This is a genomic window from Aureimonas sp. N4 (assembly GCF_001463925.1).
In the GTDB taxonomy this organism is placed as follows: domain Bacteria; phylum Pseudomonadota; class Alphaproteobacteria; order Rhizobiales; family Rhizobiaceae; genus Aureimonas; species Aureimonas ureilytica_A.
In genome coordinates, this window is record NZ_BBWS01000059.1 from 1 (window position 1) to 55,279 (window position 55,279).

Sequence of the window (55,279 nt, forward strand, 5' to 3'; positions counted from 1 at the left end):
AGTCAGTCCGCTTCCGGATCAAAAGGACGCTGAAGCGGACATCATGGGACAACCGGCAGCCACACCCAGAGGGCGACGAGCGTCGCCAGCAGCACGGGCGGGGTGAGGACGAGGCCGACCCGCATGTACTGGCCCCAGGTGATCCGCTGTCCCTTGCCCGCAAGGACGTGCAGCCACAGGAGGGTCGCGAGCGAGCCGATCGGTGTGAACTTCGGTCCGAGGTCGTTCCCAACGACGTTGGCGTAGACCATGAGCTCGCGGGTCAGGGGCGCCACGTCCGCCCGGTCGATGGCGAGCGCCCCAACGAGGGTGGCGGGCATGTTGTTCATGACGGAAGCGAGCGCCGCCACGACGAAGCCCGTGCCGACGGTGGCAATGAGCGTGCCCTGCTCGCCGAGCCACCGCAGGACGCCCGCTGCGATGGCAATCAGGCCGGCGTTCCCGAGACCATAGACGACAAGGTACATGCCGATCGAGAACAGGACGATCTGCCACGGTGCCCCGCGCAGGACCCTGGCCAAGTCGACCACCGCACCGCGCCCACTGGTGAACCACCGTCCCGCGACCGCCATGAGGACGAGGGCGGCGGCGCCGGTGACAAACGCGATCGGCACGCCGAGCGGTCCCGTCACGAAGTAGGCGATGAGCAGGAGACCGAGGAGCGGGAACGCGGCGTGGAAGACGGCCGGGTCGCGGATCGCGCTGCGAGGAGCTTCGAGCCGGCCGACGTCATAGGTCGCCGGGATGTCCTTCCGGAAGAACGCCCACAGGACGAGGAGCGTCGCCGCCAGCGAGACGAGGCTCACCGGCACCATGACCGCCGCGTAGCGGCCGAAGGACACGTCGAAGAAGTTCGCGGTGACGATGTTCACAAGGTTCGACACCACGAGCGGCAAGCTGGTCGTGTCGGCGACGAACCCGCAGGCGACGACGAAGGCGAGCGCCGCGGCAGGCGGGAAGTCGAGGCGCAGGAGGATGGCGAGCACGATTGGGGTAAGGAGCAGCGCGGCCCCGTCGTTCGCGAAGACGGCGGCGATGGCCGCGCCGAGGACGACGACGAGCGGGAACAGCCGCCGCCCATTGCCTCCGCCCCAGCGGGCGACGTGGAGCGCAGCCCAGGCGAAAAACCCGGCCTCGTCGAGGACGAGCGAGATGACGATCAGCGCGACGAAGGTGAACGTCGCGTCCCAGACGATCTCCCAGACCGACCCGACAGCGCCCCAGCCTACGACACCGGTTGCCAGGGCGACCGCTGCGCCGGCGAGCCCCGACCAGCCGATGCCGAGGCGCCGGGGTTGCCAGATGACGAGAATGAGCGTGGCGACGAAGATCGCAAGGGCGAGCATGGACGGTCCGGGGGACGGAGGATCAGAGGGTGCGCTGGTTCACGCGTGTCGAGAGTTGCTCGGCGCTCTCGACGCGCTCGGAGTAGCGATTCGTCAGGTAGTCCGACCGTCCGCGCACGAGATGGGTGAACTTCACCAGTTCCTCGCAGACGTCGACGACGCGGCTGTAGAAAGCGGACGGCTTCATGCGTCCCGCCTCGTCGAACTCGAGGAACGCCTTCGGGACCGACGACTGGTTCGGGATCGTGACCATGCGCATCCAGCGGCCGAGGATGCGCATCTGGTTCACGGCGTTGAAGGACTGCGAGCCGCCCGACACCTCCATGACGGCGAGGGTCTTGCCCTGCGTCGGACGCTTGGCGCCGAGGGCCAGCGGTATCCAGTCGATCTGCGCCTTCATGATCCCGGTCATCGCGCCATGGCGCTCCGGACTGACCCAGACCATGCCCTCGCACCAGTCGGCCAGGTCGCGCAGCTCCTTGACCTTCGGGTGGTCGGGCTCCGCGCCGTCGGGGAGCGGCAGGCCGCGGGGGTCGAACGTGCGGACCTCGCAGCCGAACCAGCGCAGGAGGCGCGCGGCCTCCTCGGACAGGAGGCGGGAATAGGACCGCTCGCGGATCGAGCCGTAGAGGACGAGGATGCGCGGCGGGTGCGCTGGCGCGCCGGGGCCGGCGAGCGCGCTCCCATCGATCGGGCGAAGCTGGTCGAGGTCGACGGAGGGGAGGTCGTGGGCGATGGAGGCGTTCACGATACCGATCCGGACGCGCCCACGACTTCGCCGTCCTCCTTCGTGAAGGTGGCGACTGGGTTGGCGAGGAGCGGCAGCACCTTCTCGGACGGACGGCAGAGCGCGGCGCCCTTGTCCGTCACGACGATCGGACGGTTGATCAGGATCGGGTGCTCGATCATCGCGGCAAGAAGTTCCTCGTCCGTCAGCTTGGGGTCGGCGAGGCCGAGTTCGGCGTAGGGCGTGCCCTTCTCCCGCAGGATGTCCCGCGGCTTCAGGCCCATGATGTCGAGAAGTTCGGCGAGGACCTCCCGGCTCGGCGGGTCCTTCAGGTACTCGATCACCTGCGGCTCCTCGCCGGACTGGCGGATCATCTCCAGCGTGTTGCGGGACGTGCCGCAGGCGGGGTTGTGGTAGATCGTGACGGTCACGAGCATGTCTCCGACGGGCATGACGGGGCGAGGAGGTCGGCGCCGAGGTTCCCGCAGATTTCCGGGTTCCCCGAACAGCAGTCCTCCGTCAGGAAGGCGAGGAGCTGGCGCATGTCGTCGTAGCTCGCCGCGTAGAGGATGCGGCGCCCATCTCGCCACGAGCGCAGAAGCTTGGCGCGTTCCAGCGTCGCGAGGTGAAAGCTCATCCGCGTCGGCGGGATGGACAGCGCCTCGGCGATCTCCCCAGACGGCATGCCGTTCGGGCCGGCGCGGACCAGCATCCGGAAGGCCGAGAGACGGTCGGCGTGGGCAAGGGCGGACAGGGCGGCAACGGCTGAGTCGTCGTTCATTCCTGCGATATTGCAAACATATTTGCAATGTTCAAGTGCTTGTCATTGGGTTGCCTTGCCCAATCGGCCCCTGGGGCAAGGAGAGGCGCATCACCCTCGGTACGCGACCAGCATGGCCCCAGCCGCGATCAGCCCGACGCCCGACCAGTTTGGGACCGACAATCGTTCGCCGAGGAACAACGTGCCGAGAACCGCCACCAGAACGACGCTCAGCTTGTCGATCGGCGCCACGCGGGCCGCGTCGCCCAGCTTCAGCGCGCGGAAGTAGCAGAGCCAGGAGCCGCCCGTGGCCAACCCGGAAAGGACCAGGAACAGGTAGGTCCGTCCCGACACCGCACCCGGCCATTGCAGACGCCCGGTAACGGCCAGGATGCCGGCAAGAACGAACAGGATCACCACGGTGCGGATCAGCGTCGCGAAATCGGAATCGATGTTGGCGATGCCGACTTTGGCGAGAATCGCGGTCAGGGCGGCGAACCCCGCCGAACACAGTGCCCAGAACTGCCAGGAGGCAAGAGCGAGTTTCATGATGTGACTCCTCTTTTGAGACGGGGACTTCGTTGCGGAACACGCTATCCGACGCGGGCGACGGCCACGTCGTCGGTCTCGGGGGCCGGCGTCTTCTCCTCGAGCGCGCCGTCGCCCGCCCCGACCGTCCAGCGCTCGATATGCTTGAACACGATCACCTTGTCGCGCAGCAGCGCGCCGTGACGTCGGCAGAACGCCTCGAGGTCCGGCCGATGGCCGACCAGCTCGACGCACATCGTCAGCTCGGGGTTCGGCGTCTCGCTACCCTCGGGCTGCACGGGGCCGTGGTTGCTGAAGCCGTAGTGCGTGTGGTGGGCGACCGCGTTCACGATGCCCGCCTTCTTCGCCAGGAGCACGAGTTCACGATAGAGCGGCTTGGCGCCCCAGGAGGCGAAGCGCCCCGATCCCGGCGCCTTGTCGCGTGGCCTCAGGTAGATGCGCAGCATCCCGACGTCGCTCGGGATGAGGTAGTGGGTGTCGGTCATGGTGGTTCCTTCGGTGGCATAAGAGACGATCGGAACGACGACACCCGGACGGGCGCGTCGGCGGGGCAGCGACACGTTCGGGCGGGGACGCGGCAGGGCGCGCACCTCGCGCAGCGACACGTCGGGGGGCACGAAGCCGTGGTCGAGCTTCGGCACCCCGACGCGCTGGGACAGGTAGATGCCTGAATGGCCGCTGAAGACGTAGGCGAGGAAGCATCCGGTCGCGATGTAGACGGCGTTGTCGGCGCCGAAGAGTTCGATGCCCATGATGGTACAGGCGATCGGCGTGTTGGAGGCGCCTGCGAATACGGCGACAAAGCCGATCCCGGCGAAGAGGTCGACCGGCGCACCGATCGTGTGGCCGATCGATGCCCCGAGGCCGGCGCCGATGAAGAACAGGGGTGTGACCTCGCCGCCCTTGAACCCGCAGCCGAGCGTGACGACCGTGAACAGAAGCTTCCAGGCCCAGGCCCACGCATCGGAACGGGCGGGATCGAAGAAGCCGGAGATCGTCACGTCGGCCGGGTTCGGCGACCAGACCCCAAGGCCGAGATACTCGCGGGTGCCGAGCGCATGGACCAGCGCGATCAGGACAAGACCGCCGAGGACAGGGCGCAGCGGCGCGAACGGCACGACGCGCTTCACCAGCCCCTGCACGGCGTGAAGGCTTTCGGCGAAGAACTGGCTGACGAGCCCGAACGCGACGCCCGCGATCGCAACTTGGGCGAACAAGAGGATATCGAGCCGGAACCCTGGCCCGTCGGCACCGAACCCGATCAGGAAGTGGGTGTGCTCGATCCCCCATTGGAGGCAGACCCAATCTCCGACCACTGCCGCGACGAGACAGGGCACCAGCGCCTCGTACTGGATGCGACCGACGGTCAGCACCTCGAGCGCGAACACCGCCCCGGCGATGGGGGTGCCGAACACCGCACCGAAGCCCGCCGCGATGCCGGCCATGAGCAGGAGGCGAACCTCGCCCAACTCGAGGCGCAAAGCTTTGCCGAAGCCGGAGGCCAAGCTCCCGCCGAGCTGGACCGCCGTGCCCTCGCGTCCGGCAGAGCCGCCGAACAGGTGCGTGGCGACCGTCGAGACAAGGATCAGCGGCGCCATGCGCAAGGGCACGCCCGCGCCGGGCTCGTGGATCTGCTCGACGATCAGGTTGTTGCCGCCCTCGGCCGAGCGGCCGAACCAGTGGTAGACGAGGCCGACCGCAAGACCGCCGACGGGCAGCCAGTAGAGGAGCACCGGGTTGTCGAAGCGCGTGCGCGTCGCGACGTCGAGCGCCCACAGGAACAAGGCGCAGGCCGAACCGACGGCGGCCGCCATCGGCAGGACCAAGAGCACCCATCGGGCGAGAGCGAACGCCTGTAGGGTTCGGTTGGCGAGGGCGTTGGGCGGCATGGTCTGGCTCCGGATGAGGGCGGAGCGATCAGACGGAGTGTCGGGAAACACGGGCCGGACATGACTACTCGCCCGCGTGTGTTGCGGGTGGAGTAGGAGTCATCAGCCCATCGGGGAGCGGTTCGGCGCGAGGCCCGGCAGAATCCATTGCCGTTCATGACGTCTACGTGATCGCCGCGAGCATTGTCAACGCGGGCCTCGTGCGTCGCGAGATACGCCAACGGGGAACTGGTAGGCGAAGGGAATGTTGCTCTCTCCTGACGCAGTTTCCTGCGCCCTCGGAGATGTCACCATGCTCACAAGACGCGCCGTGCTCCAGGGGGCAAGTTCCATCGCAGTGGCTCTTACGACATGGCCCGCTTCCGCCGCTTCGGCGTCGGCGACCATGGCGGCACCCTCCGAGCCTTCCAGCGACTTGCTCGTCCACAGCAAGCTTCCGTTGAACGCCGAGACGCCGATCGCCAAGCTCCGGTCCGCCTTCGTCACGCCCCAGGCCGAGTTCTATATCCGCGACCACGGCACCGTGCCGAAGATCGAGGAAGCGGGCTACACGCTGGCGATCGGTGGCAAGGTGAAGACGCCCATCGATCTGTCGCTCTCGGACCTCAAGTCACGCTTCCCCGAGCGCAAGGTGATGGCCGTCATGCAGTGCGCCGGCAACCGCCGGGCAGACATGGTCGACGTTGGGTATGTCGAGGGTGATCTCTGGGGCCCCGGGGCGATCGGCAATGCGGAGTGGACAGGCGTTTCTCTCGCCGACGTCCTGAGCGCTGCCGGCGTCGAAGGCGGTAGCGGGTTGCACGTCGCCTTCGCCGCTCACGACGAGGTGGTCATGAAGGATGACCGCTTCGACTACGGCGTTTCGATCCCGCTCGAGAAGGCGATGACGCCTGACGTGCTCCTCGCATGGGCCATGAACGGCGAGCCGTTGATGGCCGAGCACGGCTTTCCCCTACGCGTCGTGGTACCCGGCTATGCGGGAACGCGCAGCCCCAAATGGTTGGCCTCCATCATCGTGCAGGACGAGGAGGCCGATACCCCGATCCAGCGCAAGGAGTATCGGCTCTTTCCACCGACGACGACGAAGGAGACGGCCGACAAGGATCCGAACGTCGTCATCAACGACATGCCGCTGAATTCCGCGATCTGCATGCCGGCGGCCGGGGCAACATTGAGGCCGGGAACGACGACGATCGAGGGTTACGCGATCGGGACACAGAATGGCGTCGCGAGGGTTGAGGTCTCCTACGACGGTGGCGAGAACTGGCACGAGGCCGCCATCGACAAGCGGGCCGATACTCAATGGGCGTGGGTCTTCTGGTCCGTTGTCCTCGACCTGCCGGCCGGTCAGCATCAGCTCGCCGTCCGTTCCTTCGACGAGGTCGGCGGTTCGCAACCCGAGGACATCGCGAAGATTTGGAACTGGAAGGGCTACCTCGCCAATTCATGGCATCGCGTCTCGGTCAGCGTCGGCTAAGCTCTCGGGCTCTGACAATTACAACTCAACGCATCCGGTTGGCTTGGGCAGAGAAAAGCGCCGACCGAGATGCGGTGGGTTGGAGACCTGCGGACCGTACAAGAGGGGAACTGTCATGAGCAAACCAGACGGCTGGGAAGATCCGGAGGGGCTCGAGATGAAGGAGCTAGCCCAAATTGAAGATCGGAAGGCCGCAGCCAGAGGCGCGTCCCAATCGACCGTAGGCTCGGGTCTGACATGGCTTCTCATCGCAGGTTCGTTGCTGGCGGTCTGCGTCGTCCTGTGGATGACGCTTCGCTAGCGATGCAATGCTGGTCCACCCTTCTAGCGGCTGCTGAGGACCGGGGCGGCGGTGGCTTTCAGACCCTCGACCACGACCAGCCGCGGCTCCTTTCCCGCCGTCGGCTCCCCCGGGACGGCAAGCGTGCGCACCGGGCCGATGCTGGAGGCCATGCCGGCTCCCTTGTCGTTGGTCTTCAGCACCACGACGGGCTCGTCCTGTCCTTCGAAGAAGACGCCGTACTCCGTCATCGGCTTCAGCTTGGCGACGCTGACATCGATCGCGTCGACGAGCCCGAGATTGCGCGACACGACCATCCCGGAGCCAGTGGCCCCCTCAGGCGCCTTCAGCGAAAGCGTTAGGTTCTCCGGACCCGCCTTCAGCGGCACAAGGTTCTCGGTGCCCGCACCATCCGGGACCGCGCCCGGCACGAAGACGAGCGCCTGCGGGGCCTGTCCGATCGGTATCTCGGCGACGACCTTCTGCTCGGCCGTGTCGATCACATCGACCCGATCGTCATTCTCGAGCCCGACGAAGATACGGCTGCCGTCGTCGGATCCCCAGATGCCGTGGGGCAGGGCGCCCACCGGAATGGTTGCGACGAGTTCTGTCTTCTCTCCGGGCTTATACACCTTCACGACGTTCTCGCCGCCGATCGTGACATAGACCAGCGTCTCCCCGTTTACCGTGCCGAAGCCGAGATGGTTGGAGATCGGCCCGCTGTCGATGACCTCCTTCACCTCGAGCGTCCTGGCATCGACGCGCGTGACCTTGCCGACGTCCTTGTGCGTCAGCCAGACGTCGCTGCCGTCGGGGCTGACCTGCACGAAGGGCACGAAGGGCGAGACGACAGGAATGCGCTTGACGAGCGCGTGGCTCGCGACGTCGAAGACCTCCAGCACCGGATTGAACGAGTTCGCGACGAAGGCGAACTTGCCGTCGCGGCAGAACTTCGTCATGCCCGGACCGCTCGTCGTCGGGATGCGACCTGTTTCCTTGAAGGTCGCGGCATCGATCACCGAGAGGTAGTCCTCCCCGCGCACCGTCGCCCAGACTTGCGCGCCGTCCGGCGTGAAGAAGGCCTCGTGCGGGTTGCGCCCGACATAGGTCGTGCCCTTCACGGCATTGGTCGCCGTGTCGATGAAGGTGACGGAGTTCGTCACCGTCGAGACGACGACGAGCGTCTTGTGGTCCGGCGAAAATCCTAGGCCGTGGACGTTGACCTCGCCCTTGTAGAGGGGGCTCAGAACGTCCGGCCGCGGATTGCCGAGCCGGATCTGGCCCAGCAGCTTGTTGGCGACGGGGTCGATGACCGAGACCGTGTTGGAGTTCTGGTCGGCGGTGTAGACGCGGTCTGAGGCGGCGGGCAGCGCGAAGGCCGACGTCGAGACGAGGAGCGCGGCGGCGAGAATGGCGGTGCGGGTCATGGGGTTGTCTCCGGAACGGGCTTTGGTTTGTCGGCAGATGCGGCGAGCATCGAGCGCATCAGCGTAATCTCGTAGGTCTGTTCGGTGATGATGGACTGCGCGAGGTTGCGGATCGCCGGGTCCTCGGTCGAGCCGAGGACGGCCTTGGCCATGTCGATCGCGCCCTGGTGATGCGGGATCATCTGGGACAGGAAGTCATGATCGGGGTCGCCGGTCACCGGCGCCGACATCATGCCTGCGTGCATCGTCTCCATCGCCGCCGCGGTCGCTTGCGCATAGGGCGAGCCGTCGGGCGAGGCTGGTGCCATCGTCGCATGCTGATGGGCACGCGCGTCCTGCGCTTCGGCCGAAGTCAATGACATCCCGGCGAAGGCGAGGGCGAAGAGGAGCGTCTTCAACATGGGGCTGGCGTTTCCTCCGAGCACGGGCTGGAAGGGAAGACGCTCGGCGAACGCTTTCATTCCCGACGTCGCGACTTTTTTCCGCGACGCGGAGCCGAGAGCGCGTCCGCCGCTGCCGGTCCGACGCTGGAAGCAACCGATCGATGCAACCGATCGGAAAGACCGGAACAACGCGTTGGATGAATCCGTCGCCGCCGCGCATGGTCTGAGCAGGAAAAGGACCTCCGCCCATGACCTTCGAACAAATGCGTGCCGTCTCGCTCGGCCTCCACCCGCTGTCGCGCCTCGACAGCCCCCGCGAGGTGGTGCGACAGTTCACCCCGAACTGGTTCGCCGCCACCATGGGGACGGGCATCCTGGCCATCGCGCTCGCGCAGTTCGGGACCGCGGTCCCGGTCCTCCATGCGATCGGGGAAGGGCTGTGGATGCTGAACATCGGGCTCTTCGCCCTGTTCACCGCGCTCTACGCCGCCCGCTGGATCTTCTTCTTCGACGGGGCCAAGCGCATCTTCGGCCATTCCGTCGTGTCGATGTTCTTCGGCTGCATTCCGATGGGGCTCGCCACCATCATCAACGGTTTCCTCGTCTTCGGACTACCGCGCTTCGGCTCCGCCGCGGTCGGGATCGCCGAGACGCTCTGGTGGATCGACGTCGCAATGGCGGCGGCCTGCGGGGTCGCCATCCCCTACATGATGTTCACCCGGCAGAGCCACTCGATCGACCAGATGACCGCGGTCTGGCTTCTGCCGATGGTGGCGGCCGAGGTCGCCGCGGTGTCGGGCGGGCTGCTTGCACCCCATCTCGCCGACCCGCAGAGCCAGCTCCTCGTCCTCACGCTGTCCTACGCGCTCTGGGCCCTGTCGGTACCGATCGCGATGAGCGTCCTCGTCGTGCTCGTTCTGCGGCTCGCCGTCCATAAGCTGCCGCACGCATCCATGGCCTCGTCGAGTTGGCTGGCGCTCGGCCCCATCGGCACCGGCGCGCTTGGCCTGATGACGCTGGGCGGAGCCGCCCCCGCGATCCTCGCCGCCAACGGGCTGGAGCGGTTCGGGGCGACGATGGAGGGCGTTGGCCTCGTCGGCGGCCTGCTTCTCTGGGGCTACGGCCTGTGGTGGCTCGCCATCGCGACGCTGGTCACGGTCCGCTACGTCAGGGAAGGCCTGCCGTTCAATCTCGGCTGGTGGGGCTATACGTTCCCGATCGGCGTCTACGCCGTGACGACGCTGAAACTCGGCACGATCCTGCCCATCCCCGCGATCCACGGCTTCGGCGTGGCACTGGTTGTTCTCCTCGCCGTGGTCTGGTCGATCGTGGCGGTGCGCACGGTCCGGGGCGCGTGGCGCGGCGACCTCTTCGTCGCTCCCTGCCTGAAGGCCAACTGAGACGCGGATGGCTGACGCGTTTGTGATGTGTGTCCAGACGGAGCCAGGGAAGAACAGGCGCCCCGTAGCGTCATGGGGAAGGGCCGAGCGAGTGCCGTGCCGCCCACGAACGACACCAACTGGAGACCTGCCCCTTGCCGTCACGTCCCATCGCCCCGTCGCTTGATCGCCGCCGCCTCCTCATCGGGGGCACCCTGGTCGGATTGGGAATGGCGTTGCCCGGTTCCGCCCTGGCCGAGGACGGCGGGCCGGTCGATCCGGAGGCGGTGCAGACCCCCGGCCCCTTGGCGGAACTCAGCTACGGCGACGCGGCTGCACCTGTCACGGTGGTCGAGTACACCTCGTTGACCTGCGGCTTCTGCGCCGAGTTCCACGTCGATGTCCTGCCGGAGTTCAGGCGAACGCATATCGACAACGGCCGGGCTCGGCTGGTGCTGCGCGAGTTTCCGCTCGACCCGCGTTCGCTCGCCGGGTTCATGCTGGCGCGATGCCTGAATGGCGAAGCGACGCTCGCGATGATCGACGTTCTGTTCCGCCAGCAGGCGGCATGGGCACGGGCGGAGAACGCCTCCGCGGCACTTCTCGGCATTGCCCAGCTTGCGGGGATGGATCGCGACGCCTTTACCACCTGCCTGTCGAATAAGGCGCTGCAAGCCGAGGTCGTCGCGGTCCAGGAGCGCGCGCGGACCGAGTTCGGGGTCAGCGGCACGCCGACCTTCTTCGTTGGGGGGCAACGTCAGGTCGGAATGATCGGAGCCGCCGATCTCGGCGCGCTCGTAGACGCGCAGACCTGAACGCCGACAGCCGTCACGACGTCGTCCGCTGGAATGCAAGCACCCCGGCACGGAATTGGGCCGCACCGCCTTGGGCGGGATGGCGGACATAGGTGACCGGCACGCCGAACCCTGCGCTCGCACCCTCCGCCACGCGCCCGATGGCGAGGATGCGACGGGGTCGGATGGCTTCGACGAGCAGCGCCAGCGTGTTGCGAGAGCGGGCGATCTCGGACCGGGACGGCGTTCGGTTGCGTAGCGGTGTTGCTGCCCGGTGCGGGTGATGCATGACCGCGTTCCAGAACAGGGGCAACCGTTCCGGCAGTGCACCCCAGATCTGGCGCGAGGTGCCGGACGGCGGGGCAGCGGGAGCATCGGCCGTCGTGGCGATCTCGAAGGGTGAGATGGCAAGGTGCGAGGAAAGTTCGACCAGTCGGCCTTCGCCAGTAAAGGGCACGCCCGTGCGCCGGGCTCCGAACCTCGACGGCGCTTCGCCGAGCCACAGGTCGATGCCGTCCTGTCCGGCAAACGCATGGAGGTATCTCCGAAGGTTGCGGCAGCGGATCGAAGCGGCATCCGGAACATCGATCGCCGGGTCCGTATCGGCATAAGGATTGAAGAGGTTCGGCATCCCGGCCGATGCGGCCACATGCAGGACGAGACGATCCAGCCCCGTCTTCTGGTTGCCTGTCACGCGCCCGGACCCGGATGGTCGTTTCGAAGCTCGTGCAGGAACGCCGATGCCGCTCGGCTGAGGCTGCGCTCCTTCATCTCCACCGCATGGAAGCCGCGAGCGGGAAGCGCAAAGGCGATCTCGATCAGCGTCCGGCTCCGCAGTCCCGGCTGAGCCACTGCGAGCGGCAGGACGCCCACGACGCCGCCGGCCTCGATGGCTGATCGCACGGCCTCGTTGGACGGGAGTTCGAGATCGACCGACAATGCGGCGGGATCGATGCCCGCGCCCCGCAGCGCGTCTTCCAGAATGCTACGCGTGCCGGATCCGGGCTCGCGCATGACCCATCTCACCCCTGCAAGCTCCGGGACGCGTGGCGGGGCGCCCTTGGGCGATTCAGCACCTGGGGATGCGACGAGAACGAGCCGGTCGTCGGCGACACGGGTCGTGCGCAGACGCGGATCGCGCAGTTCGTCCTCGACGAAGCCGAGATCGGCATCCCCGGCGGCCACCGCCTCGCTGACCTCCAGTGTGTTGGCGATCCGCAGGGAGAGGGTGATGCCGGGATGGCGTTCGCGGAAGTGCCGCATGCGAGGTGGAAGCCAGTGGTTGGCGACCGTCTGGCTGGCTGCCAGCGCGACATGCCCGCGCCGAAGGTCGGTCAGATCGTCGAGTGCCTTGGCCGCCTCCGCGGCCCGTGCGAGGACCGAGCGCGCTTCCGGGAGGAACAACCGTCCCGCCTCGGTCAACTCGATGCCGCGCCCGACCCGGTCGAACAGACGGACGCCGTGACGGCTCTCCAGCGCGGCCAGCGCCGAGCTCGTGGCCGACTGCGTGAGGTTCAACGACCGCGCCGCCTCGGTCACGTGTTGGCGCTCGGCGACCGCGACGAAGATGCGAAGCTGTTCCAGCGTCACGGGCGCTCCTCAAAGCTGGTTCGCGGGCTTGGGCTCCGGCGGTCGCTCCAGTTCGTCGTAGACGAGCCGGGCGACCGGCATCAACGCCTCGCGGGCTGTCGCGGCCGTCACGACATAGCCAAGGCCGCGGTCGCGCCACAGGAAGGCGGATACGCCGTCCTCCTCGACGAACTGGAACGACGTCTCCTCCGTCTCATCCGTCTTGACGTACAGCGTCAGCCGCGTGCCCGCGTCATCGTCGTACATCAGCATCGCGGCCGGACCGGAACGACCCGGCAGAAGGCGGCCGCCCATCAGGCGGTAGCCGAGCCGGGTAAGGTCTGGGACGGTGATCGGCGTTCGCAGCCGCTTCGACAGCCAGCCCACGAGATGGGCTCCCTCGTCGGCCCTGACCTCGACGGGATGGACGACCTCGACCACGAAGGTGCGGTAGGCCGCGATCGCGTCGTCCGCCATGCGGGCGGTGCGGACGGGTTCGGCGTTCGGGGCGCCGAGGATGCCGTTCGCCATCCAGCCCCCGAGCCCGCCGAGTGCGAGCCAGGCGCAGACGGCCGCGACCGACCGTAGATGAAGCAGCCGGCGACGGCGCACCCCGGCGCGGATGCTGGAGATGCGAAGGCGAGCCGGGATGGGTTCGGCGGCCTTGGGCCCAAGGCGGTCGCGCAACTCGGCGAGCAGCCTGCGATCCCGCTCCAGGTCGGCGGCGATCGCAGGGTGGTCCACGAGATAGCGTTCCACCGCTTCGACGCGTTCGGCACCGAGACGCCCGTCGAGATAGGCCTGGAGGTCGTCCTCGCCGACGGGAAGATCGATCGGGTTCACTTGACCCTCCTGAGGTTCGGCCTCGCGCCATGGTCGAGATAAGAGCGCAAGCGCTCCCGGGCACGCGACAGGCGCGACATCACGGTTCCGATCGGCAGTCCCGTGACCTTGGCGGTCTCCTCGTAGCTCAGGTCTTCGACGCCGACGAGAAGAAGCACCGTGCGGTGCTCCTCGCTGAGCGTCTCTAGGCCGGCGAGGACGTCGCGGAACTCGGCCTTGCCCAACTGGCCGCCATCGACTCCGGGCGGCTCGGCCATGTCGTCGAGCCCGACGTGCTCGCCGCGCCGGCGGCCCTGGCGCAGAGCCGACAGGTGAAGGTTGCGCAGGATGGCGTAGATCCAGGCGCGCAGGTCGCCGTCGGGGCGGCGCAGGTGCCAGCGCCCGACGACGCGCTCCAAACAGTCCTGGACGAGATCGTCGGCGGCTGTGGCGTCCCGCACTAGGGCGTAGGCATAGCGCCGCAGCCCCGGGATCAGCGGTTCCACCAACCGTGCGATCTCATCCTCGCTCATGGCGGCCCTCGCTTCCCGGCCTTACTTCGCGAGCGCCGGGTCGACCTGCCAGATCTCGTCGGCAAGCTTGCCGTCGCGGAACAGCATGACGTAGCGCACGGGAATCTTGTCCTTGCCCGCGAACACGACGTTCGCGGTGACGGTCGCACCCTTCGGGTTCATCGCCTCCGAGACGCCCATGACGTTCGCGGTCAGGTTCGGCTGGGCCTTGGCGAACTTCTCCCAGACCGCCTTGATCTCGGAACCCTTGTAGGTGCCGTCGAGCGGGCCGCCTACCCAATGAAGGGTCGCGCCGTCACCGTAGGCGCCTGCGACTGCGGCGGTGTCCCCCTTGGCGATCGATGCGATGCGGGCCTGCGCCATGTCGGCGGCAGGGCCGGCATGGGCTGCGGTTGCCGTGATCACGGCCATGGCCGCGGTGGCGAGAAGGGTCTTCATGGGTGTTCGTCCTCGACGTCGGAGATTGCTGACCATGCCGAGACGCTGCCGACGATCCCTTATTCCCGTGCGATTGGCAAAAATCTCGGGTGCGTCTCGCGGAATAAACTCCGGCGGGCAGCGTCCCTTTCTTGAACCGCCCGGTCTTTGGGGCACCCACCACCCGACGCAAACCGCCAGGAGTTCCGATGTTCCGCCTTCCACTTCTTGCTGCCGGCGCCGTGCTTGCCGCATGCGCTTTCGCGCAGGCCGCCGACACCGAACTGTTCGATCCCACCATCCGGCACGAGCCGAAGGACGGCGTCGTTCGCCTCTACGGTGCGGGCGGACCCAACACGGCGTTCCAGAAGGTCGCCGACCTTTGGATGCGGCAGACCGGGAACAAGGTCGAGATCACCGCCGGCCCGGAGGGCACGTGGTCGAAGAAGGCCCAGGGTGATGCCGACATCATCTGGGGCACGTCCGAGCAGTCGATGACGGCCTTCCTCCAGACCTACAAGACCTTCTCGTCGACCCAAGTTCAGCCGATCTACGTCCGTCCCACCGTGATCGCGGTGAAGAAAGGCAATCCGAAGGGGATCCAGGGCTTCGAGGACCTCCTGAAGGACGGCATGCGGATTGTCGTCACGGAAGGGTCGGGCGTCGCCAACACGTCGGGCACCGGAACCTGGGAGGACGTGGCGGGCCGTCTCGGCAGGCTGTCGGACATCGAGCGCTTCCGCCGCAACATCGTCAGCTTCTCCACCGGCTCTGGCGCCAGCTTCAAGGCGTTCGGGGATCTCGATGCGGACGCCTGGATCACGTGGCCGGACTGGACGGTGACGAAGGCCGACGTGCTCGACGCCGTGCCGATCGAGACGGACCGCCGCATCTGGCGCGACCTGAACATTGCGGTCGCTCCGGACGCCGATCCGCAGGCGAAGGAGTTCGCCGAATTCCTGGTCACACCGGAGGCGCAGGCTTTGATGCGCACGGAAGGGTGGGAGCGGTGACTTCCCAACCTCGCGAGAGCGCGTTACCGTCTCATCGCTACGGGGATGGGGTTCCCCCACAACCGCCCGCGTCGGGCTGATGACTCCTATCGAAACCGCGGCGCATGCTTGGATTTCTCCGAGCATGCGAACCCATGTCGATAGGAGACCCGCATGTCCTTCACCAGTTGCGTCATCGTCATGCTGGGCGGTGCGCTCGGCACGTTCCTGCGCTACGCCATCTCGGTTGTCGCCCTGCCGATCAGCCGCGACCTGCCCTGGGGCACGATCCTCATCAACATCGCGGGCTCCTTCGCGATCGGCCTGTTCGGGACGCTCACGCTCGCTTCGGGCCGTTTCCCGGCTTCGGAGAACCTTCGTCTGTTCGTGATGATCGGCCTCTGCGGTGGCTTCACCACCTTCTCCTCGTTCAGCCTTCAGACGCTCGATCTCCTGCGGGCCGGTGCCGTCCCCCGCGCCATGCTGAACGTTGCCCTGTCGGTGGTCCTGTGCGTGGCGGCCGTTGCCGTTGGTCACTTCGTGGCTTCACGCTACAACGACAGCGCCCAGCGTATCGCGCAGATCGACATCGAGGAGGATGCGTAGCCTTGTGCGGCGACCGGCGCTGTCCTGTTGAGGGAAGTTACAGAAACACGCGTGTTGTCTCCGAAGGGTCGATGGCTGATGGTCTGCTACAGGAGGCTCGTTTCGTAGTGCCGATCGTGCGAAAGGGATGGCACCCGGTCGGTCGATTTCGGGTGTGGAATGTGGTCGACCGGACGGGCCGAAGCAGCACCCAGGGTGCCGTATCGTTCGACGAGGGCGCATGGTCCTGCGACGCCTAGCGCTTGCCGTCGGCGGAAGTGCCGTCGCGTGGGCCTGCATGGCGTATCTCGTCCTGCCGTTCGCGCTGCGCCACTACGAGCATCAGACCGCGCTGAACGGCTTGGAGATGGTGACGCGTACGGCGGACGGGCTGTCGGGCGATCCTCTCAACGTCGGCGTCGTCGGATCCCGGAGCGAACTCGTGACGGCCATGGCAGCCGCAGGTTGGACGCCGGCCGATCCCGTGACGCTTCGCACCAGCATCGAGATCGTCGGTAGCGTGGTTCTCGACCGCGCTTATCGCGATGCGCCCGTAAGTCCGCTGTTCTACCAAAGGCGACAACAGGACCTCGCCTTCGAGAAGGCGGTCGGACTGAGCGCAGACCGGCGCCAGCATGTGCGTTTCTGGAATGTCCTGTCAGCCGGGGCGGAGGGCCGACCTGTCTGGCTCGGATCCGCCTCGTTCGATGTCGGCGTCGGGTTCAGCCATTACACGGGTGCCGTGACCCATGCCATCTCTCCGGACGTCGATGCGATGCGTGACGAGTTGGCGGCCGATCTTGCCAGGACCGGGCGTGTTGCGGAGGTCTACGAGGTGACGGGCGTCGGCTTGACCTTGAACGGTCGCAATGGCGAAGGGGACCGCTACTACACGGACGGCGAGATCCGCTTCTCCATCCTGGCGCCTCCGGGGGTGGCGGGACGCCAGCCGCCTCCCGTCCTGCCCAACCCGCCGCTCATCGACCTCAAGAACGCGTTGTGGAACGCCGCCACCAACTGAGGACGTGCAACGCTTTGGCAAAGTGCGCCTAGGAATCGTATCGTCCGCTAGGGAGCGGATTTATGAGAGGTACCTACGGCGCGAACGGGCCGGAAGCAGATGGGCCGCAGGCCGACGCCTACCCGATCGTCTGTATCTTTGATGGCGAGGCATTCTTCGCGACGCCGAACAACCTCGTCCGCGTCGTCGTGGGAGCCGTCGTGCCTGGCCTCGGCACGATCACCTCCGTCGAGGCGTTCCCGAACGGCGGCGGCACCGTCGTCGGCACGGAGGCGGTCCTGCGGACGCGCTGAGCCGACGACGATCCGGCTTCCCCGTCACGCGAACATGCGGGCAGCCATCCAGAGTGCCATGCCCACCATCATGAGGTTCTCGGTGAGGGACACGAAGCCGAGGGGCACGTTGGAGTCCCCGCCGACGCACGCGCACTTCAGCTCGCGCTTCTGGACGTAGACGGCCGCGAACACCGAGACGGCCCCGACCGTGCCGATGAACAGCGCGACCGGCACGGACAGCCACATCGCGGCGCCCGCGAGCATCAGCACGCCCGCCAGCGCCTCGCCGAATGGGTAGAGGTAGGCGTAGCGGACCCAGCGCTGGGCGAGGAGGTCGTAGCCGAGGAACATCGTGGCGAAGCCCTCCACGTCCCGCAGCTTCTGCACGGCCAGGAGGCACATCGCGATCGAGACGAACCACTCGGCGGTTCGCACCGTCAGCAGGGTTCCGAGAAGCGCCCAGGTCATCGCCACCGCCATCGCGGCCGCCATGGCGAAGATGGCGACGACGGGCTTGTAGGTGACCGCCTTGGGGTCGGCGACGGACTTGCCGAGGAAGCGCCGGAGGTCGTCGTACCCGCCGACCCGCTTCCCGTCGACGAACGTCTGGGGCGTCGTCTCCACATGGTGCTCGGCCTTGAAGGCGTCGGTCTCCTCGCGGGTCGTCAGCCAGCGGTCGTCGACCTCGAAGCCCTCGCGCTTCAGGAGGTCGACGGCGCGAAGGCCCCAGGGGCAGATGTGCTTGGGCATGACCATCCGGTAGATGGTCGCCCGCTTGGCCTTCACCGCGCTCGAGGGGGCCGTGCCCCCGTCTGCGATCGTCGTGGACATGTCGGTGTCCTTTCCCCGCTCAGTTGCCCGCCGGGATGGCGGCCTCGGGCATGCGGGGCGGGAGGTCCGGTGCGCCGGCGGCGGGCGGGTTGGCCTCTAGTTCGGCGATGAGGCGCTCCATCTCCCCGATCTCGCGGACCTGCGCCTCCACGATGCCGTCGGCCAGCTCGCGGACCCGCGGGTCGCGGATGTGCGCGCGCTCGCTCGTCATGATCGCGATGGAGTGATGGGGGATCATCGCCTTCATGTAGGAGACGTCACCGACCGTTTCCTGGCTTCGCACGAGCCAGAGGGCGCCGGCGAAGACGATGACGCTCGCCGCGACGATGCCGACGTTGGCTCCGCGCCGGGGGTACATCCCCCACATGAAGCCGATCATGATCAGCGCCATGACTGCGCCCATGACCACAGCCATCCAAGTTCGGGTCTGGCTGTAGAAGACGTGGTCGAGTGCGTATGTGTTCAAGTACATCAGGCCGAACATGACGACCGTCGAGGTCGCGATCATCGCGGCGAACCGTCCGTAACCCATGGTTCCTGCTCCGTTCGTTGGTGTGTCGGGATGCCCCGGAGGCGGCCGCCCCCGGAGCACGAGTCCGCCGCTTACTTCGCGAGCGCCTCGACACGGGCCGTCATTTCCTCGATCTCCCTCTTCTGGTCGTCGATGATCATCTGCGCCATCTGCTTGGACTTCGCGTCCTTGCCCAGCTTCAACTCGACCTCGGCCATGGCGATCGCGCCCTGGTGGTGGACGATCATCCCGCAGTTGAAGGCGAGGTCCGGGTCGTTGATCGACATGGTCTTCATCATCGGACCTTGGGTCTTCATCATCGCGTCCATGTTGCCCTTCTGGACCTCGTCCATCTGGCCGCCGGACATCATGCCCTCCATGCCGCCCATCATCTTGGACATGTCCATGGACCCGGCTGCGGCCTCGCAGGCTGCCGGAAGCGTCATCTGCTCTGACGACGACGCCATGCCGTGCTGGCCCCGCGCGGAAGCATGGGAGACGGCAGCGGCGAGGAGAGCGGCGGACAGGATCGTTATCTTGCGCATTGGTTCGTTCCTTTGGATGGGGTCCCTCGGGACCGTTCGCTGGATGTCGGCGTGCGACCGCGGGAGCGCGGCGACGCCATTGCTTGTTCGCTCATCGGCGACGGCCCGGGTGCTTCGGTCCGCCGTCGGCGTTCATGGTCATGAATGGGAGTTCGTGCCGGGCGGGTCGCCCACGCCGGGGCGACCGTCGCCGGACGCGGGAGGCGAGCGCCGCGATCGGACATGGACGGCACCGGGGCCGCGCGGACCAGCACGGTCGGCCGGGCCACTCGGAAAGGCTCAGGCGGACTTGGGGGGACGCTTCGGGCCGGGCGGCAGGATGCCCTCGCGATCCTGGTACAGGATCGGCGCGGGATCGGCCTCGAGGGCCACCCGGACGAAGCCGGGCGGTGCCGGGAACGGCAGAAGGCTGATGCAGGACTTCCCGCAGCAAGACATGCCGGACGTGCCGCCGTCGGGCTTGTGTGCCCCGCCATGGGCATGCGCCGACGGGCCCGGCGAGGAATCGGCGGCCGGATGGTCGTGGACGCTCACGCCGGCCATCGCGGTCCCGTGCCCGGCGAACGCGGCGACCGCGACCAGGGACAGGATGACGACGAGACTACGCAGGCATGCGCCGAGCATGGGACGTTCCGGCTTCCGATCCGTCGAGAACAGGCAGCGGCGGAAGGAGTTCCATTCGATCGGCACGAGGTGCGAGGGCCGACGACCGGGAGGGACCGTACGCGCCTTCCTGCCGTAGCCGTTAGGTCTCACTCCAGTCCGGCGCGGTAGAAGACCTCGGGTGCGGTCGACGCGTCGCCGAATGACAGGACGTCGAACCGGGTCTTCGGGTCGTCCCCCATGCCGGGCGACCCTGCAGGCATGCCCGGTGCCGCGATGCCCGCGACCCTCGGCTTCGTCGACATGAGCCTGTCGACGGCCTCCATGGGCACATGGCCCTCGATCACGTACCCGCCGATCCTGGCCGTGTGGCAGGATTCGACCGCTTCCGAGACGCCGAGCAGGCGCTTCAGCCCCGCCACGTCGTCTCGTTTGCTCTCGCCCTGACGTGCTTCGTTCTGCTTACAATCTGGAAAGCGCCGCCCTGGCTGGTCGCGCTCTTCGGTGCGCTGGGGCGTAGCGATCGGGGTGTAGTAACTCGGACCGCGGAACGGCCGCTTTCGGGTTCCCAGCGAACCCCGCCGAACGGCGAGCTTGGGTCGAAAGCAGTCACTCGTCGCCGAACGCCGCATAGACGGCCTTCGGCGCGATGCCCGGGCACGCCTCCCAGCTCGACGACCACGACACCCTTCCGTCCCCGATGTCGAAAATTCCGAACGGCTTCCCTCGCCATTCCCCGACCGCGATCCCGTCCACCCGGCCGGCCGCCCCCATCTCTGCGCTGCCCAACTCGGCCGTCGTCGTGAACGCGCAGACGGGCTCGGCGTCGAGGACGCGAGGGTCGGACGCGGTCCAGCGGATCTGCCAGCCGCCGCGGCGGGGTTGGACGTCGAGCTCGCAGACCAGGTCGCCGCATGGAGCGGAGTAGCGGCCGGCGTATCTGTCCTCGGCGGCCGTGGCGATCGGCATGGTCGCGAGGACGAGCGGAAGGGTGGCGAGGGCGAGGCGCATGCGGATTCTCCAAGGTTGCGGTGGTCAGTCTTCGTCGCGGCGGCGCGTGGCCTCGACCATGTCGTCGGTGCTCCGGCCCAGCTCGGCGAGCGCTTCCTTCTCGACGGCCAGGCGTCCGAGCTCGGCGGCCGCCGCTTCCGCCGCGGCCATCCGCATGCGCCGGACCTGCACGCCCGTCAGCCCCATGCGCTCGCTGAGCTCGGACAGCGGGACATCGCCGTCCAGCCATGCCGCGATGAAGTCAGTGGGTCGCAGCTCGGGGTGCGCGACGGTGCGGTCCAACCTCTTTCGGATGATCTGTCTCGCCAGGCGTTCGCGGTCGTCTGTCATGCGTCGTCCTCCGAGTCGTCGTCGGCGAGCTTGCGGATGCGTTCGAGGACGCTGTCCGGCAGGCCGGCCGGCGTGACGATCATGCTGACGCCTGGGCGCGGCGGGACGAGAAGCTCCATGGAGAGGACGACGAGGCCGGCCAGGTCGACGTCGAGGATCTCGCACGCGACCTTCGTGCTCGTCCCGGCGTTCGACCAGAGCTCCACGACTGCACGGCAAGGGTCTTCGGGCATCGGATAGAACGTCATCTCGAACCATGTCACACGGTGAAGGATTCGGCGCAGCCGTGCGCGGTCGGCCTCGGCCGCCTTCTGCATGCGCTCCATGTCGCGGGCGTTCCAGTCGACGGCGAGCTGCTGACGGATCAGCCACCAGACGTCGCGGTCGAAAGACTCGGACCGTCGCTGCGCATGCCCCGCCCAGCCGACGCGGTAGACGCCGCGGTCGTGCTCGAACGCCCGATGCCAGACCTCGCGCCACGCGGGATTCGCCTTCCACAACGGCGGAGTCAGGCGGTCCCGACGAGCGAGGTCGGGCAGCTGCAACTCGTCCGCGAATCGACGCTCGATGGGGACGCCGTGTCGGTACGCGGCGGCATAGAGCTGAGGCAGGCCGGCGAGGCCGAGCGCGGCGACGGCGTCCGTCCAGCGCATGCGGCCGGACTGCCAGTCGTGGAGGACGGTGCGGGCGAGGTCAGTCATCGGCACCGTCCGTGTCGTAGGCGGCACGCAGCAGGTCGTCGGCGTCGCCTGCCGCGATCCGGGCGAGGTCGTCCCGCCGGAGGGCTTCCATCGTCTCCTCCCACACGTCGGTCGGAACCTGCTCCGGCCACCCTGGCGGCTGGGGACTCATCCGATTGTGGACGAGGGCGACGTCGACGTGCGAGACGCCGTGGCGGGCGGCAATCTCGCTGAATGGGCGGAAGGCGGCGAGGTCAGCCTCCTGGCCTTCGAACCCGAACCGCTCGCAGAGCTCCGAGGTGCTGATGTGCCCGGCGATCCAGTCCTCGACATGCCGCCTCGGATACTGGTTCGCGTCCGCGACCTCTTCGACCGTCGGACGGCGCTTGCGTTCCCGCTTCCGACGCTCCTTCATTCCGGCGCCCGTCCGTAGGGCCATTGGAAATCGTCCGGACGGTCGATCGCGACGTCGATGTTCGCACCCGTCGCGAGCGGGCGCAGGTCGGCGGTGTCGATTATCAGGCCGGGATCGAATGCACGATTCTCGATCTCGGCGGGACGGTGGCGGCCGGCGGCGGCGCGGACGTAGCCGCGGGGATTCGCGAGGATGCGGGTCCCGCCGAGCCCATAGTCGCGGCGTTCGTGGATATGGCCGTGCAGCCAGAAGTCGGGCCGATACTGGCGGATCAGCGGCTCCAGGTCGCTCGCATACGACGCGTCGAGCGCCTCCGTGCAGCGTCCTCCGAGAAGCGAGCGGGCGCTTGGCGCGTGGTGGGTCATGACGATCGTCGGGCCGTCGAATGGCGTGGCCAGGCGCGCTTCCAGGAACGCCCGGTAGCGCTGGTGCTCCTCCTCGAGCATCCATGGCTTCAGGCGGCGCGTGTAGGAACGCGTGCGGATGAGGCGCAGGTCGTTCATGTAGCGCAGGGCTTCGGCGTGCGCGGTGTACTCGTCGGTGTAGATTCGGTAGTCCGTCCAGAGCGTGCCGCCCAGAATGCGGCAGCCCTCGAGGATCAGCTCGTCGCCGTCGAGGAGATGGATGCCTTCCTCGGCGCCCAGCCGATCGCGAAAACGGGCGATCTCGGTGTCGAGGGACGAGCGCCAGAAGTCGTGGTTGCCGGCGATGAGGACGATGGGCAAGCCCGTGCGGTCGCGCTGGCGGAGAAGCCAACGGAGGCCGCGGCGGCTGAGGCGGCCGGCGATGTCGCCGGCGCAGAGGATGGCGTCGGCGCGCAGGTCAATGGGGATGTCGTACGCGGCGCCGGACGCGCTGCTGTAGTCGTCGTGGATGTCGCTGAGGATATGGGCTCGCATTGGAGGGGGGCCTTCCGGGCTCGTCCCGGTGGCGGCATCGGCCGCGTCGGGTACGTCGTCTTTATCTCATGCGGGTGGTGCAGAGGCGATGAAGGATTAAGGTCCAGTTGTAATTGTTCGCCGATCTTTTTGGCCTGTTCGGCCTCCCGGCGCCGGCGGACGCGTTCGTCGAGCGCTGCCAAGAGCACTGCGGCTGCCGGACCCCAGTCGGTGACCGGATCATTCATTCCGGGCGTCTCCGATCCGCTCCAGGATCTCGGACAGGCGGACAGGGCGGTAGCCCCACGCATCGACGCCGACGTCCGTAGAGCGTCCGACGCCCGACCTGTTGCCGTGGCAGTGCCCGAAGAGATGGACGGCGCCCCGGTAGAAGCCTGGCCACTCGAGCATCGGATAATGACAGAGGACCAGACGGACGCCTTCGACCGCGAGCTGGTGGATCTCCGAGACCGTTTCCCATCCCATGCCCGTCGCGACAGCGAGCGTGTCATGGTTGCCGGCGATCAGATGCTTGTGGCCGTTCAGGCGTTCGAAGACGCGTCCAGCCTCGCCCGGCTCCGCACGGTACGCGAAGTCGCCGAGGTGGAAGACCTCGTCGTCGGGGCGGACGGCCGCGTTCCAGTTGGCGATCAAGGATTCGCGCATATCGACGACGTCGCGGAACGGGCGGTTGTTCATCGCGATGCATCGGGCGTGGCCGAAGTGGGTGTCGGCGGTGAACCAGGTCGTCACGTCCGGTCCCTCCGCACCACGTCTCCGAGCAGCCGCTCGACATAGCCCGGCGTAAGCTCGGCAGCTCCAGCGACGATGAGAAGCGCGACGGCGTCGTCGAGCGACAGGCCGTACGTGCTCATGACGTCGGCGAGGTCGCCGGCGGCGGAGGGCGGCAGTGTGACTTCGATCTTCACGACGGCTCTCCCACCTCGACGCGGGAGCGCACGTACGCGGCATCGAGCACGTCCGAACGCGTCTCAGACAGGACGAGGATCGCCGCCGCGACGACCTCGTCGAACGACTTGCCGTCGCGGTCCGAGATGGCTTTCAGTTCGGCGACGATCCGCGTCGGGAGCGTGACGCGCACGCGCATGATCGGGAACTTCGTCATGTCCGTCCTCCATGTGCCCGTGCGACGACGAGCTGCATTGCGATGATCCCAATCGTCTTGCGCTCGGGCGTCGTCAGATGGCTCCAGACCTCCACGGCCTGGACGATCTGGTCGAGGACGGGCATGCCGTCCTCGACTTCGATCGCCTCGAGGCGAGCCTTCACGTCGGGGCGCAGAGCGACGATCATCGTGCGACCTCCGCGCCCGGCGCATCCGCCTCCGGCACCGGCGGCACCGAGACGGTCGCCCCCAACAGCCCACGTTCGCCGGCGAACGCGGCGAGCATCGGCTGCGACAACACGCGGCGTTCCAGCGCCATGGCGGCGAGCGCCTCGACGTGGTCGCGATGGGCACGAACCAGGGCGACGGCGCGTCCGTAGAGCCCGCGCAGCCGGTCCTCCACCTCGCGGTCGAGGACCTTCTCGACCGACGCCAGGCGCCCGCCGAGCCCGAAGCGCCCGACGATCCGCGTGACGAGCGTCGTCGCCTGGTGCAGGTCGGACTGCTCGCCGCCGCCGGCACCGCCGGAGACGACGCCGAGGCAGATTTCTTCCGCGGCACGCCCTGCGAGGAGCGAGACGACCAGGCCTTCCAGGTCGTCGAGACGACCGCAGCCGAGGTCGGAATTGATATCGACGCCTCCGTGAGAGCCGTCGGCGGCGACGAGGCTCAGCGCACGGGGGACATGCCCACGGATCATCTCCGCCACCGCGTGCCCGGCTTCGTGCACGGCGACCAGGCGGCGCATCTCGTCCGAACGGGTGTCGGGCGGCATCGCGATCGACAGGAGATCCTCGGCCACGACGGGGCGGCCGGCCCGGCGGGCGGTGCGTCGGGCCTCGCGGGCGAAGCGCGACACGTCGGCGCCCGAAATCGTTCCCGCGAGCGCCGTCGCGGCCGGACCGAACGCCTGATCGTCTTCGCCCGGCAGGTGGTGCTGGAAGATGCGCAGTAGCGCGTCCTCGTCCGGCAGCCCGATGTGGAAGCGACGATCGAGGCGTCCTGAACGGATCATCGCCGGATCGAGGTGCTCGACGATGTTGCACGCACCGATCACGACGATGCCTTCACGGCGGGACGTGCCGTCGAGACATTCGAGGAGGCACGTCACGATCGCCGTCCACCACGAATCCCACTCGCTTCCACCGCGTCCGCGCACGGTATCCAACTCGTCGATGAACACGATGCATGGCGCGTTCTCGACCGCCGAGGCGAACGTCGCACGGATGGACTTCAGGACGTAGCCGAGGTGGCCGTCGCCCGACGACTGCCATTGTGCGTACGAGGTGGCGATGAACGGCACGCCACACGCCGCCGCCAGGGCCGACGCGAACATCGTCTTGCCGGTGCCTGGTGGCCCGTGGAGAAGGCATCCCGCGTCGACGTCCGCCCAGCCCAGCTTCCCGCGACGGTACAGCGCCAGGTCGGCGGCGAGGCTCTCGCCCCATGTGCGGGCGTCGCCGTAGCCGTGGAGATCCGTCAGCAGCGGCGAGTCCGGACGCAGCACCGTCGGCGTGTAGGCGCGGGTGCTCGACGTCGTCGACTTCTTCTCCGTCGCGGCCGCGTCCGCTGCCTCCGAGGCCTTCTTCTCCGCGATCTCGCCGTCGCGCAACGCGAGGACGATCCCGGCGACGCCGGCCGGGTCGAGGGCACGGTCGCAAGCCGAGTCGAACCATCCCGGTGCCATCGCGGTTGCCGGCAGCGACGCCGGCCACGATGCGCCCTTGATCCCGAACGCCCGGTCGAGGGCGGCTGCGACGTGCTCGATCGGCAGCGTCGACAGGTCTACCGAGACGTCGACATGCGGGGCGAGCGACGGCGGCAGGACATCGGCGGCGAGGCGCGTGACGAGGACGTGTCCGCCGCGCAGGCGGTCGAGTGCCTGCGCGACGTTGAGGCGATACTCGCCGTTGCGGTATCGGTCGGCCTCCGGATGGAGGTGGCAGTGATCGACCGACGCGAACACGTGCCGCGTCGCGATTCCGAGAAGGATCGCCTGGAAGGCGTATGCGAAGACCATGCGCCAACGGTGGCTTGGCAACACGACGTCGATCAGAAGGTGCGGCGAGCGGTCGGAGAGGACGCGGGCGGCGATCGCCGCTTCGGCGTCGCCGAGGGTGTGCGCGAGGCCGAGGTATGCGACGTAGGTCGACGGCGACAGCTTGTCGAAGGCCTTCGCGAACGCCTCGACGCGGGTCTTGCGCAGCTGGGCCGTCGCGGCGTCGTCGTCGGGATCGACGAACGTGGTCTCGCGGAGGCAGAACTGCCCCGCTTCGTTGAAATCGAAGTCGTCGGGGGATGCGTCGGCGACGTCGGTCGGGTCGGTGACGACGCGCTTGCCGACGACGCGCTTGAGGCGGGTCTTGGTCATTGAAGGTGGCTCCCGGCCACTGCGCTTCCCTTCGCGGCATCGGCCGGCGGGGGATAGCTCTCGCATAGTCGGCTCATGCCGGTTCGATGCGGTGACGCTGTTCTAGCAGCAATCCTTGTCGAATGGGTTAACGTCCGCGAAAATCCTTCGGAAGTACGTCGATATTCTTACTCGCGGACGGGCTCCGGCTTCGGCGGCGGCTCATCGGAAAGCGTCTTCGTGAACTCGCGCATGCGGAGCCTGATGAGGTTCTCCGGGATGCGCATGGCCTCGTCTGCGTCGCGGAAATCGTCGACGAGGGCCTGCATCTCGCAGTCGAGTTCGGCGACGAGGGGTGCCAGACGCTGGAGCTCGCTGATGACACGTGGCGGGAAGGTCGAGTCGCCGGCGATCCAGCGCTCCGCGTTTCGCTTCGAGACGCCGAGCCATGTGACGAATCTGTCCGGAGCAAGCGATCCAAGGACCTGATGGGCCAGGACCAAGATGTCGTCGAGCGGGATGAGGTTCTCGCGGCGTGGACGCGGGTTCTTGTCGGTCATGGCGGCATTCCTCGCCGGTTCATCGAACAGCGACGCTACCCGCTCCTCCTTGCTCCACGGTGAACTCGACCTGCAGAGCGGTCTCGACAGCATCCTTCGCATCGTCGTGATGGATGGCCGCTAGGCGTCCCGACTCCCATCGCCACGTCATGAAGCCGTCATCGCCGATCTTGCTGACCTGACCGCCGGCTGCGATGGACCACCGTCCCTTCGTGATCATTCTCACCTGGATCCGAGATCTTTCTCCGGTCGAGGTGATGTCGAATAGCTTGCGCCGGGAGTCCTCGGAGATCAGATGATCTCCCTTCGTCTCGATGGCGACCACCGTGCGGTCCATCCAGACGAGGAAGTCGGGGAAGAAGACACCGGTCGACCCGCGATCCAGCAGCGGAATGAAGTATCCCGAACCTTCGGGGTTTCGACACCAGACCCGCTGCGTGCGGTCGATCGCCCTCGCGATTGCCAGTTCGAGATCGTTCAGTCCGCTGTAGCGGGCGTGGAGTGCGTTCGAGAATGGCACGGCGGTTGCTGGATCGATCGCGACAGGTCCGACCGAATAGGGACGATCGTCCTCGTTCTGTATCAGCCGCGAATGATCGACGAATGCCGACACGACGTCCGCAGCGATACTCTTCACATGGTCGGCAGCAGGACTGGTGATCTCGATCAAAGCATCGAACTTCGGTAGCTCGATGTCGACGAGGTTGACGGGGCCTCCGCCTCTTCGTGCCCCGCCGGGGAACAGTCTCTGCACTTCGCGGCGAAACACCGACCTGACCGAGATCAGGTTGCTGTGCTCGATATCGATCCATTCGTAGCTGAGATTGCCGCCTGCGCCGACCTCCTGCAAAACCTGCATGCGGGCGCCTTGGCCGACGGTGTTCTCCTCGCCGCTCTTGAAGCCGAGCATCCTTCCGACGATCTTCCTGATCGGTTCGCGGGCCGGGCCGGAGTACAGCGCGACGGTGGGCACGGCTCTGGGGCGCGTGGGCATCTCGCGATAGGCTACGGCGCGACGGTTCTCCGTCCGGACGGAGAACTCGACGGAGGGATGCTCCGAGGCGAGCTCCTTGCCGACCTGTTCGATGATGTCTTCGAAGATGCCCTTCTCGTCGGCTCGGATGTAGAAGTGCGCGGTGTTGAGGATCGGATCAGCGAAATGCTTCGCGCTGGGCTGTCGGAGCACGCGTCCGATGACCTGTGTGATCTGCCGGGCGGACGCCATCTCCTTGTCGATATAAGCGAAGCCGCACTTGGGATCGTCCCACCCCTCCTGAAGTGAGAGGTTGAAGATGATGTGCTCGAAGTCGCCCGACGTGAATCGATCGTAGTCCCGATCGCCGTTTCCGAAGAGCCGGAAATCCTTTCGCGCAGGCGTGTCCTTATCGAATTTTAGCTGCGAGTAGACCGCGATCTTCGATGGATCGACGCCGGCTGCGACGAGGTGTCTCCAGATCACGATCGGCCGAGCCTGCCGCTGTTCGAACGGCCGCTTCACGTCCTCCGATATCGGCACTCCGTCTACCGTGTTCGTCGATGCGACGTAGATGGCCTTCGGACGGAACGGTTCTTCCAGGTCGGCGGCGGAAGCGGCGGCGTCCGCCATGTCCTGGAGAAGGGCGTCGACCGCTGTCTCCATGGGCGTGACGTAGCCGCCGATCGAGATTCGCCGCTTTACCAACCCTTCGGTGACGACGGCGGCGCTCGAGACCGTCGTCTTGAAGTCGTCCTCGGTCCAGTGCTTGTCCTTTCGGAGGCGATCCATGATCCATTCGAGGGCCTGCGGAACGCTCGGCGTCGCGCTCGCCGAGATCAGGGCGTCGGGATCGAGTTCGAGCAGCCGTTCGGTCTGCAGATCGGAAAGGTTCTGCCCCTCGTCGTACACGACGATCAAAGGACGCCTGATGCCTTCAGGCGTCCTGCGACGCTTCAGAAGGCTCCAGAGCGACTCGTCCGCCAGATCAAGTTGCGCTTGGTAGATTCTGAGATCCGACTCCTCCTGATCGCGCTGGGCGAATTTACCGACCGTGGCGATCAGGAGCAGCGGCGTCCCCGTGTCCTCGATGTCCGATGGCGCCACTTCAAGTAGAGGCTTCACGACGAATCCCGGAATGTTGTCGGCATATCGGCCATGCGCGAGGTTCGCGTAGGTCTGCCAGACGACGACGCGACCTTTCGACAACCAGAGGACGACCGGCTGACGCGGAAGATGGGCCTGCATCTGCGACACGGCATCGGCGAGCATCAACGTCTTCCCGCTGCCGGTGATCGACACCAGCAGCTGGAAGAACGGGACGGTCCTCGTCCGGCTGATCGTCAGGGGATCCTGCATGTATTCGCCGAAACGGTCCGCGATCTGTCGGGCCGCCTCCTGCTGGAAACCTAGAGGGCGCATCAGGCGGCGTCCTCGATCGCTGCGTCGTTGTAGCTTTCGTTCTCGTCCAGGCCGAAATGCGCGAGGATACGATCCGGGATCTTCCAGAATCGGACGTTCGGCGACTGGAAATCCTCATACCGTGCATAGACGTGGAACGGCGGCACCAGATCGGCCTTCCGCGCCTCGGCAGCCACGATCTTGTAGCTGTCCAGATCGAGGGATCCGACCGGTCCGTCGTTGTTCCAGATCAGGAAGTAGCCTTCGCCGTCCGCATCGCGACCAATGAGATACTGATGTCCGTCCTCCACGCGCTGGAGGTTCGGAGCTGCACGTTTGTGGGTCTCCCAGTGGGAGGTCAGGACGACGTCGATCAGCTCCTCACGCTTCATCGACATGACGGCTCGTGCATCGATCGTCTTGGTCAGGAGGCGATATTCGAACCCTCCGCCGAGCGGCGCGGCCTCCTTGTTTCCAGGCCTCTGGCCGGTAATGGCGTTCCGGAGGCGCTTCCAAGTCAGCGTCCGGGCGTACTTGTCGCCATTCTCGGGAGCTCCCTGCTCGATGAGGATGAATCGGCGATCCGCCCCCGACTCCGCGTTCATCTCCAGGACGGCGTGACCGGTCGTTCCGGACCCCGCGTACGGATCCATGACGAGGCCGCCGGGCGGACACCAGATCTGGATGATCTTCTTCATGAGGCGGAGCGGCTTGATGGTGTCGAACGAATGGTCAGTTCCGACCATCGCGTCGAGTTCCCGCTTCGCGAGATCGGTATGTCCCGACTCTTCGTGAGGCCAGGTGACCGCGCCGAGTTCCAACGGCTGCGCGTAGAGGTCCTCATCCCAGAAGGTGGTTGGAACCTTGCCTTCGCGGATTTCGCCCACGTAATTCTTCAGTCGCGGGCGCCCCGCGGACGGACGACGGGACTTGTCGTCGCGGAAGTAGAGGATGGGCCAGTTGTCCTTCGCCCTCCTGGCGAATGCGGCTTCCCGAGCCTTCAGGAAGACCGGATCCTTCTCGGGATCGTAGTCCTTTAGCCGCACGCCGCTTCCCTTAAGGACCAGTGCGGCCTTGCGGCCATCGCCGAGGTCCCGGAGTTCGTAGGGCGTGCCCCACTCCTCCAGCATCGACTTGCCTTCGTCCTTGGTGAAGTTCGTCCAGTGGGCGCGGGCCTCCGGAAGCTCGCCAGTGAATCGGTATTCGCCGTTTGGGTAGTGGAGATACCCAGTGAACGGCGACTGGATCGCGTAGGCCGTGTTCGTGCGGTCCTGACGAGCGGTGGGGTCCTTCGGTACCCACTCCTCCTTGGGGTCGTTGTCCGGATTGTGGGAGTTCCGCTCGCCGATCTCGAGAGAGCCGGTCGACGACAGGTCACGGTCCTTCGCGTAGACCAGGACGTACTCGGTCGTCTTCGACAACGACTTCGCGCCGTTCTTCGGCGAATACGACTTCTGCCAATTGATGATGCCGATCCGATTCGATTCGCCGAAGATCTCGTCCAGCATCATTCCGAGGTGGAACAACTCGTTCTCGTCGATGCAGATCGCGATGACCCCGCTCGGCTTCAGCATCGCCTTCATCATCTGAAGGCGCGGATACATCGTCTTGATCCACTTGGTGTGGCGGGAGCCGTCCTCCTTCCCGACAACGGTTCCCAGATCTGGATCGTTCGGATCCTGGTCCCAGCGGTCGTTGTATCGGAAGTTGTTCCCGGTGTTGTAGGGCGGGTCTGTGAGGATCAGGTCCACGGCGCCGCGGTACTTGTAGAGCGTCACCATCGCCTGCAGATTCTCCCCTTCGACCAGGAGATTGCGGGCCTGATGCTCGGGAGCGCCGACATGCAGCCTCGGCTCGCGACGGGTTATGCGAGGCCGAACGCGCTTGGAGATCTCGATCGCAGAACGCTTGCCGTGAAAATTCAAAGCGACCCCGTTCGCCATCATGTTCTGGACGAGTCGGACTAGGTCTTCGCGGTCGAGAGAGGCGAGATCGTCCTCAAGTTCCAGCATGGTGATTCTCCCCCGAGCGGCTGTTCGGCCTCTTTCGTACACCACCTCATGCATGAGAACGAGAGGTGAACAGGGCCGGCCACAACCTACACGTCCGCTGTTAACCATTCGTGCATTTCCGCCTTGCGGTTGATCAGGCCAGCCGCGATTTTCGCTTGGATGACCGGCGAAGAATGCCGGTCCGCACCGGGGACGCACGAAGAGGCGTCCGTGAAAAGGAGCAGCTGGATGCAGCAGACGGAGTCCGCCCGACCGGCGGCGAGATATCAGCTTGTCGTCGGACGATGGGAGCCTCCCGACCTGTCGGACTGCGCGCCCGACCGTCTCCTGACGCTCGAAGAAGCGCCATGGCTGCCGGAGCTCGGTGGCCATGTGACCGTGAAGATGATGCGGACGGCGATAGAGGCCGGCCGACTGCCCGCGACGCGACTGGGACGGACGCTGTTCGTCACCCGGGACGGTGTCGAACAGTGGAGAGAAGAATGCCGCGTGAACAGAAGCCCGCCCGTCTCTGGCTCCGTCCCGCCCGCAAGGGGAAGGGTGGCAAGGGCGGCCGCCCCGCCGTCTACGTCATCCTCGATGCCGGGAAACAGCACTCCACTGGATGCGGCGCGGGCGATCGCGATGCAGCTGAAAAGGCGTACGCCGCATACGTCCTGAGCAAGGCGACGAAGGCTGTCGTCCGTCAGTCGAAGCGTCGGCCGGCGCACGAAGTGACGATCGCAGAGGTCTTGGCCCGCTACATGACCGTGAAGAAGGATACGCTTGCCCGACCCGAAGAGCTCGGACAGAGCGTCGAGCGGCTGCTCGACTTCTTCGGCGAAGGCACGTGCGAAGACATCTCCACGGTGACCTGCGCCGAGTTCGTGCGCAGCCGTACCGGCGTCCCTTGGAAGTCCGCGAAACCTGAAAGGACTGGCAATGCACCGCGTCTGACGACGTCGGCCGGCGCATTGCGCGATCTTCAGAATCTCCGGGCCGCGATCAACGTCGCGGTCAAGGACAAGATCCTTTCGGAGGTGGTCCACGTCGAGATGCCGGAGGAGAATGCCGGCCGGGAGGAGTGGCTGACCGTCGAGCAGGTCGAGCGCATGTGCACGATCGCCAGGGAGACTCTCGAGCAGCAGCGGCGCCACCGCGGCGCGATGAAGGGGCAGACCCTTCCGACGAAGAAGCGACCGTTGGCCCACATCGAAAGGTTCATCCGCGTCGCGGTCCAGACCGGGACCCGGACGAGCGCCGTGTGCCAGGCCTCGTTCGTCAGGGAGCCCGGCCGCCCCTGGGTGGACCTCGAGAACGGACTCTTCTACCGTAAGCCGCCGGGGACCGTCGACAAGAAGAACAAGAAGTACCCGCCCGCACCCTTGGCCCCATCCCTCGTCGAGGAGCTGACCGCTTGGCGCGACGGAGGTTCGAAGTACGTCGTCGAACTGCACGGAAAGCCGGTCAACTGCCGAACTGGGTACGAGCGGGTGGTCGAGATCGCGGCGCTCGAGATGCATATCGTCCGCCACAGCCTCCGCCATACGGCGGCGACGTGGATGATGCAGGACGGCGTCGATCTTGCCGAGGCGGCGGGCTATCTCGGCATGACGGTCGAGACACTGATGAAGCGGTACGCCCACCACCACCCGGCGCACCAGCGCAAGGCGGCCGCGGCGCTCGCGAAGCGCATGAACCGCGCCAACGCTTCGCCAACGATACCGAAGGAAAACGGGGTGTCGGAGGGGAACGAGAAGGAACTGGAGCCCCTGTAGCGCAAGGGTTTCACGATCGCATCACAACGTTCGGGACGAGGGGGTCGCAGGTTCAAATCCTGCCACTCCGACCACGCAACCCGCTGATCTGGTTGCAAATTTAATGGGCATTCCCGGTGCCTGACCTTTCAGCCGAATGATATGCCGAACGAAACCCCGACCCAGGTCGAGGTTTGAGCCCGTGTTCCGGCCCGCGCCTGGGCTCGGATGCGGGTCGAGGAGAGCGATTTAGGGGCTCAAATTCCGCTACCGCTCGAACATTTGCCGTCCGTCCTCGAACCGTTCGCCGGACAGCCGGTAGTTGTGCGACACCTTCCCCCGATCCGTCGTCCCAGACATATACGGAGCAGATGGTCCGTATCCCGTTCGCCTTCTGCGTCACACCGTACTCGTTCTCCGGCGTGTACTGGCGGAAGAGTCTCTCGACACGATAGTCCCGGTCCTCATAGACGGCGTCGAGCGCATCGTCCGGCCGGCGCCAAGCGTAGTAGCGCCCCATCGCCTCCTTCGTCGCCGCGATGGTGTTGTGATCGAATGCCCGCTCGATCGCTCGCTCCAGCACCTGCCTGTCCCGTGCCAGGTGCTCCTCTTTCCACGCGGCCGCCATGTACCGGTCGCCCTCCAGGATCGTGCCGAATTTCCCGACATCGACGTACCGCTCGACGATCTCCCGTCGTTCGTACTGCTGCGGATCGGTCGGGACGAAGTGACGAAGACCGAAGAGATCGAACTCCTCGAACCGCGGGTATTTCAGCGCCAAGGCCGTGCGCTCCACCTCAATGCGCTCCTTCGGTCCGTCCCGGACGAGGCGCTGGAAATCGGCGACGGTCGCGTGCGCATCAAGCAGCGCCTGCGGATCGTCTGCGAACAGCGCCTGCGCCAGACCGCGACGGATCTCGTAGAGATACCGAACCTCAGCCTCGATCCGGTCCCGCTCGGTCTTCTCGAACGCGGCTCGCATCTGAGCCTCGCCGCCCTTCGACATCGTGCGCCCGACGAGGAAGCCCACAACTGCGCTCCCGATCGCGAGCAGCCATTCCATTGCGATTCTCCTCCGTATCGGAAGGAGCATTGCACGGCAGGCGGCCGGCCGGAACCAAGAAGGGGCCCAGGCTTGCCCCGCCTGGACCCCTCCGCACTTCAATAAGACCAACCGGAAGCCTCTGGATCAAAGTGGCCGCTTCTCTCGCAGTTGCTTAACGCGCCCCCCTTCCTCAAGGACGCTAAAGACGGAACGTGGGACGTGCCACGCCGCTCCGCAACCCACATCCATCCGACGTTATCTCGGCTTGGTTGTTCGAAACGAAGCGGTCGCGGCCGACTCTCCCTGATGCGACGTCGATGGAGCAGCGGCGGTTGGGCTGCCGGCAAACGCCCGCCATGGGTTTCTAGCCCCGCCCCCTGATGACCCAAAGGGTGGTCCGGACGATCGCCTGCTCGAATCCGCGTTCGAGCAACAGTGTCGCTGACCGGCCGAAGCGTCGATCGATCGAGCGAGCCATCCATGTTGCGCCGATGGCGAGGATAAGAGCGCCGATCATGTCGAGCGGGAAGTGGATACCGAGATAGATGCGGGACCAAGCGACGATCAGGCCGGCGATACCGATGCATATGGCGTGGCGCCAGTGCCGCAGCGCCAGCATCGCAGCGGCATAGGTGAACATCACGAGGCCATGGTTGCTGGGGAAGGACGGGCTCTCCCGATGCGCGATCAACTGATGGCCGAGCGGAATCAGGAACGGACGCGGGGTGGGAAAGAGCGCGCCGATCGCGAAACTGATGGCGATCGCGATCAAAAGGGCGCTGGCCAACGTCAGCGCCTGTCGCCGAACGTAGTGCGTGCCAGCCAACCATAGGATCGCAAGGTGGAGGGGGATGAGCAGGACGACGTAGCGAGCCGCGACATAGGCCACCCACGCCGTTTTGTCCCAGCTCGGCGATCCGGCATTGATCGCGGCAAACAAGGTTTGATCGAGTGCGTTCATAGGCGAACGTCGTCCTAGCGGTCGGTTTCAGTCGGATATCCGAACGGGTTCGGCGGCGGCCGGATCATATCACCAGTCGAAGCGCGGCGAAGCCGCCCAGAAGCGCGATGATGCCGAGTGTGAAGACCATGGCGAGGCGCTTTTCGACGAACGATCGGACGGGCGGCCCGAAGCGATAGAGCAGGGCGGCCACGGCGTAGAAGCGGATGCCCCGCGCCACGATGCTCGACAGGATGAAGACGAAGGGATCGAGCCCCGTCGCGCCGCTCGCCACCGTGACGACCTTGAAGGGAAACGGCGTCAGACCCGCCATGAGCACGATCCAGGCACCCCATTCGTTGTAGGTCTGCGCGAAGTCGGCAAACTTACTCCCATAGCCGTAGAAGGCGAGAAGCGGCTCGGCGATCTCGTCGAAGAGTAAGGCGCCGATGACATATCCCAGAACGGCGCCGAGAACGGATGTCGCCGTGCAGATGAAGGCGAGCGACCAGGCCCGCCGCCGCTCTGCAATCACCATCGGAATCAAAAGGGCGTCGGGCGGGATCGGAAAGAACGAACTCTCGGCGAAGGAAACTGCACCGAGCGCATAGGCGGCCCTGGGCGTTGCCGACAAACGCATGGTCCAGTCGTAGAGGGATCGGAGCATGGGGCTCCCTTCAGTCGTTGATCAGTCCGACTTATCACGGAGGCGCCGATCCGCAATCGAGTTGTCCCTTGTCCCGCTCCGTTCACGGAAGATCTATGCCGGCGTGATGAGGAGACGATCGATTCCAGAGATCGCCCACTTCAAGGTGGGGGAGCGGCTTCACGAATGTCGCGTGTCATTCGCCGGCGGCATGACCTCATGTGCTAACATCGTTTGAGAAGCGCGCTGGCCCGGACAAGATGGCACCCGACCTGTCCCGTCTGAACCAGCTCTAACCCTCTTCGTCGGCCTTGAAAGGATGATCTGTTGAGCGACGCGCATTTCGCCACGGCGGACGACATTCGAACGCGGTTCTCGCGCACCATGTCGGATATGTACCGTTCGGAGGTGCCCCAATATGGCACGCTGATGGCGCTCGTCGCCGACGTGAACGCGGCGACGCTGGCCGCCGATCCCGCGCTGAAAGCCGATCTCGAGCGGACCGACGATCTGGAGCGGATCGATCTGGAGCGCCACGGCGCCATCCGCCTCGGCACGGCGGAGGAACTCTTCACCATGCGCCGGCTCTTTGCCGTAATGGGCATGGAGCCGGTCGGCTATTACGACCTGTCGGTGGCCGGCGTGCCCGTGCATTCCACTGCCTTCCGGCCGGTGCGCGAGGAAAATCTCGCCCGCAATCCGTTTCGCGTCTTCACTTCGCTGCTGCGCCTCGATCTGATCGAGAACGAAAAGCTGCGGAGCGAGGCCGCCGCGATCCTGTCGCGCCGGCGCATCTTCACGCCCGGGGCGCTGGCCCTGATCGAACGGTTCGAAGCGGCGGGCGGGCTGACGTCCGAAGAGGCCGACGATTTTGTGCGCGAGGCGGTGGAGACCTTCCGCTGGCACCGCGAAGCCACCGTCGATGCGGACACCTACCACCGCCTCTCCAAGGTCCATCGCCTGATCGCCGACGTCGTGTGCTTCAAGGGCCCGCATATCAACCATTTGACGCCGCGCACGCTCGACATCGACGCCGTGCAGGCCGAGATGCCGGCGCGCGGGATCGCGGCGAAGGACGTGATCGAGGGGCCGCCGACACGGCGCTGCCCTATCCTTCTGCGCCAGACGAGCTTCAAGGCGCTGGAAGAACCTGTCGTCTTTCGGGGCGAAGGAGAGGGCCAGGCGGGCACGCACATGGCCCGTTTCGGTGAAATCGAGCAGCGCGGCTTGGCGCTGACGCGAAAGGGCCGCGCCCTATACGATCAGCTTCTGGCGCAGGTGCGCGATGCCGGCGGGCAGGGCAATGCGGGGGCCGACTACGCCGCGCGTCTGGCAGAGGCGTTCGCCGCCTTCCCGGACGATGACGAGACGCTTCGCCGCGAGGGTCTCGGCTACTTCCGCTTCGTCCTGACCGACAAGGGCCGGAGCGGCGCGTCCGCCGGACTGGATTCTCTGTCGATGGAGGCGCTGGAGGCGGCGGGTTACGTCGAAGCCTATCCGATCGTCTATGAGGATTTCCTGCCCGTTTCGGCCGCCGGCATCTTCCAATCCAATCTCGGCGGCGAAGAGCAGCGCAGCTATGCCGGCCATGCCAGCAAGGAGGCCTTCGTTCAGGCGCTCGGCGCGCCGGTTGCCGATGAGTTCGCGGTCTATGAGGAGGCGGAGGCGCGGGCGATCGCCGAGGTGCGGGCCGTGCTTCGCCGCAACATGCACGACAGCGCGGCGTAAGGCGGATGGGTGGTCGGCGCACTCCGGCGTACGAGGCGTTTCGCGCACCTGTCGCTTTCGAAAACGTCGCGTTCGTTGCAGGTGCAAGATTCTGCCCTGCCCATTCGCGCAACGTGATTTTCAGGATGCCGAAAGGTCGATTGCCGTGAAAAACGACCTGCGCAGCCATGGACTCTGGGAGGCGTCGGCGCCTCCGCCGCCGCAGACGAGCGCACTCACGGGGGAGCTGTCCGTCGATATAGCAGTTGTTGGCGGTGGTTTCACCGGCTGCTCGGCGGCGCTGCATCTGGCGGAGGGCGGAGCCGTTGTCGCGGTTCTCGAAGCCGAGGAGATCGGCTTCGGCGGCTCGGGGCGCAATGTCGGGCTCGTCAACGCGGGCATGTGGGTGATGCCCGATGATCTGCCGGCCGCGCTGGGCGAGACGCATGGCGAGCGCCTGCTTCGCCTTTTGGGCGATGCGCCTCGCACGGTGTTCGAGTTGGTCGAGCGGCACGGCATCGCTTGCGAGGTGGAGCGGCAGGGAACGCTGCATTGCGCCGTCGGCACCAAGGGGCTGGCCGAACTCCGGGAGCGCGAGCGCCAATGGCGCGCGCGGGGCGCGCCGGTGCGTCTGCTCGATGCAAGAGAGACGGCCGCCAAGGTCGGCACATCCGCCTATGCCGGGGCGCTGTGGGATGAGCGCGCCGGCACGATCCAGCCGCTCGCCTATGTGCGCGGCTTGGCCCGAGCCGCCATTACAGCGGGGGCACGGATGTTCACGTCGAGCCCTGTCGTTTCGGCAGCCGACGAGGGCCGGGAATGGCGGCTGCACACGCCGAACGGCGTCGTGCGCGCGCGGCGCGTGGTGGTGGCGACGGATGCCTACGCCAGGGGCATCTGGCCGGAGGTGCGCCGCGAGCAGGTGCATCTGCCCTATTTCAACATGGCGACGCCTCCGCTGAACGAAGCGCTTCGGCGCTCGATCCTGCCAGAGCGGCAGGGCGCGTGGGACACCAGAGAGATCTTGAGCTCCTTCCGCTTCGATCGGCAAGGGCGGCTCGTTTTCGGCTCTGTCGGCGCGCTGCGCGGGCCGGGCCACGCGATCCACCGCGACTGGGGACAGCGGGCGCTCGCCAAGCTCTTTCCGCAGTTGCGCGGGATCGGTTTCGAATATCTTTGGTACGGCCAGATCGGCATGACCGAGAACAGCCTGCCGCGCTTTCATAAGCTCGGGCGGGACGTCATCTCGTTCAGCGGCTATAACGGACGGGGCATCGCGCCCGGAACCGTGTTCGGCCGCTGCTTGGCCGACCTCATGCTCGGCCGCATCGGCGAAGCCGATCTTCCGTTGCCGGTGACGCCAGCCGAAGACGTGCGCCATCGCGCGCTTCGCGAGGCCTATTACGACGTCGGCGCGCAGGTTGCCCATTTCGCGAGCGCGCGCCTGTGACCCTCAACTCTCATTCACCCAATAGGATCGATCCGACTATGCCCGATACGCACGCCTCCCTTCGCGCCGAAGCGCAGAGCCTTCTGTCCGAACTCGGCGTGCCGGAGGCAGCGTTTACATCGGGCGCGCGTCAGGTCGTCTCGCCGGTGGACGGTTCGGTTCTGGCCTCCGTGCCGATGATGGAGGCCGGGGAAGTGAGCGAGGCGATCGGCCGGGCGCACGAAGCCTATCTGAGCTGGCGCCGCGTGCCCGCGCCCCGGCGCGGCGAACTGGTTCGCCTGCTCGGCGAAGAACTGCGCGCGCATAAGAATGCGCTGGGCCGTCTCGTATCGCTGGAGGTGGGCAAGGCGCCCTCCGAAGGGCTCGGGGAAGTTCAGGAGATGATCGACATCTGCGACTTCGCGGTCGGCCTGTCGCGCCAGCTCTATGGTCTCGTGATTCCGTCCGAGCGGGCCGATCACAAGTTGACGGAGCAATGGCATCCGGTGGGCGTCGTCGGAGTCATCTCCGCCTTCAATTTTCCGGTGGCGGTCTGGTCTTGGAACGCGGCCCTTGCCCTCGTCTGCGGCGATGCCGTGGTGTGGAAGCCGTCCGAGAAAGCGCCGCTCACCGCGCTCGCCACGCAGGCCATCTTCGAAAAGGCGGCCGCCCGGTTCGGGGACGCGCCGGCCGGTCTCTCCACGCTTCTTTTGGGCGAGCGCGGGGTGGGCGAAGCCTTGGTGGACGATGCGCGCGTGCCGGTCGTCTCGGCCACGGGCTCGACCCGCATGGGCCGCGCGGTCGGCGAGCGGCTCGCGCGCCGCTTCGCACGCGCCATTCTGGAACTCGGCGGCAACAACGCGTCGATCGTCACGCCTTCGGCCGATCTCGACCTCGCGCTGCGGGCCGTCGCCTTCGGTGCCATGGGCACGGCGGGCCAGCGCTGCACCACGATGCGCCGGCTGATCGTGCACGAGAGCGTCTACGACACGCTCGTGCCACGCTTGAAGCGCGTCTATGGCTCGATCTCGGTCGGCAATCCGCTGACATCGGACGCGCTGGTCGGGCCGTTGATCGACGGTGCGGCCTTCGAGGCGATGCAGAAGGCGCTTCAATCAGCGGTGGCCAGTGGGGGCACGGTGACCGGCGGCGAGCGCGTCGATGTCAATGGCGACGCCTCCTTCTACGTGCGCCCGGCGCTGGTGGAGATGCCCGCCCAGACCGGGCCTGTGGTGGAAGAAACCTTCGCGCCCATCCTCTATGTCCTCAAATATCGCGATCTCGACGAGGCCATCGCGCTTCAAAACGGCGTTCCGCAAGGCCTGTCCTCGTCCATTTTCGGCACCGACATGCGCGAGATCGAGCGCTATCTGTCGGCGTCCGGCTCGGATTGCGGCATCGCCAATGTCAATATGGGCACGTCGGGCGCAGAGATCGGCGGCGCTTTCGGCGGCGAGAAGGAAACGGGCGGTGGGCGCGAAAGCGGCTCCGATGCCTGGAAGGCCTATATGCGCCGTCAGACCAACGCCATCAATTACGGTCATTCTCTGCCGCTGGCGCAGGGCGTGAAGTTCGACGTGGATGGCGGCTCGGCGGAAGCCTGAGTCCGTTTGTTGTAGACGATGCAGGCGGCTCCAGACGCCGCCTGCCGTTCCATTTCCCAGCCTATCGTCGAAAGAAGCGATCTTGCGTCCCGCCTCATTCCGTTCTGGAATGAGCCATGCAAACACCGCGCCGCTTTCTTCCGTCCATCAGCTTGCTCAGCGCCTTCGAAGCGGCCGCTCGAACCGGCAGTTTCACAGCAGCCGCCTATGAGCTGAGCCTGACGCAGAGCGCCGTGAGCCGGCAGATCAAGGCGTTGGAAGACCAGCTCAACGTCCAGCTGTTCCTGCGCGAGCGCCAGACGGTTCGGCTGACGCCGGCGGGCGAGGCCTATTCCCGCGATATCAGGGATGCGTTGCGGCGCATATCGACGGCGTCGCTCAATATTCGGGCCAACCCGTTCGGCGGCACGCTCAATCTCGCGATCCTGCCGACCTTCGGAACGCGGTGGCTCGCGCCGAGGCTACCCGATTTTCTGGCGTCGAACCCGGGGATCACGATGAATCTCGCGACGCGTCTCGTGGAGTTCGATTTTCGGCTCGACACGATGGACGCCGCCATTCATTTCGGCGTGCCCAACTGGCCCGGTACGCATCATCTCGAACTGATGGCGGAGGAGGTGGTGCCTGTCGCCAGCCCGGACTTTGCTGCGCGGCATCCGGTGAAGGGCGATCCGGCGGCGCTTCGGCAGCTTCCGCTCCTCCATATCACGTCGCGCCCGGCAGCTTGGGAGCAATGGTTCGCGGCCCATGATGTCGCGACCGATGGCGTTACGGGCATGTTGTTCGACCAGTTCGCGACCATCGCACAAGCAGCGATGGTGGGATTGGGCGTTGCCCTCCTTCCCAGCTTTCTCATCGCCAAGGAGATCGAGCGCGGCGAACTCGTACCGCTCTCCGACCGACCGATGCGCTCTGCGGAAGCCTATCATCTCGTTTGGCCGAAGGAGCGTGATCCATTCCCGCCGCTCAAGGCTTTTCGGGACTGGCTCGCTGCTGTCACGAAGGCGAGCGAGCCGATCACCTGACGGCGGCATGGCACGTCGGCAGGAAGAGATGGCTTGCGGCGACGCCGTCAGCCGCGTTGCAGCAGGCGCTCGATCGCCGCTCTGAGGAAGACGGGCGAAGAGGGCTTGGCGCAGACCATGGCCGCCGGATAGCGCGCGAGAAGCTTCTTCTCGTCCGCATGTCCGGAATGGAAGATGATCGGGATGCTGGCTTCCTTCAAGCGATCCGCCGCCGGATAAACCTCACCATCCAGAAGCTGAACGTCCAGGATCGCGCAGGTCGGCAATTGACAATCGATGGCGGCCAAGGCCTCGCGAACCGTCACATAGGGACCGTCCACATGGTGGCCGATATCCTCGATGATGTCTTGAAGGTCCATCGCGACGAAGAGTTCGTCTTCGACGATCATCACCGAATTAGTCATCGGCCAGCACCGACTGGGGCAGGCGCAGCGTCAGGCAGAAGCTCGACCTGTCGAACTGGCGCTCCAGAACCGCGTCCAGCTGCTTGGCGGACGTCTCCATCAGAAGCGTACCGAAGCCATTGCCTTGTGCCGGCTCGCTTTCGTAGTCCATGCATTCTTTCCACTCGAGCACGACGCCGTTTTCGCTTCTTTGCCATCTAACGGAGAGCGACGCTTTGTCACGGCCCAGCGCGCCGTATTTCACGGAATTCGTCGCCCACTCGTGAAGAATGAGCGCCAATGGCGAGACATGCCGCCAACTGATCGGGACGGCAGGCCCTTCGAACTGCACCGGGATATGGTCCCGGTAGGGTGAGAGCGTTGCCGCGACGAGGGCGGAAAGTTCGCTAACGGCGGCGGAGCCGGTGGGCGAGGCCAGTGAATGGGCGCGTCCCAGCGCCATGATGCGTTCACGCATGTCGGCCGCGAAGGAGCGTGTGTCCTGGTGCGTGCGCGCGCCCGCCGAGATCATTCCGCCGATAATGGCGAAGAGGTTCTTCACGCGATGGTTCATCTCGCGCAGCATCAGCTCGCGCGTTTCCGCCAAGGCGAATTCGGGCGTCACGTCGATCGAGACGCCGACGATGCGCCGCTCGCCCTGTGTCGTGACGGTGCGCCCGATGCTGCGGACCCAGCGATACTGCTCCGCTTCGCCGCGAATGCGAAAGCGTGCCTCGAAATCCTGCAGGTCGTCCGCCGCCAGGTTCAGCCGCTCGGCGACCATGGGCCAGTCGTCTATGGCGATCTGCGCGCGCAAATCCGACAGGCGATGGGATTCGGCCTCGCTCATGCTGAGCATGGTTCGGGCGGCCGTATCGAGCTTCAACGTGTCGAGGGCGGGAGTGAACTCCCAGATGCCGATGCCGCCTGCCTTCAAGGCCAGATCCAGCCGGTCCCGCTCGGCCGCGAGCTGACGCTCCAGCGACAAGGCCTCGGTGATGTCGGTGAGAACCAGCGATGCGCCGTCGATCGCGCCGGTCTGCGTGCGATAGGGCATGACACGTAGCGACAGGGCGCGTTGGCCATCGCGCGTGGAGACGCGCCGCTGGACCACCGGCCCGCCATCGGCCACTTGTCTTGCATCCGTCAGATAGGCATTCCCGGCGATCTGGCTGGCAACATCTGCCAGAGGACGGCCGCGATCGCTCGGCTGAAGTGGAAAAATAGAGGTCGCGGCGCGGGTGAAGCTGCGAACGCGCATTTGATGGTCGAGAACGACGACGGAAAGCTCGGTGGAATCGTAGAAATTGCGCAGGTCGGAATTGGCGAGGGTCAGCTGATCGACCTTGACCTTCAGCTCGTCATTGACGGTCGAAAGCTCTTCGTTGGTCGATTGGAGCTCCTCGTTCATCGACATCATTTCTTCATTGGAGCTTTTCAACTCCTCGTTCGCCGTTTCCAGCTCTTCGACGGCCGAGCGCAGGCGATGCCGCGTCAGCCGGAGCTCGTCCTCCAGAACTTCGATATGATCGTCGCCGACATTCATCTCAACGAGGTCGGGATCGCTGGTCGGGCGGAAACTGCCGGCGTCGCGCACCACCAGAAGCAGTGTGGCATCGGGCAGGGGATCGCAGATCACCTCGACGGGCTGGACGCCGTATTCGGAGGCGACGTCGATGTCACGCGCCACGAGGCGCTTTCTCGTATCGCGCACTTGGCGGATCAGCGGCCCGATCACCTCGCGCAGGCCGGAGCGCGCCAGCGTGATGGCGCTGATGCCGCCCGAGCGGGTTACGGGGAAATCGAAATAGCGGCTGAGGCGGCCATAGGCGGCGATGATGCCGCCGTCATGATCGAGCACCATGCTGGGCGGCGCGTAGCGATCCACAACCCGGCGCACGGCGATCGTCTCGTCGGCAACCGTCAACCCGGCCGGACGTTCGTCCCGGTCGCCGCGACGGGTTTCATGCCGGCGCGATCCGCTTGGCAGGTCGATCGGATATTTTGGGGAACCCGGCGAGCGCGTGAAAATCCGTGCCTGATGATCGATCGTCGGAAAAAGCTGGTCGAACCGGCCGACGCTTTCGGAGGGTCCCAGAAACAGAAACCCGCCCGGCCGCACGGCATATTGAAACAGCGGCAGGACGGACTGCTGGAGCCGATCGTCGAAGTAGATGAGGAGATTGCGGCAGGACAGGAGATCGATCCGCGAGAAGGGCGGGTCCTTCACAAGGCTATGGCTGGAGAAACGGATGAGATCGCGGATCTCCGCCGTGATCGTGAAACGCTCCGCATGAAGCATGGTGTAGCGTTCACGCAGCGAGATCGGAATATCGGCGAGGGCGGAGGCCGGATAGGACGCCTCGCGTGCGATCTGGAGCATCTGCTCGTCGATATCGGTCGCAAAGATCTGGACGGCCAGCGGAACGCCGAGGACGCGCGCCGCTTCCGCGAAAAGCATGGCGATACTGTAGGCTTCCTCGCCGCTGGAGCAACCGGGAACCCAGACGCGCAGATCCTCGTCGCCGTCGCGCGAGCGCATCAAGGGCTCGATCGCCTGCACGCGAAGCGTCTCGAAGAAGTCCGGGTCGCGGAAAAAGCGCGTGACGTTGATCAGAAGATCGCGGAACAGTGCTTCGCATTCGGCGCCGTCGCTGCGAATGCGCGCGAGATAGGCGCGCCCGGAATCGATGCCGAGAACATGCATCCGCCGCTCGACCCGGCGCACGAAGGTCGTGCGCTTATAGCCGGCGAAGTCGTGTCCGACCGTGGTGCGCAGCACCCGGCAGAGATCGTCGACGTGATCGGCGACGAGTTCGGCTTCGTCATCGGAGCCGTCCAAGCCGCGTCGGTTGAAGAAGGCCGACAGGCAGGCGAGAATTTCGCCCGGCCGCTTTACGAAATCCACGAGGCCCGTTCCGACGGCCGACACCGGCATTCCGTCGTAGCGGGCCGACTGAGGATCCTGCACCACGCAGACGCCGCCATGCTCCTTGATGGCACGCAGACCTGTCGTGCCGTCCGCGCCAGTGCCGGAGAGGATCACACAGGCGGCGTTTCCCTGCTGATCGCTGGCGAGCGAGATGAAGAAGTCGTCGATCGGCCGGCGCAGGCCGCGCGGCTGCGCGAAGCTGGTCAGCTCCAGCACGCCTTCGCTGATCGCAAGGCCGCGGCCGGGCGGAATGATATAGACCTTATCGGCTTGAAGCCGCTCGCCGCCCTCGCATTGCAGGACTTCCAGATCCGTGTGCCGATCCAGAAGCTGCGCCAACATGCTTTCATGGTTCGGGTCGAGATGCTGGACGACGACGAAGGTCATGCCGGTCGGAGCATGGGCGGCCGAGAGCATCTCGCGTAGCGCTTCGAGCCCGCCGGCAGACGCGCCGATGCCGACGATTGGGAGGAAGGCCTCGGTTCGTCGGTCCTGCGCGCTGTCGTTGCTCATCGAATTCGCCTCGGACCGATCAAAGGCCATCGACGGTCTGAAGATCGGCCAGCGTCAATTTGGCTTGCGCAATCGTGGAGGCGGTGTTGGCGATCACCATCAACGAACCTTCGAGGGCGAGGCCACTTTCGGCAAGGGCAGGGCTCAGACGGCTCAAGGCCGCGCTGAGATGCTCGTCATATTGCGCGAGCCTGTCGGGGTGGGAGCGGCTGACGTCATATTGCGAGGCGAAGATGAAGCGCACCTTGCCCGAACGTTCCCGCAGCTTGGACATATAGAGAAGATTGATGAAGGGCTGCCCGTCCTTGCGGAAGTTCACGATGGAGGAGCGCACCGTGTCCTGCTGAGGATGGCGCAGAAACGCATGAATGCGCGCCTTTGCGTCCTCGTTTTCAGCCTCATGCTGCAGGAAGCGACAATTGCGCCCGACCACCTCGCTCGCATCGTAACCCGTGAGTTGGGAAAAGGCCCGATTGACCAGAACGAGCGGATTGTCGCCGCTGGCGGAGGCCAAAGCGAGCGCGATCGTCGCGCGCTCGAAATACTCGTTCAGTTCGGCCGGGATGGGGAAGGCTGGCACGGATGGGCTTCCATTCAAATCTGCCTTTGCACATAGCGGACTGGAAGCAGATCGGAAAGCTTGGTCAGCATATCGATACGTCAGGTCAGCCGAGCCGGTCGCTTGGGGCTCACTGATGCGAAGCACCAGTCCAGCCTTGATCGGCCGTCATGACCTGTCCATGAGCCGGCCGGGTGAAACCACACGAATACGCGAGAGTTGGCCCGGGCGACCGCCGAATGGCTCGCCCCGGCTACCGGCCCCGATCGACATGCCGCCCCGGGACGTCCCGACATTACCAGCCATAACTGAAGGTCGCTCCGCTCTGGCCATTGCCATTCTGAACGACCGCGTCCCGCGCGTTCCTGCCGTACTGGAACAGCGCATAGGCATTGTCGTTGCCGTTTTGCTGAAGCGTACCGGAATGACCGTTGCCGCGCTGCTGGATCAAGCCGATATTGCCCCGTCCGCGCTGCGCGAGCCCGGCCGCATTGCCGTATCCGCGCTGGTCGATATTGCCGCCGCGAAGGTCGCGGGCGATGGAGTAGAGCCGCATTCCCGTCGAAAGCGCCTCTGCGGCTCCCCGATCGGACGGGGCGAGCGACCAGGAGACCTGACCGCCGGCTTGGGCGGGAAGGGTCGAAAGGCCCTGGCCGAGGCCCGCAAAGGCGAGGGCGATCACGAGGGGTTTGAACGAGCTGGTTTTCATGTCGATCTCCACCATCCGGCTCTTCCGGCCGATGAGAAGAGATTCGCATCCGGCCGCTGAACCGGATCGGAATCCGTCGTTCAAATTGCATTCATTCATTTTGAAGGCGAACGATCAGACCGAAGGGCGAAACGCAAAAAGGCGCCGGAACCGGCGCCTTCGTCCCATGACATCTTGGCTTGGGCCGATCAGATCCGGCCGCTCACACGCTCATTGCAGGAGATCGTCTTTCCCCCGACCGTGACGTCCAGCGACACGTCATAAAGCGCGCCTTTGCTGGAGAGCGTCACGGAGCCGAGCGTCGCGGTCTTGCCGGCCTTGGTTTCGAACGGGCCGCCTTGCGTCAGTTGCGTGCCCCCGCCGCTGCCCGAGCCTTCGATCTCTAGGGAATAGCGGCCGCTGACGCTCTTGTCGGTTTCGACAAGCGCTTCCAACGCCAGAAGCCCCCCTTGAGGCGTCGCCCGGATTTCGCAGCGAACGGGCGCGCCGCTCGGGGTGGCCGAGCCGGACATGGCAGCCCAGGCCGCGGCCGGGGCGAGAACGAGACCCAGCGCCAGAAGAGTCCGGCGCGACGGAGAGGAAAAACGAAGCATCGGTCGATCCCTAGCGGTTGGATGGCGCGACGCTGGAAAGCATCTGCAGCCTGAAAAAGCGGACGTGAGGCCGGCGCCCGGCTGGGCCGGGCGCGCTGGTGAATGGAAGGAAATGAGGGCTTAGTCGCAGGTCTGTACGAAGGCTGCGACGTTGCCGCCGCCGCCCTGCGCCACATTGGCCGAGCAACCGCGACCGACCTGCACGCCGGCGGCGATATTGCCGTTGCCGTCCTGCGTCAGGATCGAGGTGTGATTGGAGCCGAACTGACCGACACCCGCCACGTTGCGCTCGCCGCGCTGATAGGTCGAGCTCGAATGACCGTAGCCCTCCTGTCCCGATGCCGAAAGGTTTTCATGGCCATATTGCTGGCCGGTCACGCGGTTGGTACCGCCGTGCTGATAGACCCGGATGCGATTACGCGTGCCGGCCTGCGCGCCGCCGGCCGAGTTGGACCAGCCATATTGCTCGATGCGCACATCATTGGCCGATGCTGGCAGAGCGCTGATGAGGCCGACCAGCGAAGCGAGGGCGAGGGAGGCAAGGGACTTGGCGATCATGGGAGGCGTCTCCAGAAGAGGGCGAACCGTTCGTTCACGCCCTCTTTCTGCGCCTTCTCGCCGGAACCCTCCCTGAAGGGCATGTTCAGATGTCGTTCACTCGTCAGGCTGCCGCAGAATGCTGAATGCTCGCCGTTTCAGCGGCCTTCGGCCTTGGCTAACGCGGCCAGAAGTTTGCGCGCGTCGGCCTCCCAGGTGAACGCGCGCGCGCGCGCCGGGCCGAGGCTTGCGAGACGAGCGCGCTCGTCGCCGTCCTGATCCAGCCGGCGAATCGCCGCCGTCCAATCCGAGACCTTGTGCGGGTCGGCGTAGAGAGCCGCCTCGCCGCAGGTTTCGCGAACGGCGGCCGCGGTGGAGGCGATCACCGGGCAGCCGCAGCTCATGGCTTCCAGTGGCGGCAGGCCGAAGCCTTCGAAGAAGGAGGGAAACAAAAGCGCCCGCGCATGGGCGTAAAGCGTCTTCAACTCGGCGTCGGTGACGCGGCCGAGGAATTCGGAATTGGGGGTCTGGGGCAGGGAGGACTGGGCGAAGACGCGGGCATTGCCGCCACCTGCCACGATCAGCCGCTCGATGCCCGCGGCCGCCGCCGCTTCGAGGGCGGTGCGAATGTTCTTATGAGCGCTGAGGCTGCCCAGCATCATGAAATACGGCTTGTCGCGAAGCTGCCAGCGTTCCACGGCCGTTTCGTCCGGCTCGACGCGGTTCATGTGATCGCAGCCATTGGGCAGGACCGTGATCTTGCCCTTGGGCGCGACGCCGTAATGCTCCAGCATCTCCTTGGAGAACTCGGAAACCGTGCCGACCACGGCCGAGCGCCGAGCGGCCAGCGGAAGCAGCACGCGATAGACCATACGGAAGCTGCGCGAATAGGATTCGGGCGTCTGATAGACCTGCGCGTCGTGGATCAGCACCATGCTGCGCCGACGAAGCGCCGGCGCAGTGTTGCAAAGGTTGACGAGCCAGCGCTGCCCGGCGGCGGCGGAAAGCTCGGTCTGCTCCCAGGCGTGGCCGCCGCGCTTGCCGACGATGCGCGTTCCGATATGCTTGAGGGGCAGGCTTCGCTCCTGCGAAGGCGGGACGAGAAGCTCGGCGCGAAAGGGCGGATGGTCGCTCCCTTTGCGCTCCAGAAGTTCGTCCAGCGCCAGGATGATTTCCTCTGCCACGCGATCCACGCCGGTCGGCTGGCGCGTCAGGAAGCGTCCGTTGAGAGCGATGTCGATCATAGCGTGTCATACCCTTGCCGCGCAGCCTCGAGCAGGCGCGCCGATTGGCGGGAGAGGCTCAGGCCTCGCCCGTTCCGCGAATGCTTCCGCCCGCGTTCAAGGGGTGGCGGTCTGTGCTTCGGCGCGAACCGAGGATGTGCGCCCCTGGTTGGTATCCAAACGAATTTCGATCGTGTCGCGGCTGGCGAGCGGTGCGTCGAGGTCGATGCGCACAGGCTGGCCGCCCCAGGGCGTGCGGTAGACCTCGAGATTGACCGCCAGATCACCATTGCGCTCGATCGCGTTGCTGGGGGCGATCAGCGTCGCCTCGCGCAGCAGATCGCCCGCGACGCGAATATCGCGCTGGGCTTTATCCAGTTCGGCGCGCGTCGTCTGCAACTCGTTGGACGTATCGATGCGGAAGGACGTATCGACATCCAGAATGCCGCGCTCGCTTTCGTTGACCGCGAGGTTGGCGTTCAACGTGCCGAGGTCGAGATCGAGCCGACGACTTTCGAGATCGGTCAGCGTCCGCTCCAGCCCAGTCGAGCGGCCGGCGACGGCTAGACCTCTATCCACGAGCTTGTTCACGTCCTTCAACTCGTTGCGCGTCAGCTCGATCTGCCGGTCGAGATTGGTCTTCATATCGGCAAAGGTCTTGATCTGGTCCCGCGCCAGATCGCGCCGATCCTGGAAGCTCTTGATGCGGGACTGGCGCACCTGCGCGCGCGTCTCACGGATCGACTCTTCCTCGCTTAGAAGATCGGCTGGAATACCCTCGACGGATTCCGTCTTCTCGGACGTCACGCCTTCCGCGCCGATCTCCTGTTCGAGACGATGGATCTTGGCGCGCAGACGGTTGGCGCGGTCGCGCGCGTCGTCCAGTGTTCCGGCTGTGGTGATCGCGTCCCGCTCCAGCCGCATTTCGACGCCCGCGCCACGGAACAGGCCACCGGCCAGCGCGATCGCCTGACGAACGGTCATGCCCGGCACGTAGGGAACCGAGCCAGGCGTCGCGACGGCCCCCAGAATATAGATCGGCGCGCGCTGCGTGATCTGCACCTGCACATCGGGCGCCTCCGGCAGGCTCATGCGCTCCTGCAACTTGGCGGAAATGCGCGCCGAGAGCGTGTCCCGGTCGAGATCGGCCAGCGACACTTCGCCCAGAAACGGGATGGAGATCGTCAGATTGGCACTGACGGCGTAATTGCCGCTGAGCGCCGACCACTCGCGATATTCGCCTCGTGCGGGCAGCCATTCCGTCACCTTGATCGCGACCGTATCGAGGGCGTTGAAATCCGCTGCCCTCGCTGTGCCGAGCGATGTGGAGGCGAGCCCGAGCGCGAGCGTCAACGAGGCAATCTTCAGGAGACCGGAACGGGCCATTCTCATCTTTCGTCGAATCACGCGAGGCCAGCCTCGTCGAATGCCGGATGTCGGAAGAACCAAGAGTGCTTCCTTATCGTAGGTTTTGTCCGCCCTTAACACAATTCCAAGAGGCCGAGCACCACGCCAACCTAAAAACGCGGTTCATCACTAACATCGGCGAATATGTCGTGTCGGAAAGACCCGCAACATAGGAACATTTTGATTCAATTGGACGTGAGCACACATTCTACTGCCTCCGTGCCTCGTTGCGTGAAACGAGTGAGAGGGCATCATTCGGATAGTTGTTCGAACGCCAAACTTTGACGCGACTTTGCGGTCAAACGACGACCGTCAGAACGGGAGAGCGAATTGCGCCGCACCGGCTTCGCCGGGTGCGTCGCTGCCCGTCAGCGCGGACAAGGAAACGCCGAGTAGACGCACGCCGCGCGAATCCAGCGGGCGGTCATGAAGCAGCCGAAAGGCGATACCCTCCATTTCGGACCTGCTGGCCACCGGCAGCATGACGGACTGGCTGCGGGTGATCTGCCGGAAGTCGGCATATTTGATCTTGAGCGTGACGGTTCGCCCGCGGAAACCGGAGCTTTCGCAAGCGCGCCAGACCTTATCGAGGATCGGCTCCAGAGCGGTCCGCATCTCGTCCGTCTGGAAGAGATCGGCCGCGAAGGTGTTTTCGGCGCCGACCGACTTTCTGATGCGGTCGGCCCGTACCGGGCGCTGATCGATGCCCCGCGAGATGCCGAAATAGTAAGGGCCGCTTTTGCCGAAATGCTCCTGAAGGAAGGCGAGCGGACAATCGCGAAGGTCGGCTCCGGTGCGAATGCCGAGCCGCTCCATTTTGGCGGCGGTCGCGGGACCGACGCCGTGAAAGCGACCGACCGGCAGCGCCTCGACGAAATCCGCGCCCATGGCGGGCGTGATGACAAAGAGCCCGTCCGGCTTGCGGTGGTCGGAGGCGAGCTTGGCGAGGAACTTGTTGTAGGACACGCCGGCGGAGGCCGTCAGCCCCGTTACCTCTCGGATCCGCGCCCGGATCAGCTCGGCAATCGTGGTTGCCGATCGGATGCCCTGCAAGTTTTCGGTGACGTCGAGATAGGCCTCGTCCAGTGAAAGCGGTTCGATAACCGCCGTGTGTTCGGCGAAGATCGCGCGAATTTGGCTCGAGACCGCTTTGTAGACGTCGAAGCGCGGCTTCACGAAAACGAGGTCGGGGCATTTGCGCCGAGCCGTGACGGAGGGCATGGCCGAGCGCACACCAAAAGTGCGCGCCTCGTAACTGGCGGCTGCCACCACGCCGCGCTCACGCGAGCCGCCCACAGCCACCGGCCGGCCGCGCAGCGAAGGGTCGTCGCGCTGCTCCACCGAGGCGTAGAAGGCGTCCATGTCGATATGGATGATCTTGCGCGCATAGGGCGAGGGTTCCAGCGCGTCCCGGCCGGCGACAGGACCGGACGCGGGCGCAACGGCGTCGCCTCGCATCCCTTCGTGCTTGTCCCCTGCCTGTGCCACGCGCAACTCGACCGCTTTCGTTCGCGAGGCAATGCGCGACGGATGGGTCCGACTCAACGCGCCTCTCGTCAGACGTAGCGCGTTTTGTGCCTGGAACAAAGGAAGAACTTGCAGGATCTCAGGCGTAGCGCCGCGCGCCGGCCACGCAGGCGACGACCAGAGCTGTGGACACGATCATGCTCCAAGCGACGGGCTCGCCCAACAGGAGACCCGCCAGCGCAAGGCCGAAAAAGGGTTGCAGAAGCTGCAACTGACCCACCCCTGCGATACCGCCCAGCGCCAAGCCGCGATACCAGAAGACGAAGCCGATCAACATGCTGAACACGGAGACATAGAAGAGCCCGGCCCAGGCAACGGTCGGAACGTCGTTGAATGTCCCTGGCAGCGTTGCCAAGCTCAGAAGCGCCATGGCGGGCAGGGCCACGAGCAAGGCCCAGGAAATGACCTGCCAGCCGCCCATTCGGCGCGTCAGCACCGCGCCTTCGGCATAGCCGAGGCCGCACACCAGGATCGCGGCCAACATCAGAGCATCCCCGAAGCCCGAGCCTTCGCCCGGTTGCAGCAAGGCGAACCCTGCGACCGATAGAGCGCCGACGATCGAGAATATCCAGAACGGCGCGCGCGGCCGCTCTCCGCCCCGCAGAACTCCGAATAGAGCCGTCGCCAGCGGGAGAAGCCCGATGAAGACGATCGAATGGGCCGACGTCATCTGACGAAGCGCAAGCGCCGTCAGGAGGGGGAAACCCAGGACGACACCGCCCGCGACGATCGCGAGGCGGGCGATCTCGGCCCGTGTCGGACGTCGCTGACGAAAGACGAAAAGCGCGAGGGCCGCGAGACATCCGGCGATCACCGCGCGGGCCGAAGTGAGGAAGAGCGGCGAGAAGCCGCCCACGGCCACGCGGGTCGCCGGCAGCGAACCGCTGAAGATGATGACGCCAAGAAGACCGCTGCCCCAACCCGAACCGAACTGTTTCATACGACCTCCACTTGAAGAATTCGTATGATCAAAAAGGAAGTTTCGTGGGAGATACGCTTTTCTCTAATCGCTTCAAACTGTATGGCTCATCTGAGCGTACGATGGGAGAGGTGTGGCATGACGCGGACTGACGAGCTGGTGGACGATGTCAGGCGCCGTATTGCCTCGTGCCAATTGATGGCCGGCGAGAGACTGCCGTCGGTCCGCCGTCATGCCATCGCGATGGGTGTGTCGCCGTCCACGGTGGTCGAGGCCTATGATCGTCTGGTGGCGGAGGGCGCGATCCGCTCGCGGCCGGGGTCTGGCTTCTATGTCGCGGGAGCATCCACACCCTTTGCGCTTCAGGAGCCGCGGCCGGATTTCGAACGTGCGGTCGATCCGCTCTGGGTATCCCGGCAATCGCTGGATGCGGATGCTGCCACGGCGCGGCCGGGCTGCGGATGGCTGCCGGCGGACTGGATGCCGGACGAGGCGCTTCGGCGCTCGCTGCGCCGTGTCGCCAAAGGTGGGCTGGAGGGCCTCGTTGACTACGCGATGACGCGGGGTTCAGCCGCGCTGCGCCGTACTCTCGCCCGCCAATTCTCCCAGGAGGGGCTGGATATCGAGCCCGATCGAATCCTTCTCGCCGTCTCGGGTACGCAGGCCGTCGATCTCGTCTGCCGGTTCCTGCTTCAGCCCGGCGATACGGTGCTTCTGGATGATCCCTGCTACTTCAACTTTCAGGCCTTGATGCGCGCGCATCGGGTCAAGGTCGTGAGCGTGCCCTACACGCCGAGCGGGCCGGACCCCGAGCGCTTCGCCGAACTGGCGCGCGAGCATGCGCCCAAGCTCTATCTGACCAATTCGGCGATCCACAATCCGACCGGAGCCACGCCATCCCCGGCGGTTCTCCATCGCCTTCTGCTGGCCGCCGCGGCCTATGACGTGACAATCGTCGAGGATGATATTTTCGCCGATTTCGAACCCGAGCCGACGCCGCGTCTGGCCGCGCTGGACGGTCTCGAACGGGTCATCCGGGTCGGCAGCTTCTCCAAAACCCTGTCGGCATCAGCCCGCTGCGGCTATATCGCCGCGCGGGCCGACTGGATCGAGGCGCTGATCGATCTGCAGGTCGCGACGAATTTCGGTGGCCCCAGTCCGTTGGTGACCGATATCGTGCAGGGCGTTCTGGCTGATGGAAGCTACCACAAGCATGTGCTGGCGCTGCGGGGCCGGCTGGCCAAGCGGCGCAAGGAGGTCGGCGCGCAACTGGACGCCATGGGCGTTCGGCCCTGGACGCAGCCGCGCGGCGGTTTCTCGCTCTGGTGCCGCCTGCCGGACGGGCGTGACGCCACGGATCTCGCCAAGGCGGCGCTGCGCGACGGCATCGTGCTCGCGCCCGGCAATGTCTTCAGCCCGTCTTTGGGCGCCCCCGACCTGATGCGCTTCAATGTCACGCAGATGCCGCCGGCTGTTCTGGACTGGCTGCGGCGGACGCTCTCCGCACCGATCTGACACCGCCATTCGCAACGGCAGGAGACGACGGGTTTCAAGAGCGGAGCGCGGCCGTTCGCGTCGAGGGCGGGAGGAGCACGTCGCGAATCTTGCGCAGGGCTTCGTCCTTCGGCGTGCCGTAGGGGATCATGCCCTGGAGCCGTCCGTTGGCGCCGATGAGCAGCAGCGACGTCGAGTGGCGCATGTGATAGTCGCCGTCTTCCTCGCCGGTCTTGCGCGCGTAGACCATCCAGGCCTTCGAGGCCTTTTCCATCTCGGCCGCGCTGCCGGTGATACCGATGATCCGATCCGAGATCGAGGCGACATAGGGTCCGAGAACGTCGAGCGTGTCGCGCTCGGGGTCCACCGTGAAGAACAAAGCCTGGATCGACTGACCCGCCGGCCCGAGATCGCGCAGCCAGTCCGCCAGTTCGATCAGCGTCGTCGGACAGACATCGGGGCAGTTCGTGTAGCCGAAATAGACGATCGACGGCCGGCCTTTGAAGATCGTCTGATCGACCTTGGCCCCGCGCGTATCGCTGAGGGTGAAGGGCTCGTCGGGCGCGCCTCGCGCTGGCTGTTGACTGAGCATCCAGCCGATCAGCCCGAGAAGCACGACCACGAGGGCACCGGCGCCGCCAAGGGCAAGGGTCCGGTTCGCGTTGGACGAGGTCATGGTTTTGTCCTTTCCCGCCGCTCTCGGCGCGGCATACGCCGATCAGGCGTCATATCAGGGTTTGAGGCGAAATTCGGTGTCGATGCGGTCGCGCGTTCCATCGCGCGAGTGGACGATGATCTGAAGATGCCAAAGGCCGGATGCGGGGAGAGCGACGGATGCGCTCCAGCTCCCATCGCCTGGCGGCATGGCCTCCGCTTCGATCGGCTCGGCATCGCCTTGCG

The 55,279-nt window shown here is 65.9% G+C and carries 60 protein-coding genes and 2 riboswitches (1 of these 62 cut by a window edge); of the genes, 14 read left to right on the plus strand and 46 right to left on the minus strand.

What is annotated here, in order from left to right:
* Positions 1-41: 41 nt before the first annotated feature.
* The 6 genes from AUL28_RS20450 to AUL28_RS20475 form a co-directional block, all read right to left on the minus strand.
* On the minus strand, positions 42-1,346 hold the full coding sequence (locus AUL28_RS20450) for an arsenic transporter (protein WP_062236465.1): 1,305 nt from the start codon (positions 1,344-1,346) through the stop codon (positions 42-44).
* A gap of 22 nt (positions 1,347-1,368) precedes the next feature.
* Positions 1,369-2,094, minus strand: coding sequence for an arsenical resistance protein ArsH (gene arsH / locus AUL28_RS20455; protein WP_062236474.1), 726 nt, complete (start codon positions 2,092-2,094; stop codon positions 1,369-1,371).
* Complete coding sequence (gene arsC / locus AUL28_RS20460; protein ID WP_062236671.1) at positions 2,091-2,504, minus strand: arsenate reductase (glutaredoxin); 414 nt, start codon at positions 2,502-2,504, stop codon at positions 2,091-2,093. The genes arsH and arsC overlap by 4 nt, the downstream gene beginning before the upstream one ends.
* Positions 2,501-2,854, minus strand: coding sequence for an ArsR/SmtB family transcription factor (locus AUL28_RS20465; protein WP_062236477.1), 354 nt, complete (start codon positions 2,852-2,854; stop codon positions 2,501-2,503). The genes arsC and AUL28_RS20465 overlap by 4 nt, the downstream gene beginning before the upstream one ends.
* Before the next feature lie 90 nt (positions 2,855-2,944).
* Positions 2,945-3,382 (minus strand): EamA family transporter, encoded by a 438-nt coding sequence (locus AUL28_RS20470; protein WP_062236480.1) that lies wholly within the window; start codon positions 3,380-3,382, stop codon positions 2,945-2,947.
* A 44-nt stretch (positions 3,383-3,426) separates the two neighbouring features.
* Positions 3,427-5,271, minus strand: coding sequence for a DUF190 domain-containing protein (locus AUL28_RS20475; RefSeq protein WP_062236483.1), 1,845 nt, complete (start codon positions 5,269-5,271; stop codon positions 3,427-3,429).
* 86 nt (positions 5,272-5,357) lie between these two features.
* Positions 5,358-5,432, minus strand: a riboswitch (Fluoride riboswitch).
* Between the two features lie 224 nt (positions 5,433-5,656).
* Here AUL28_RS20475 and AUL28_RS20480 point away from each other — a divergent pair.
* On the plus strand, positions 5,657-6,748 hold the full coding sequence (locus tag AUL28_RS20480; protein WP_062236486.1) for a molybdopterin-dependent oxidoreductase: 1,092 nt from the start codon (positions 5,657-5,659) through the stop codon (positions 6,746-6,748).
* A 115-nt stretch (positions 6,749-6,863) separates the two neighbouring features.
* Positions 6,864-7,049, plus strand: a complete 186-nt coding sequence (locus AUL28_RS20485) for a hypothetical protein (protein ID WP_062236489.1) — start codon at positions 6,864-6,866, stop codon at positions 7,047-7,049.
* A 23-nt stretch (positions 7,050-7,072) separates the two neighbouring features.
* Here AUL28_RS20485 and AUL28_RS20490 read toward each other — a convergent pair whose 3' ends face one another.
* Both AUL28_RS20490 and AUL28_RS20495 read right to left on the minus strand, forming a co-directional pair.
* Positions 7,073-8,455: a YncE family protein gene (locus tag AUL28_RS20490; protein WP_062236492.1), complete on the minus strand. Its 1,383-nt coding sequence runs from the start codon at positions 8,453-8,455 to the stop codon at positions 7,073-7,075.
* A complete protein-coding gene (locus AUL28_RS20495) occupies positions 8,452-8,856 on the minus strand; it encodes a DUF305 domain-containing protein (RefSeq protein ID WP_244493586.1) in 405 nt (134 codons plus the stop codon). Before AUL28_RS20495 ends, AUL28_RS20490 begins: the two co-directional genes overlap by 4 nt.
* A 230-nt stretch (positions 8,857-9,086) precedes the next feature.
* Here AUL28_RS20495 and AUL28_RS20500 point away from each other — a divergent pair, with 230 nt between their 5' ends.
* Both AUL28_RS20500 and AUL28_RS20505 read left to right on the plus strand, forming a co-directional pair.
* Complete coding sequence (locus tag AUL28_RS20500; protein WP_062236498.1) at positions 9,087-10,238, plus strand: TDT family transporter; 1,152 nt, start codon at positions 9,087-9,089, stop codon at positions 10,236-10,238.
* A gap of 134 nt (positions 10,239-10,372) precedes the next feature.
* Complete coding sequence (locus AUL28_RS20505; RefSeq protein ID WP_062236501.1) at positions 10,373-11,032, plus strand: DsbA family protein; 660 nt, start codon at positions 10,373-10,375, stop codon at positions 11,030-11,032.
* A gap of 13 nt (positions 11,033-11,045) precedes the next feature.
* On the opposite strand, the gene AUL28_RS20510 is transcribed toward AUL28_RS20505, so the two are convergent.
* The 5 genes from AUL28_RS20510 to AUL28_RS20530 are packed head-to-tail and all read right to left on the minus strand — an operon-like array spanning position 11,046 to position 14,373.
* A complete protein-coding gene (locus AUL28_RS20510; protein ID WP_062236505.1) occupies positions 11,046-11,705 on the minus strand; it encodes a uracil-DNA glycosylase in 660 nt (219 codons plus the stop codon).
* The gene (locus AUL28_RS20515) at positions 11,702-12,601 is read right to left on the minus strand and encodes a LysR family transcriptional regulator (protein ID WP_019996262.1); all 900 of its coding nucleotides are present in this window, start codon (positions 12,599-12,601) and stop codon (positions 11,702-11,704) included. Before AUL28_RS20515 ends, AUL28_RS20510 begins: the two co-directional genes overlap by 4 nt.
* Before the next feature lie 9 nt (positions 12,602-12,610).
* Positions 12,611-13,423 carry an anti-sigma factor family protein gene (locus tag AUL28_RS20520; RefSeq protein WP_019996261.1) on the minus strand — a complete coding sequence of 271 codons (813 nt, stop codon included), beginning with the start codon at positions 13,421-13,423 and terminating at the stop codon, positions 12,611-12,613.
* Complete coding sequence (locus tag AUL28_RS20525; protein WP_019996260.1) at positions 13,420-13,935, minus strand: RNA polymerase sigma factor; 516 nt, start codon at positions 13,933-13,935, stop codon at positions 13,420-13,422. The genes AUL28_RS20520 and AUL28_RS20525 overlap by 4 nt, the downstream gene beginning before the upstream one ends.
* A gap of 21 nt (positions 13,936-13,956) precedes the next feature.
* Positions 13,957-14,373 (minus strand): nuclear transport factor 2 family protein, encoded by a 417-nt coding sequence (locus AUL28_RS20530; protein ID WP_019996259.1) that lies wholly within the window; start codon positions 14,371-14,373, stop codon positions 13,957-13,959.
* A 188-nt stretch (positions 14,374-14,561) separates the two neighbouring features.
* On the opposite strand from AUL28_RS20530, the gene AUL28_RS20535 reads away from it, so the two are divergent.
* The 4 genes from AUL28_RS20535 (at position 14,562) to AUL28_RS20550 (ending at position 17,243) form a co-directional block, all read left to right on the plus strand.
* Complete coding sequence (locus AUL28_RS20535) at positions 14,562-15,365, plus strand: substrate-binding domain-containing protein (protein ID WP_019996258.1); 804 nt, start codon at positions 14,562-14,564, stop codon at positions 15,363-15,365.
* Between the two features lie 32 nt (positions 15,366-15,397).
* Positions 15,398-15,461, plus strand: a riboswitch (Fluoride riboswitch).
* Between the two features lie 57 nt (positions 15,462-15,518).
* Entirely contained in the window at positions 15,519-15,950 is a 432-nt protein-coding gene (gene crcB, locus AUL28_RS20540) for a fluoride efflux transporter CrcB (RefSeq protein ID WP_062236508.1), read from the plus strand.
* 277 nt (positions 15,951-16,227) lie between these two features.
* Positions 16,228-16,950: an LssY C-terminal domain-containing protein gene (locus AUL28_RS20545; RefSeq protein WP_019996256.1), complete on the plus strand. Its 723-nt coding sequence runs from the start codon at positions 16,228-16,230 to the stop codon at positions 16,948-16,950.
* A gap of 62 nt (positions 16,951-17,012) precedes the next feature.
* The gene (locus AUL28_RS20550; protein ID WP_062236511.1) at positions 17,013-17,243 is read left to right on the plus strand and encodes a hypothetical protein; all 231 of its coding nucleotides are present in this window, start codon (positions 17,013-17,015) and stop codon (positions 17,241-17,243) included.
* Between the two features lie 24 nt (positions 17,244-17,267).
* Here the strand turns inward: AUL28_RS20550 and AUL28_RS20555 are convergent, their stop codons facing one another.
* The 18 genes from AUL28_RS20555 to AUL28_RS20640 all read right to left on the minus strand — a co-directional run bounded on the left by AUL28_RS20555 (position 17,268) and on the right by AUL28_RS20640 (position 31,451).
* Positions 17,268-18,056: a glutaredoxin family protein gene (locus AUL28_RS20555; protein ID WP_062236514.1), complete on the minus strand. Its 789-nt coding sequence runs from the start codon at positions 18,054-18,056 to the stop codon at positions 17,268-17,270.
* 19 nt (positions 18,057-18,075) lie between these two features.
* Complete coding sequence (locus tag AUL28_RS20560; RefSeq protein WP_062236517.1) at positions 18,076-18,588, minus strand: DUF305 domain-containing protein; 513 nt, start codon at positions 18,586-18,588, stop codon at positions 18,076-18,078.
* A gap of 71 nt (positions 18,589-18,659) precedes the next feature.
* The gene (locus AUL28_RS20565; protein ID WP_062236519.1) at positions 18,660-19,112 is read right to left on the minus strand and encodes a DUF305 domain-containing protein; all 453 of its coding nucleotides are present in this window, start codon (positions 19,110-19,112) and stop codon (positions 18,660-18,662) included.
* Between the two features lie 279 nt (positions 19,113-19,391).
* Positions 19,392-19,802: a hypothetical protein gene (locus AUL28_RS20570; RefSeq protein WP_244493587.1), complete on the minus strand. Its 411-nt coding sequence runs from the start codon at positions 19,800-19,802 to the stop codon at positions 19,392-19,394.
* A 62-nt stretch (positions 19,803-19,864) separates the two neighbouring features.
* Positions 19,865-20,137: a DUF411 domain-containing protein gene (locus AUL28_RS23730; protein WP_244493588.1), complete on the minus strand. Its 273-nt coding sequence runs from the start codon at positions 20,135-20,137 to the stop codon at positions 19,865-19,867.
* Between the two features lie 187 nt (positions 20,138-20,324).
* On the minus strand, positions 20,325-20,726 hold the full coding sequence (locus AUL28_RS20580) for a hypothetical protein (RefSeq protein ID WP_062236524.1): 402 nt from the start codon (positions 20,724-20,726) through the stop codon (positions 20,325-20,327).
* Positions 20,727-20,750: 24 nt separating this feature from the next.
* Positions 20,751-21,056 carry a hypothetical protein gene (locus tag AUL28_RS20585; RefSeq protein ID WP_062236527.1) on the minus strand — a complete coding sequence of 102 codons (306 nt, stop codon included), beginning with the start codon at positions 21,054-21,056 and terminating at the stop codon, positions 20,751-20,753.
* The gene (locus AUL28_RS20590) at positions 21,053-21,757 is read right to left on the minus strand and encodes a hypothetical protein (protein WP_062236530.1); all 705 of its coding nucleotides are present in this window, start codon (positions 21,755-21,757) and stop codon (positions 21,053-21,055) included. Before AUL28_RS20590 ends, AUL28_RS20585 begins: the two co-directional genes overlap by 4 nt.
* Positions 21,750-22,151, minus strand: a complete 402-nt coding sequence (locus tag AUL28_RS20595) for a hypothetical protein (protein WP_156420113.1) — start codon at positions 22,149-22,151, stop codon at positions 21,750-21,752. The genes AUL28_RS20590 and AUL28_RS20595 overlap by 8 nt, the downstream gene beginning before the upstream one ends.
* Entirely contained in the window at positions 22,148-23,050 is a 903-nt protein-coding gene (locus tag AUL28_RS20600; protein WP_062236536.1) for a metallophosphoesterase, read from the minus strand. The genes AUL28_RS20595 and AUL28_RS20600 overlap by 4 nt, the downstream gene beginning before the upstream one ends.
* 219 nt (positions 23,051-23,269) lie before the next feature.
* A complete protein-coding gene (locus AUL28_RS20605) occupies positions 23,270-23,782 on the minus strand; it encodes a metallophosphoesterase (RefSeq protein ID WP_062236539.1) in 513 nt (170 codons plus the stop codon).
* Positions 23,779-23,958 (minus strand): hypothetical protein, encoded by a 180-nt coding sequence (locus tag AUL28_RS23430; RefSeq protein WP_062236541.1) that lies wholly within the window; start codon positions 23,956-23,958, stop codon positions 23,779-23,781. The genes AUL28_RS20605 and AUL28_RS23430 overlap by 4 nt, the downstream gene beginning before the upstream one ends.
* Complete coding sequence (locus AUL28_RS20615) at positions 23,955-24,155, minus strand: hypothetical protein (protein WP_062236544.1); 201 nt, start codon at positions 24,153-24,155, stop codon at positions 23,955-23,957. The genes AUL28_RS23430 and AUL28_RS20615 overlap by 4 nt, the downstream gene beginning before the upstream one ends.
* Complete coding sequence (locus AUL28_RS20620) at positions 24,152-24,343, minus strand: hypothetical protein (RefSeq protein ID WP_062236547.1); 192 nt, start codon at positions 24,341-24,343, stop codon at positions 24,152-24,154. The genes AUL28_RS20615 and AUL28_RS20620 overlap by 4 nt, the downstream gene beginning before the upstream one ends.
* Positions 24,340-26,526, minus strand: coding sequence for an AAA family ATPase (locus AUL28_RS20625; RefSeq protein WP_062236550.1), 2,187 nt, complete (start codon positions 26,524-26,526; stop codon positions 24,340-24,342). The genes AUL28_RS20620 and AUL28_RS20625 overlap by 4 nt, the downstream gene beginning before the upstream one ends.
* A gap of 167 nt (positions 26,527-26,693) precedes the next feature.
* The gene (locus AUL28_RS20630) at positions 26,694-27,065 is read right to left on the minus strand and encodes a hypothetical protein (protein WP_062236554.1); all 372 of its coding nucleotides are present in this window, start codon (positions 27,063-27,065) and stop codon (positions 26,694-26,696) included.
* A gap of 19 nt (positions 27,066-27,084) precedes the next feature.
* Positions 27,085-29,460, minus strand: a complete 2,376-nt coding sequence (locus tag AUL28_RS20635) for a hypothetical protein (RefSeq protein WP_062236557.1) — start codon at positions 29,458-29,460, stop codon at positions 27,085-27,087.
* Entirely contained in the window at positions 29,460-31,451 is a 1,992-nt protein-coding gene (locus AUL28_RS20640; RefSeq protein WP_082640609.1) for a site-specific DNA-methyltransferase, read from the minus strand. Before AUL28_RS20640 ends, AUL28_RS20635 begins: the two co-directional genes overlap by 1 nt.
* A 482-nt stretch (positions 31,452-31,933) precedes the next feature.
* Between AUL28_RS20640 and AUL28_RS20645 the strand changes: the two genes are divergently transcribed.
* On the plus strand, positions 31,934-33,208 hold the full coding sequence (locus AUL28_RS20645; RefSeq protein WP_062236560.1) for a tyrosine-type recombinase/integrase: 1,275 nt from the start codon (positions 31,934-31,936) through the stop codon (positions 33,206-33,208).
* A 100-nt stretch (positions 33,209-33,308) separates the two neighbouring features.
* Here the strand turns inward: AUL28_RS20645 and AUL28_RS20650 are convergent, their stop codons facing one another.
* The 3 genes from AUL28_RS20650 to AUL28_RS20660 form a co-directional block, all read right to left on the minus strand.
* Complete coding sequence (locus tag AUL28_RS20650) at positions 33,309-34,250, minus strand: hypothetical protein (RefSeq protein WP_062236561.1); 942 nt, start codon at positions 34,248-34,250, stop codon at positions 33,309-33,311.
* Positions 34,251-34,596: 346 nt separating this feature from the next.
* The gene (locus tag AUL28_RS20655) at positions 34,597-35,193 is read right to left on the minus strand and encodes a phosphatase PAP2 family protein (RefSeq protein ID WP_062236564.1); all 597 of its coding nucleotides are present in this window, start codon (positions 35,191-35,193) and stop codon (positions 34,597-34,599) included.
* Between the two features lie 64 nt (positions 35,194-35,257).
* Entirely contained in the window at positions 35,258-35,839 is a 582-nt protein-coding gene (locus tag AUL28_RS20660; protein ID WP_062236567.1) for a YqaA family protein, read from the minus strand.
* 306 nt (positions 35,840-36,145) lie between these two features.
* On the opposite strand from AUL28_RS20660, the gene hglS reads away from it, so the two are divergent.
* From hglS to AUL28_RS20680, 4 genes are all read left to right on the plus strand, one after another.
* Positions 36,146-37,546: a 2-oxoadipate dioxygenase/decarboxylase HglS gene (hglS, locus tag AUL28_RS20665; protein ID WP_062236569.1), complete on the plus strand. Its 1,401-nt coding sequence runs from the start codon at positions 36,146-36,148 to the stop codon at positions 37,544-37,546.
* 145 nt (positions 37,547-37,691) lie between these two features.
* Entirely contained in the window at positions 37,692-38,975 is a 1,284-nt protein-coding gene (locus AUL28_RS20670) for an NAD(P)/FAD-dependent oxidoreductase (RefSeq protein WP_062236572.1), read from the plus strand.
* 38 nt (positions 38,976-39,013) lie between these two features.
* Positions 39,014-40,558 carry an L-piperidine-6-carboxylate dehydrogenase gene (amaB, locus tag AUL28_RS20675; protein WP_062236574.1) on the plus strand — a complete coding sequence of 515 codons (1,545 nt, stop codon included), beginning with the start codon at positions 39,014-39,016 and terminating at the stop codon, positions 40,556-40,558.
* A gap of 116 nt (positions 40,559-40,674) precedes the next feature.
* A complete protein-coding gene (locus AUL28_RS20680; protein ID WP_062236575.1) occupies positions 40,675-41,583 on the plus strand; it encodes a LysR family transcriptional regulator in 909 nt (302 codons plus the stop codon).
* Between the two features lie 47 nt (positions 41,584-41,630).
* Here AUL28_RS20680 and AUL28_RS20685 read toward each other — a convergent pair whose 3' ends face one another.
* The 10 genes from AUL28_RS20685 to AUL28_RS20730 all read right to left on the minus strand — a co-directional run bounded on the left by AUL28_RS20685 (position 41,631) and on the right by AUL28_RS20730 (position 52,906).
* On the minus strand, positions 41,631-41,987 hold the full coding sequence (locus AUL28_RS20685) for a response regulator (RefSeq protein WP_062236577.1): 357 nt from the start codon (positions 41,985-41,987) through the stop codon (positions 41,631-41,633).
* Positions 41,980-45,411, minus strand: coding sequence for a chemotaxis protein CheB (locus AUL28_RS20690; RefSeq protein ID WP_062236675.1), 3,432 nt, complete (start codon positions 45,409-45,411; stop codon positions 41,980-41,982). Before AUL28_RS20690 ends, AUL28_RS20685 begins: the two co-directional genes overlap by 8 nt.
* A gap of 19 nt (positions 45,412-45,430) precedes the next feature.
* Positions 45,431-45,991 (minus strand): PAS domain-containing protein, encoded by a 561-nt coding sequence (locus tag AUL28_RS20695; protein ID WP_058633440.1) that lies wholly within the window; start codon positions 45,989-45,991, stop codon positions 45,431-45,433.
* Between the two features lie 274 nt (positions 45,992-46,265).
* On the minus strand, positions 46,266-46,679 hold the full coding sequence (locus AUL28_RS20700; protein WP_062224072.1) for a hypothetical protein: 414 nt from the start codon (positions 46,677-46,679) through the stop codon (positions 46,266-46,268).
* Between the two features lie 188 nt (positions 46,680-46,867).
* Complete coding sequence (csgH, locus tag AUL28_RS20705; RefSeq protein ID WP_062236580.1) at positions 46,868-47,272, minus strand: curli-like amyloid fiber formation chaperone CsgH; 405 nt, start codon at positions 47,270-47,272, stop codon at positions 46,868-46,870.
* A 120-nt stretch (positions 47,273-47,392) separates the two neighbouring features.
* Complete coding sequence (locus AUL28_RS20710; RefSeq protein ID WP_062236582.1) at positions 47,393-47,830, minus strand: curlin; 438 nt, start codon at positions 47,828-47,830, stop codon at positions 47,393-47,395.
* 137 nt (positions 47,831-47,967) lie between these two features.
* A complete protein-coding gene (locus tag AUL28_RS20715) occupies positions 47,968-49,053 on the minus strand; it encodes a glycosyltransferase family 4 protein (RefSeq protein ID WP_062236584.1) in 1,086 nt (361 codons plus the stop codon).
* Between the two features lie 96 nt (positions 49,054-49,149).
* Complete coding sequence (locus AUL28_RS20720) at positions 49,150-50,418, minus strand: polysaccharide biosynthesis/export family protein (protein WP_062236587.1); 1,269 nt, start codon at positions 50,416-50,418, stop codon at positions 49,150-49,152.
* A gap of 333 nt (positions 50,419-50,751) precedes the next feature.
* A complete protein-coding gene (gene dinB / locus AUL28_RS20725; RefSeq protein WP_062236589.1) occupies positions 50,752-51,897 on the minus strand; it encodes a DNA polymerase IV in 1,146 nt (381 codons plus the stop codon).
* A 148-nt stretch (positions 51,898-52,045) separates the two neighbouring features.
* On the minus strand, positions 52,046-52,906 hold the full coding sequence (locus AUL28_RS20730) for a DMT family transporter (protein ID WP_062236592.1): 861 nt from the start codon (positions 52,904-52,906) through the stop codon (positions 52,046-52,048).
* Between the two features lie 117 nt (positions 52,907-53,023).
* Here AUL28_RS20730 and AUL28_RS20735 point away from each other — a divergent pair, with 117 nt between their 5' ends.
* Positions 53,024-54,400, plus strand: coding sequence for an aminotransferase-like domain-containing protein (locus tag AUL28_RS20735; protein ID WP_062236594.1), 1,377 nt, complete (start codon positions 53,024-53,026; stop codon positions 54,398-54,400).
* Positions 54,401-54,434: 34 nt separating this feature from the next.
* Here the strand turns inward: AUL28_RS20735 and AUL28_RS20740 are convergent, their stop codons facing one another.
* The gene (locus tag AUL28_RS20740) at positions 54,435-55,055 is read right to left on the minus strand and encodes an SCO family protein (RefSeq protein WP_062224017.1); all 621 of its coding nucleotides are present in this window, start codon (positions 55,053-55,055) and stop codon (positions 54,435-54,437) included.
* A gap of 54 nt (positions 55,056-55,109) precedes the next feature.
* Positions 55,110-55,279, minus strand: the end of a protein-coding gene (locus tag AUL28_RS20745; RefSeq protein ID WP_062236597.1) for a copper resistance CopC/CopD family protein. The gene runs 1,441 nt beyond the window's last position; the window shows 170 of its 1,611 coding nt (coding positions 1,442-1,611); its start codon lies off the right edge, out of view; its stop codon occupies positions 55,110-55,112.

Bases quoted from the DNA above. Each gene is read 5' to 3' on its own strand.
- AUL28_RS20620 (WP_062236547.1), bottom strand. From the start codon at position 24,343: ATGATCGTCGCTCTGCGCCCCGACGTGAAGGCTCGCCTCGAGGCGATC.
- AUL28_RS20565 (WP_062236519.1), bottom strand. From the start codon at position 19,112: ATGCGCAAGATAACGATCCTGTCCGCCGCTCTCCTCGCCGCTGCCGTC.
- AUL28_RS20625 (WP_062236550.1), bottom strand. From the start codon at position 26,526: ATGACCAAGACCCGCCTCAAGCGCGTCGTCGGCAAGCGCGTCGTCACC.
- AUL28_RS20585 (WP_062236527.1), bottom strand. From the start codon at position 21,056: ATGACAGACGACCGCGAACGCCTGGCGAGACAGATCATCCGAAAGAGG.
- AUL28_RS20715 (WP_062236584.1), bottom strand. From the start codon at position 49,053: ATGATCGACATCGCTCTCAACGGACGCTTCCTGACGCGCCAGCCGACC.
- amaB (WP_062236574.1), top strand. From the start codon at position 39,014: ATGCCCGATACGCACGCCTCCCTTCGCGCCGAAGCGCAGAGCCTTCTG.
- AUL28_RS20490 (WP_062236492.1), bottom strand. From the start codon at position 8,455: ATGACCCGCACCGCCATTCTCGCCGCCGCGCTCCTCGTCTCGACGTCG.
- AUL28_RS20680 (WP_062236575.1), top strand. From the start codon at position 40,675: ATGCAAACACCGCGCCGCTTTCTTCCGTCCATCAGCTTGCTCAGCGCC.
- AUL28_RS20470 (WP_062236480.1), bottom strand. From the start codon at position 3,382: ATGAAACTCGCTCTTGCCTCCTGGCAGTTCTGGGCACTGTGTTCGGCG.
- AUL28_RS20525 (WP_019996260.1), bottom strand. From the start codon at position 13,935: ATGAGCGAGGATGAGATCGCACGGTTGGTGGAACCGCTGATCCCGGGG.
- AUL28_RS20555 (WP_062236514.1), bottom strand. From the start codon at position 18,056: ATGTCCACGACGATCGCAGACGGGGGCACGGCCCCCTCGAGCGCGGTG.
- AUL28_RS20500 (WP_062236498.1), top strand. From the start codon at position 9,087: ATGACCTTCGAACAAATGCGTGCCGTCTCGCTCGGCCTCCACCCGCTG.
- AUL28_RS20485 (WP_062236489.1), top strand. From the start codon at position 6,864: ATGAGCAAACCAGACGGCTGGGAAGATCCGGAGGGGCTCGAGATGAAG.
- AUL28_RS20530 (WP_019996259.1), bottom strand. From the start codon at position 14,373: ATGAAGACCCTTCTCGCCACCGCGGCCATGGCCGTGATCACGGCAACC.
- AUL28_RS20560 (WP_062236517.1), bottom strand. From the start codon at position 18,588: ATGGGTTACGGACGGTTCGCCGCGATGATCGCGACCTCGACGGTCGTC.
- AUL28_RS20590 (WP_062236530.1), bottom strand. From the start codon at position 21,757: ATGACTGACCTCGCCCGCACCGTCCTCCACGACTGGCAGTCCGGCCGC.
- AUL28_RS20685 (WP_062236577.1), bottom strand. From the start codon at position 41,987: ATGACTAATTCGGTGATGATCGTCGAAGACGAACTCTTCGTCGCGATG.
- AUL28_RS20640 (WP_082640609.1), bottom strand. From the start codon at position 31,451: ATGCTGGAACTTGAGGACGATCTCGCCTCTCTCGACCGCGAAGACCTA.
- AUL28_RS20550 (WP_062236511.1), top strand. From the start codon at position 17,013: ATGAGAGGTACCTACGGCGCGAACGGGCCGGAAGCAGATGGGCCGCAG.
- AUL28_RS20595 (WP_156420113.1), bottom strand. From the start codon at position 22,151: ATGAAGGAGCGTCGGAAGCGGGAACGCAAGCGCCGTCCGACGGTCGAA.
- dinB (WP_062236589.1), bottom strand. From the start codon at position 51,897: ATGCGAGGCGACGCCGTTGCGCCCGCGTCCGGTCCTGTCGCCGGCCGG.
- AUL28_RS20475 (WP_062236483.1), bottom strand. From the start codon at position 5,271: ATGCCGCCCAACGCCCTCGCCAACCGAACCCTACAGGCGTTCGCTCTC.
- crcB (WP_062236508.1), top strand. From the start codon at position 15,519: ATGTCCTTCACCAGTTGCGTCATCGTCATGCTGGGCGGTGCGCTCGGC.
- AUL28_RS20580 (WP_062236524.1), bottom strand. From the start codon at position 20,726: ATGCGCCTCGCCCTCGCCACCCTTCCGCTCGTCCTCGCGACCATGCCG.
- AUL28_RS20660 (WP_062236567.1), bottom strand. From the start codon at position 35,839: ATGCTCCGATCCCTCTACGACTGGACCATGCGTTTGTCGGCAACGCCC.
- AUL28_RS20710 (WP_062236582.1), bottom strand. From the start codon at position 47,830: ATGATCGCCAAGTCCCTTGCCTCCCTCGCCCTCGCTTCGCTGGTCGGC.
- AUL28_RS20545 (WP_019996256.1), top strand. From the start codon at position 16,228: ATGGCGTATCTCGTCCTGCCGTTCGCGCTGCGCCACTACGAGCATCAG.
- AUL28_RS20630 (WP_062236554.1), bottom strand. From the start codon at position 27,065: ATGACCGACAAGAACCCGCGTCCACGCCGCGAGAACCTCATCCCGCTC.
- AUL28_RS20720 (WP_062236587.1), bottom strand. From the start codon at position 50,418: ATGGCCCGTTCCGGTCTCCTGAAGATTGCCTCGTTGACGCTCGCGCTC.
- AUL28_RS20615 (WP_062236544.1), bottom strand. From the start codon at position 24,155: ATGACGAAGTTCCCGATCATGCGCGTGCGCGTCACGCTCCCGACGCGG.
- AUL28_RS20740 (WP_062224017.1), bottom strand. From the start codon at position 55,055: ATGACCTCGTCCAACGCGAACCGGACCCTTGCCCTTGGCGGCGCCGGT.
- AUL28_RS20495 (WP_244493586.1), bottom strand. From the start codon at position 8,856: ATGTTGAAGACGCTCCTCTTCGCCCTCGCCTTCGCCGGGATGTCATTG.
- csgH (WP_062236580.1), bottom strand. From the start codon at position 47,272: ATGCTTCGTTTTTCCTCTCCGTCGCGCCGGACTCTTCTGGCGCTGGGT.
- AUL28_RS20655 (WP_062236564.1), bottom strand. From the start codon at position 35,193: ATGAACGCACTCGATCAAACCTTGTTTGCCGCGATCAATGCCGGATCG.
- AUL28_RS20480 (WP_062236486.1), top strand. From the start codon at position 5,657: ATGGCGGCACCCTCCGAGCCTTCCAGCGACTTGCTCGTCCACAGCAAG.
- AUL28_RS20650 (WP_062236561.1), bottom strand. From the start codon at position 34,250: ATGGAATGGCTGCTCGCGATCGGGAGCGCAGTTGTGGGCTTCCTCGTC.
- AUL28_RS20535 (WP_019996258.1), top strand. From the start codon at position 14,562: ATGTTCCGCCTTCCACTTCTTGCTGCCGGCGCCGTGCTTGCCGCATGC.
- AUL28_RS20645 (WP_062236560.1), top strand. From the start codon at position 31,934: ATGCCGCGTGAACAGAAGCCCGCCCGTCTCTGGCTCCGTCCCGCCCGC.
- AUL28_RS20730 (WP_062236592.1), bottom strand. From the start codon at position 52,906: ATGAAACAGTTCGGTTCGGGTTGGGGCAGCGGTCTTCTTGGCGTCATC.
- AUL28_RS20450 (WP_062236465.1), bottom strand. From the start codon at position 1,346: ATGCTCGCCCTTGCGATCTTCGTCGCCACGCTCATTCTCGTCATCTGG.
- AUL28_RS20690 (WP_062236675.1), bottom strand. From the start codon at position 45,411: ATGAGCAACGACAGCGCGCAGGACCGACGAACCGAGGCCTTCCTCCCA.
- AUL28_RS20700 (WP_062224072.1), bottom strand. From the start codon at position 46,679: ATGAAAACCAGCTCGTTCAAACCCCTCGTGATCGCCCTCGCCTTTGCG.
- AUL28_RS20465 (WP_062236477.1), bottom strand. From the start codon at position 2,854: ATGAACGACGACTCAGCCGTTGCCGCCCTGTCCGCCCTTGCCCACGCC.
- AUL28_RS20635 (WP_062236557.1), bottom strand. From the start codon at position 29,460: ATGCGCCCTCTAGGTTTCCAGCAGGAGGCGGCCCGACAGATCGCGGAC.
- AUL28_RS20735 (WP_062236594.1), top strand. From the start codon at position 53,024: ATGACGCGGACTGACGAGCTGGTGGACGATGTCAGGCGCCGTATTGCC.
- AUL28_RS20600 (WP_062236536.1), bottom strand. From the start codon at position 23,050: ATGCGAGCCCATATCCTCAGCGACATCCACGACGACTACAGCAGCGCG.